The organism is Streptomyces sp. NPDC031049, from assembly GCF_055571015.1.
Window position 1 is genome coordinate 1 of sequence record NZ_JBVIGC010000021.1, and the last position, 57,323, is coordinate 57,323.

Consider the following 57,323-nt stretch of genomic DNA (forward strand, 5'->3'; position numbering starts at 1 on the left):
AACGACCAGCTCGACACCGCCGTCGAACAACACGGCAAAGGCGACCTCGCCGCCCTCCTCACCGGCAACGACACCTGGACCGTCGTCGGCTGACCGGCAACGTCCCCCGAAGAGGCCCGGGCCTTCACGCCCGGGCCTCTTCCTGTGCCCGGCCACGACCCGTGCCCCGGGCGCGGGCCCGGGTGTCGTCGTGCGTCCTGCGCGCCCGCTCCACGTCGGCCATGCGCCGCTGCGTCCACAGCGCCAGCCCGCGCACCTGTTCGGCCGCCTCGCGGCCGAGGCCGGTCAGGGAGTAGTCGACGCGCGGAGGGATCACCGGCTTGGCGTCCCGGTGGACCAGGCCGTCGCGCTGAAGGGTCTGGAGCGTCTGGGTCAGCATCTTCTCGCTGACCTGCCTGCCGCCGCCGCTCCCGATCGCCCGGCGCAGCTCGCTGAAGCGGTACGGGCGCTCCAGCAGTTCCATCAGGACCAGGACGCCCCAGCGGCTGGTGATGTGCTCGAGGACGAGGCGGTGCGGGCACATGGCCTCCGCCTCCACACCCGTATTACTTACTGCCATACCAGTACCTTACTTCAAAGTGGGTACTTTCCTTTGGTTAGCGCTGTCCGTAGGGTCGGTGACCGGACACACCCCCACCAGGAGTTCTGATCATGAGCATCGTCGTCACCGGAGCCACCGGACACCTCGGCCGCCACGTCGTCGACCAGCTGCTGGAGAAGGTCCCGGCCGGCCAGGTCACCGCCGTCGTCCGCAGTCCGGAGAAGGCCGCCGGCCTCGCCGAGCGCGGGGTGCGCCTCGCGGTCGCCGACTACAACGCACCCGAGACCTTCGACGGCCTGTTCTCGGCGGGCGACAAGGTGCTGCTGATCTCCGGCAACGAGTTCGACAAGGGGCGGGTGCGGCAGCACCGGGTCGTCATCGACGCGGCCCGGGCGGCCGGCGTCGCCCTGCTCGCCTACACCAGCGCCCCCGGCACCCTGACCGCCGCGCTCGCCGACGACCACCGCGCCACCGAGGAGGCGCTGCTCGCCTCCGGGCTGCCGTACGCGCTGCTGCGCAACGGCTGGTACCACGAGAACTACACCGAGAACCTCGCCCCGGTCCTGGAGCACGGCGCGGTCGTACAGGCGGCCGGCGAGGGCCGGGTCTCCTCCGCCGCGCGCGCCGACTACGCCGCTGCCGCCGTCGCGGTGCTGACCGGCGAGGGCCACGAGGGACGGACGTACGAGCTGGGCGGCGACGAGGCGTGGAGCTTCGCGGAGTACGCCGCCGAACTGAGCCGGCAGACCGGCAGGGAGATCGCCTACTCCCCCGTCTCCGTCGACGCCTACGCCGGCATCCTCGCCGGCGCAGGCGTTCCCGAGCCGCTCGCCGCCGTCCTCGCGGGGGTGGACGCCTCCATCGAGAAGGGGGAACTGGTCGTGCCCGGCGGCGACCTGTCCCGCCTCACCGGCCGCCCGACCACCCCGCTCGCCGACGCGGTCAAGGCGGCCCTCGCCGGCTGAGCCACGCCGCCGCCCCCCTCCGCCACGCGGACGTCACGACATTCCATCCCGGTGCCACGACCTCCGGCCCCGACTGTCACGGCCTCCACCCCCGGCTGTCATGACCGTATAGCGATACGGGCATGACAGCCGGGGGTTCTCGGCGCTACCGTCGTGCAGGCGCGCAGGACGTGAGAAGGAGGAGCCCGTGGCCGGGTCGTCGAAGGGGCTGATAGGGCCGGAGGGGTCCAAGGCGGAGCAGCGCATGGGCCTGCTGAACGGTTTCGCGGCGTACGGGATGTGGGGGCTCGTCCCGCTGTTCTGGCCCCTGCTGAAGCCGGCCGGGGCGGCCGAGATCCTCGCTCACCGGATGGTGTGGTCCCTCGCCTTCGTCGCCGTCGCGCTGCTCGTCGTGCGGCGCTGGGCCTGGGCGGGCGAACTGTTGCGGCAGCCGCGCAGGCTGGCGCTCGTCACCGTGGCCGCCGCCGTGATCACCGTCAACTGGGGCGTCTACATCTGGGCCGTGAACAGCGGCCATGTCGTCGAGGCCTCGCTCGGGTACTTCATCAACCCGCTGGTCACCATCGCCATGGGCGTGCTGTTGCTCAAGGAACGGCTGCGGCCGGCGCAGTGGGCGGCCGTCGGGACCGGCTTCGCGGCCGTGGTCGTCCTCACCGTCGGGTACGGACGGCCGCCGTGGATCTCCCTCTGCCTCGCCTTCTCCTTCGCCACGTACGGCCTGGTGAAGAAGAAGGTCAACCTCGGCGGCGTCGAGTCGCTCACCGCCGAGACGGCCGTCCAGTTCCTGCCGGCGCTCGGGTATCTGCTGTGGCTGACCGCGCAGGGCGACTCGACGTTCTCGACCGAGGGCCCCGGGCACGCGATCCTGCTGGCGGCGACCGGCCTGGTCACCGCGCTGCCCCTGGTCTGCTTCGGCGCGGCGGCGATCCGGGTGCCGCTGTCCACGCTGGGACTGCTCCAGTACCTGGCGCCGGTGTTCCAGTTCCTGCTCGGCATCCTCTACTTCGGTGAGGCGATGCCGCCGGAGCGCTGGGCCGGATTCGCGCTGGTGTGGCTGGCGCTCACGCTGCTCACCTGGGACGCCCTGCGCACCGCCCACCGCAGCGCCCGGGCCCTGCGGGCGGGCATCGAGGCCGGGATCAAGGCCCCGGTGGCCAAGCCGGCGGCGCCGGATGCGGCGGTGGCGCCCGGCGCGGCGGTGACGTCGCGGACGGAAGCGACCACGGGCAGGCAGTAGTTCGCCGGCTCCCTCCCTTCCGCTCTGCCCCGCCTCGGGGCAGGACGCGGGCCACCAGGGGCGGCTGCGCCGCGGCGCGTTGACGACGTCCAGCAGGCCGGGTTCCAGCGGGCGTCCGTGGGCGCGGTCCGCCGCGAGCACGGACAGGGCGTCCCGCAGCGCCCGTGCCCGGCCGACCTCCCCTATAAGTGGTACATGACGCAGACACCCACACCCGCGCACTGGAAGCTCGTGATCGACGCCGGCGACCCGCACGCCCAGGCCGACTTCTGGGCCGCCGCGCTCGGCTATCTGGTCGAGGACCACAGCGCACTCGTCGAGAAGCTGCTGGGTGCCGGAGCCGTGCCGGCCGAGCTGACCGTCGAGTCCCACGGCCGCCGGGCCTGGCGGGACCTGACCGCCGTACGGCACCCCGGCGATCCGTACGAGGAGGAGAGCGGCACCGGGCTGGGGCGCCGGATGCTGTTCCAGCGCGTGCCCGAGGCCAAGACCGGCAAGAACCGCCTCCACCTCGATCTGCACCCGGGCGAGGGGCGGCGCGAGGACGAGGTCGCACGGCTGGAGGGACTGGGCGCGAGCGTGCTGCGGCGGGTGCGGGAGCAGGGCGGCGAGTGGGTGGTGATGAGCGATCCGGAGGGCAACGAGTTCTGCGTCCACTGAGCGGGCGCGCGGGCCACCGATATGCGTGACACTGTGGCCGGATAACGGTCTTGACGGAGAGTCAGTCCCGGCACACCATCCAGGCACCCCATTCACCGGGACCCCTGGACGCACGACGCTCCGGGGGTCCTCCAGGAATTCGGAGCCCCCCACATGAAGCTCTCCGTTTCCGGGCGCGCGACGGCAGCCGGTGTCGTCGCGGTCGCCACACTGATGACCGGCGGTTCCCTGGCCGGTGCGGCGCCCTCGGCGGGGCCCTCGCAGGCCGCCGCGCCCGACATACCGATAGCCAACGTCAAGGCCCATCTGTCGCAGTTGCAGTCGATCGCCAGGGCGAACGGCGGCAACCGCGCCCACGGACGTCCCGGCTACCAGGCCTCGCTCAACTACCTGAAGGGCAAACTGGACGCGGCCGGGTTCACCACGACCGTGCAGCGGTTCACCGCCTCCGGCCGCACCGGCTACAACCTGATAGCCGACTGGCCCGGCGGCGACCCGAACCAGGTCCTCATGGCCGGCTCCCACCTCGACAGCGTCAGCTCCGGCCCCGGCATCAACGACAACGGCTCCGGCTCGGCGGCCGTCCTGGAGACCGCGCTCGCGGTGGCCCGCTCCGGGCACCAGCCCGCCAAGCACCTGCGCTTCGCCTGGTGGGGCGCGGAGGAGCTGGGCCTCGTCGGCTCCCGGTACTACGTCAACACCCTGCCGTCCGCCGACCGCGCGAAGATCAGCGGCTATCTGAACTTCGACATGATCGGCTCGCCCAACCCGGGCTACTTCGTCTACGACGACGACCCCGCGATCGAGAAGACCTTCAAGGACTACTTCGCCGGCATCGGCGTCCCCACCGAGATAGAGACCGAGGGCGACGGACGGTCCGACCACGCGCCGTTCAAGAGCGTCGGCGTGCCCGTCGGCGGCCTCTTCACCGGCGCCGGCTACCGCAAGACGGCCGCCCAGGCCGCCAAGTGGGGCGGTACGGCGGGCGTGGCGTTCGACCGCTGCTACCACTCCTCCTGCGACACGACCGCCAACATCAACGACACGGCCCTGGACCGCAACAGCGACGCCGTGGCCTACGCCGTGTGGGAGCTGTCCGACTAGCCGCGGACGCGGGCGCGTTCGGCGAGGCGGGCCATGCGGGCGCGGGCGGAGTCCAGTTGCTCGGCGTCGTCCGCGGCCGGGCCCTCCTGGGCCGTCAGCTCCGTCCACAGGCCGATCAGGTCGCGCCCCAGCTCCAGCCCGCACAGCGGGTCGCGTACGGCACGCCAGGCGGTCGCCGCGCTCTGGACGTTGCCGTACGCGGCCTCCGCGTCGCCCGCCCGGTGGTACCACCAGGCCAGCTCCAGCGAGAGGCGGTGGGCGCGGACCGGGTCGCCGGACAGATAGGCGATGTAGGCCGACAATTCCCGCAGCCGCAGCACCTCCGGGTGGTCCGGGCCGAGGGTCCCGGACGCCTGCTCCACGGCCTCGTGGGCGAGCCGCTCCGCCTCCTCCGTCCGCCCTTCCTTGACGGCCTCGTTGATCCGGGCCATCGGCTCGGCGAGCAGGGCGGGAGTGGTGCGGTCGCCGGGCGCGGTGAGCGGTTCGTCCCCGAGCACGGCCTCGGCGATCGCGTCGAAGCCGCGGGCGGGGGTCGGGGTGCGGGTGGAGGCCGGCTCGGGTGTCGCGGTCGCCGACGGGACGGCCCGCAGCGTGAACGTCGGAGCCGGCTCCCGCGCAGGCTCCCCCGCGGCGGGCAGGGGCGAGGCCGGCACGGGTACGGACTCCGCCGCGGCGGGCCGGGGCGTGTCCGGCACGGCTACCGGCTGGGCGGCGGCGGACCCGGGTGCGTCCGACGCCGGTACGGACTCCGCCGCGGCGGGCCGGGGCGTGGCCGGGGTGGGCTCGCCCGCGAGGTGGCTGGAGCCGTCCAGGTCGACGCGGAGCGGGACGACGTACCCGAGGCGTTCGTCGTGGACCGTGGCCAGGACGGGCCGCCCGGCGGCGAGGGCGATGCGGTGGAGGCGGCGCAGGACGGCGTCCTGTATGTCCTCGCCGTCCACGCCCGTGACCGGGACGCCGCCCACCAGGGCACCGTCCGCCGCGGAGCAGTCCGAGGAACCGCCCGCCGAGGCCGCGCCGAGGCTCTGCGCGGGCACCGGCACCCGGACCTCGATCGGTGCCGCCTCCGGGGCCGGACCGTGCACCGGGCCCCCTTCCTGCCGCCTCTCCTCACGGCTGAACCGAGCCATCTCGCCCCTCACTCTCACACACCGAGCCACCGGCCACACGCCTGATTCGAGTGTCTCCGTCCGGTTGGCCCGACGAGTCACCGTGGCGTCACAGGCTCGTCCCAAGTGCCTCGGTGGCCGACTGCCCGCGTGCCCGACTGCCCAGGTGGTCGTTCCGCACGTCGGACGACCGCGGGTGTCACGCCGTGATGTCCTTCGCCGTGAACCTCGCCCAGGCGGCGGAGCCGAACACCACCGCGTACAGCGCTTGCAGGCCGAGGTTCCTCACCAGGTCGTCCCAGTAGACCGGTTCGCGCATCAGGTCGGCGAAGGACAGCCAGTAGTGCGAGAAGAAGTACGGATGTACCGCCTCGAGCTGCGGTATCTGGCCGAGGATCTGAACGGTGATCAGCAGCCCCACCGTCGTGGCCATGGCCGCGACGCCGCTGCCGGTGAGTGTCGAGACGAACAGGCCGAGCGCCGCGAAGCCGACCAGTGACGCGGCGACGGCCAGGGCGATGAGCAGGGCTCGGCCCAGCCCCTCGGCGAACGATATCCGCGTGCCGGAGATCGTCGTCAGATCGCCCAACGGGAACAGCAGCGCGCCGGCCGCCAGGGCCGAGGCCGCGACCACGAGGGTGGCGGCCAGGCAGAAGGCGAGGACCGATGCGTACTTGGTGAGCAGCAACCGGGTGCGGCCGGCCGGGGCGACCAGCAGATAGCGCAGCGTGCCCGCACTCGCCTCGCCCGCCACCGCGTCGCCCGCGACGACCCCGACGGCCATCGGCAGGAAGAACGGAAGCGTGGCCGCCAGTGCCGTGAAGACCAGGAACAGCCCGTTGTTGGTCACCTGGGAGATGAACGCGGGGCCGCCCTGGCCCCCGCCGCCCCCCGCCGAGGAGCCGTCGCCCGTCTCGATCCTCACGGCGATCCCCACCAGCACCGGCACGGCGGCCAGCACACCCAGCAGGGCCAGCGTGCGCCAGCGCCGGAAGGTGGTCAGCAGCTCGCTGCGCAGCAGGCCCAGGCTCCACAGCGGGCCCGGCGCCCGGGTGCCGCCGGCGCCCGCAACGGCCTTCGCGCCCCCGGTGGCCCTGGCGGCCTGCGTGGTCGCGACGGTCCTGGCGGCGTCGGTGGCCCTGGCCGGCTCGGTGGTCCCGGTGGGCTCAGCCTGCGACATCGAACCCCTCCCCCGTCAGCGCCACGAACGCGTCCTCCAGGGAGGCCCGCTCCAGCCCGAAGCCGCGCACGCGCACCCCGGCCGTCACCAGGGCGGCGTTGACCTCCGCGAGGTCGCGGTCCGGCGGCTCCGCCGTCACCCGGTCCTCGGCGGCGACCACGTCCCCGGCGCCCTGCTCCTTCAGCACCCGGGCCGCGTCGGCCGGGTCCGGGGTGGTCACCACCAGCCGGCCGCGGGCGCCCGCCGCCAGTTCGCCGACCGGGCCCTGGGTGATCAGCCGGCCCTGCGCCATCACGGCGGCGTGCGTGCACACCTGCTCGATCTCGTCCAGCAGATGGGAGGAGAGGAAGACGGTCGTACCGTCGGAGGCCAGCTCCCGCACCAGGGTGCGGATCTCCCGCATGCCCTGGGGATCGAGCCCGTTGGTCGGTTCGTCGAGGACGAGGAGGCTGCGCGGCTGGAGCAGGGCCGCCGCCAGGCCGAGCCGCTGCTTCATGCCCAGCGAGTACGCCTTCGCCTTCTTGCCCGCGGCGGCCGTGAGACCGACCCGGTCCAGCGCCGCCGCGACCCGCTCGCGCCGGGTGCGCGGATCGGCCGTCGGGTCGGCGGCGTCGTAGCGCAGCAGGTTGTCGCGGCCGGACAGGAAGCCGTACAGGGCCGGGCCCTCGATGAGGGCGCCGACCCGGGGCAGCACGGCTCGTGCCGCCCCCGGCATCGGCCGGCCCAGCACCCGGGCGGTGCCCGAGGTGGGCGCGATCAGGCCCATCAGCATGCGGATGGTGGTGGTCTTGCCCGAGCCGTTCGGGCCGAGGAAGCCGAAGACGCTGCCCGCCGGGACGGTCAGGTCGAGACCGTCGACGGCGAGCTGCCCGCCGCGGTAGCGCTTGGTGAGCCCGCGGGTGGCGATCACGGCGTCGTCCCCGGCCGGTGCGCCCATCGGCTTCCTCCCCTCGTCGTGCGCGCACGCTCGGGCGTGCCCGGATGTGTGTGCGTCTTCGTGCCCGCGGGTCAGTTCCCCGCGTCGGCGGCCTTGACCAGTGCCTCCTTGGTGACGGCGCCGACGTAGACCTTGCCGTCCTCGGTGACCAGGGCGTTGATCAGACGGGTCTTGAAGACCGTGCCCGAACCGAAGGTGCCGGTGACCTGGTCGCCCAGAGAGTTCAGGAAGCCGCCCAGGTCGCCGCCGGCGCCGCCCGCGGAGCCGGTCGGCAGGCCCTGCCCGCCGGTGTCGAAGGCGGCGACCGAGTTCCAGCCCTCGCCCAGAACCTCGAGCCCCTGGAGGTCCTTGGCGAGGTCCTCCTCGGCCTTCTGTCCGTGCTCCGGCGCCCGGGACCCGGCGTCCAGCTCGCCGTCCTCGGTGACCTTCGCGCCCTTGGGCGGGGTGAAGTCGAAGGTCGAGGCGGCCGGCTCGGCGAAGTCGACCTGGGTGAAGCCGGCGTCCACGACGGCGGCGCCGCCGCTCGCCGGGGTCAGCGTGAACTTCAGCGGCATCCCGGTCTCGGCGTCCACGGCGACGGTGATCGCACCGACCGTCGTGCCGGACTGCTTGGGGTCGATGACGAGCCGGTAGGCGTCGCGTCCGGCCACCCGGGCGGTGCCGTCCACGGTCACGGACGTGGTGTCGTCGGCCGCCTTCAGCGCCTCCTCCGCGAAGTCCTTCGGAGTGGCCGGCATCTCCTCGCGGGACTTGTCGGCCCGGTCGGAGACGGTGGCGTGGTAGACCTCGTTGGACTTGCTGTCGTAGCCCCAGACGTCCTTGCCGTCGTGGATCAGGCTGTACTCGGCGGCGTCCTGGAGCAGGGACACCTTGTGCCGGTCGGGGCCGTCGACGGCGACCCGCAGCGTGTGCGTGCCGGAGGCCAGCTCCGTCAGACGGGCCGACGGGTCGGCGGCCGAGCCGTCCTCCCGGCCCGCGCCGGGGCCACCGGACATCAGGCCGCTCTCCAGACCGCCGAGGTCCGGCAGCCCGAGGTCGGTGCTGATCTTCACCGTGCCGGAGAGCTGCTCGACGTCCGACTCGGCTATCTTCTCGATGAGTTGCTGCGCGGTGATCTCCGGCAGGTCGGGGTCCCCGGAGTCGGCGATCGCGGGAACGAGCCCGATCGCGGCTGCCGCCACGCCCATCACCGTGACCGGGACGACGTACCGCGCGGCCTTGCGCCGCCGCTCCGCCCGGCGCTCCTCGTCCTGTCCGGCGGTCGTGATGCCGTCGGATTCGTACGGTGCCATGTGTGCCCTACCTCCGTCGTCGGCGGCGGCTGACTCGAGACCTCGCACTCGTCCACCCCTTGTGCCGCCATTCTCACCCGAATCGGTGAGGAGTGGTGTTTTCCGTGGTGTCCATCTGACCAAATCGGCCGCCGCGAAGCGTCAGCCCGCGGAGCCAACTCCGCGTACTGCTGGGGTATGACACCGAGGGAGTGAACCTCCCCCGACCAGTAGGGGTCTCGTGGCGCACGTCACACGTGCGGGAGGGGAAGGGGGAGCAAGCGGAAGGGGAAGCGGGAGAAGAAGGGGCGGACGCGAGAGAAGAAGGGGGCGACCGCGGCCGGGATCAACCCGCCCGGTGCACCACCGCGTCGCACAGTTCCACCAGCGCGGTCTTGGCGTCGCACTCCTTGAGCGGGGCCAGGGCGGCGCGGGCCTCCTCGGCGTAGCGCACGGTGTCCCGGCGGGCCTGCTCCAGCGCGGGGTGGGCGCGCAGCCGGCGCAGCGCCTCCGCGTGGCGCGCGTCGTCGGTGAGGTCGGAGTCGAGCAGCTCGCACAGGGCGAGGTCCTCGGCCCGGCCCAGCCGGGCGGCCCGCTCGCGCAGCCGCAGCACCGGGAGGGTCGGGATGCCCTCGCGCAGGTCCGTGCCCGGGGTCTTGCCGGACTCATGGGAGTCGGAGGCGATGTCCAGCACGTCGTCCGCGAGCTGGAAGGCGACGCCGAGCCGCTCGCCGTACTGGGTGAGCACGTCCACGACCGTCTCGTCGGCCCCGGACATCATCGCGCCGAACCGGCAGGAGACGGCCACCAGCGAGCCGGTCTTGCCGCCCAGCACGTCCAGGTAGTGCTCCACCGGGTCACGGCCGTCCTGCGGCCCCGCCGTCTCCAGGATCTGGCCGGTGACCAGGCGCTCGAACGCCAGGGCCTGCACCCGGACCGCCTCCGGGCCGAGGTCGGCGAGGATCTGCGACGCCCGGGCGAACAGGAAGTCGCCGGTCAGGACCGCGACGGAGTTGCCCCAGCGGGTGTTCGCGCTGGGCACGCCGCGCCGCACGGCGGCCTCGTCCATCACGTCGTCGTGGTAGAGGGTGGCGAGGTGGGTCAGCTCGACGACGACGGCCGACGGGACGATCCCGGGGGCGTAGGGGTCGCCGAACTGCGCCGAGAGCATCACCAGCAGCGGACGGAACCGTTTGCCGCCGGCCCGCACCAGGTGCTGGGCGGCCTCGGTGATGAAGGGCACCTCGCTCTTGGTTGCCTCGAGCAACCCTTCCTCGACAGCCGCCATCCCGGCCTGGACATCGGCTTCCAGAGCCTGGTCCCGCACGCTCAGCCCGAACGGCCCGACGACGGTCACGAGGGGTCTCCTGTCTGCTGGTGTCTACTGGCGGTTACCCGGTTTGTCGATAGGTCGCTGCCATCACTCGAGTCAGCGTATCCGGTCACGTTTCGATCACCGCTAGCGCCCACCGCTACAGGCCGGTCGGTATCGGATCATGAACGGTATGTTTTTGATCAGGTGATATGAGCAAATTTTGATCGATATCGACGGGCGCGCGCGACCGCGACGCGCATCCGGTACCCGGGACGCCCACGGCGACACGCCGGCATCCGGGCGCGGCCCGGGAGCCTCGACGCGGCAAGGCATCACCCACCCCCACGCGAAGGATCGCCCGTACGTCGCCCCCGGCCGCCCTGGCCTCCCACCGAAGATCACTCTCCCCCTCCGCGTCCCCTTCTCCAACGCCCGGCCGTCCGTGAACGTCACCCGCGCGAGGCGCACGCCGTCGATCCCAAGCACGGGTGGGCGGTTGAGGGATAGTTGGGCGCATTGCCCGATTTGCCACGCTTGTTGAGGCGGGTGAAATGGCTCACGCGCCACACCCGGCGCGCCACCACCCCGCACCACCCTGCCTCCCGCTGCCCGTACGTCAGTTGAGCCTTGCACTCGCAAAGGATCAAGCATCCCAAAGGCGATGGATCATGGGCAAAGGGCGGGTTGTGTGAATCCTGCACTTGTTCCGGACATGTGCCCTCGCATACGTTCCCGGCCTGTCGGGCGGACGCCGAGTCCTGCCACCGCCCGGACGGACAACCGACGACCGACCAACTCACGCACGGCAGGAGCGGGGGACCCAGGTAAGTCGCCGCGCCGGTCGCCGACCGGAGCGGCTCGGGGTGAAGCCACGCCCGTCAGGGCGCGGCCGGGCACCTCCCGCCCGAACCCGACAGCTCACCTCGCAGGCGTAGGAGAGGAACCTTTCGCATGCCTGCAACCGGCACCATCCGCCACGCCCGGATCTCGCGCATCGCCCGCAAGCTCACCATCGCCGGCACCGGCGCCGCCGTACTGGCGCTGCCGCTCATCGGCGCGACCAGCGCGTCCGCCGCACCGTCGGCCGCCCCGGCCGCCGCGCCCGCCGCGTCGACCGCCTACTCCAACAACCTCGACGGCTGGATCCGCCAGGCGCTCGACGTCATGGCCCAGCACGGCATCCCGGGCTCGTACCAGGGCATCCACCGCAACATCATGCGGGAGTCGTCCGGCAACCCGTACGCCATCAACAACTGGGACATCAACGCGATCAACGGCACCCCGTCCAAGGGTCTGCTCCAGGTCATCGACCCGACCTTCCGGGCCTACCACGTGCCGGGCACCTCCTGGGACCCGTACGACCCGGTCGCGAACATCACGGCGGCGTGCAACTACGCGGCCGACCGGTACGGCTCGATCGACAACGTCTTCGGCCCGTACTGAGCAACGGGGACGGCCCGTCACCCGTCACTCCACGACCGACTCACCCCCGTGGAGACGGACTCATCGCCCATACGAACGGGCTCAGCCCCCATACAGTCGTTCGAGGACGACGGCGATGCCGTCGTCCTCGTTCGACAATGTGACCTCGTCCGCCACCGCCCGCAGCTCGGGGTGGGCGTTGGCCATCGCCACTCCGTGGGCCGCCCAGTCGAACATCGGGATGTCGTTCGGCATGTCGCCGAACGCGATCGTCCGCCACGGGCTCACCCCCAGCCGCTCGGCGGCCAGCGCCAGACCGGTCGCCTTGGTGATCCCGCAGGGCTGGAGCTCCACGGTCCCCGGTCCGGACATCGTGACCGTCGCCAGCGAACCGACCACCGCGCGCGCGGTCGCCGCCAACTGGTCGTCGGACAGGTCCGGGTGGCGCAGCAGCACCTTGCTGATCGGCGCGCTCCACAGGTCGTCGCGCCGGCCGACCCGCACGGCGGGCAGCGTCGGGTGCGGCATCAGGTAGCCCGGCTCGATCAGTGTCAGTCCGTCGACCCCGTCCTGGTCGACGGCCGCGTACACCTGCCCCACCTCGGCCTCGATCTTGCCCAGCGCGGTCTCCGCCAGCTCCCGCTCGAGGGTCACCGACCACAGCAGGCGGTCCGCCCCCGCGTCGTACACCTGCGCACCCTGCCCGCACACCGCGAGCCCCGTGCAGCCAAGGTCGGCGAGGAGCGGCCGGACCCTGGGCGCCGGTCGTCCCGTCACCACCAGATGCCGCGCACCCGCCCTGGCCGCGCTCGCGAGCGCGGCGAGCGACCGGTCGGACACGGTGTCGTCGCCTCGGAGAAGCGTTCCGTCGAGGTCGGTGGCGACGAGGGCATATGCGGTGGGGTCCATGATCAGAGAATACGGACATCGCGTCCCCCCGACTCACCCCCGGAACGCTTGGGCACAGGAAGGCACCGCTCGCGGACAACAACAGGCGCACACGAGGACGTTTGTGTCCGAATACTGACGCATCGGGGGCTACAGCCGATTAAAGGACTGTGCAAGGCCTCTGCACCGATTGGCAACAACATGGTCCGCTACCTACCGTCCGGGCTCCCCCCGGGGGTACCTTCCTTGTGTCCAGGGGGGACTTGATCGGGGGGTCGAGTTGAGCGTCGGACGCGTGCGTGTGCTGAGGCCCGGGGAGCTGGGCGAGGGGGAGAAGGAGCACTGGCGGGAGCTGCGCGCCAAGTCGCGGGCGCCGCGCAACCCGTTCATGGAACCGGAGTTCACCGGTGCCGTGGGGCGGGTGCGGCCCGGGGCGCGGGTGGCGGTGTTGTACGACGGGCGGGAACCGGCCGGGTTCCTGCCGTACGAGCGGGGGCCGTTGGGGCAGGGCCGGGCGATCGGCCTCGGTGTCTCGGACTGCCAGGGCGCGGTGCTGCCCCAGGGGCTGGTGCCGGACACGCGTGCCCTGCTGCGGGCCTGTTCGCTGTCCGGTTTCGCCTTCGACAACCTGGAGGCGGAGCAGGACCTGTTCCTGTCGTACGCCGCCGAACGGCATGCCGCCCATGTCATCGACGTGGAGCGCGGCTACGCGGCGTACGAAGAGGTGCTGCGGGCGCGGTCGCCGAAGTTCCTGAAGACCACGCTGGCCAAGGAGCGGCGGCTCGGCCGCCAGGTCGGGGACGTGCGGTTCGTGTTCGACGAACGGGACCCGGCCGTGCTGCGCACGCTGATGGCGTGGAAGTCGGCGCAGTACCGCAGGACCGGGCGCCGGGACCGGTTCGCCCAGGAGTGGATCACCCGGCTGGTCGGCGGGCTCGCCGAGACCCGGGCGCCGGAGTGCACCGGCACGCTCTCCGTGCTCTACGCGGGCGGCCGGCCGGTCGCCGCCCACTTCGGGCTGCGCTCGGCGACGGTGCTGGCCTGCTGGTTCCCGGCGTACGACCCTCAGTACGCGAAGTACTCGCCGGGGCTGGTGCTGCATCTGCGGATGGCCGAGGCCGCGGCGGCCGAGTGCATCGGCCTGCTCGACATGGGGCGCGGCGCCGCCGAGTACAAGGACTCGCTGAAGACAGGTGAACTGGCCGTCTACGAGGGGGCCGTGATCCGCCCCGGGCCGGGCGCCGTCTGGCAGTGGCTCGGCCGCGAGCCCGCGCGCCGGGCACAGAGCTTCGTCCGCACCCGGCCACGGCTGGCGTCGCTGGCGGTACGGACGTTGAGGGGCGCGGCGCGGCTGCGCAGGCCGTGACGGCGGGCGGGGAGCAGGCCAGCGAGGAACGGGCAGGCGGGGAACGGGCAGGCGGGGAGCAGGCAGGCGACAGGGGGTGGGCACATGGCCGGGGCATGGCGCGCGCGGCGGGAGCGGCCGGGGGGCCGGCGGGGGAAGCCTGGGTTCGGGTGGGTGAGGCCTGAATTCGGGTGGGTGAGGCGTGGGTTCGGGTGGGTGAGGCCTGGGTTCGAGCGGGTGAGGCCTGGGGTTCGGCGGGAGATCGAAGGGTTCTTGAGCATCGGCCCGGTGCAGGTCGCCGAGCTGCATCTGAGTGCCGACGGGGCGCGGCTCGGTCCGGGGCCGGGCAGTGCGCCGGTGACGTCCGGCGACGTGTTCGTCCTGGTCCGGCGGGCGGGGCGGCCCGTCGGCACGCTGGTCGGCACCGTGCCGGAGGGCGCCGACGCCACGGAAGTGCTGGCCGCGCTCGCGCGGGACCTGCCCGAGCCGCGGGGCACGGACGCCCGGCGGGCGGAGGACGTGGACGCTCAGCCGACCGACGACACCGCCGCCCGGCAGGCCGAGGACACGGCCGCGGCGACCGGGCGGGCGCCGTCCGCCAGTGTCGTGGTGGCCACCAGGGAGCGCGCCGGCCAGCTGGCGCGGGCCCTCGACTCGCTGCTCGCGCAGGACCACCCCGACTTCGAGATCGTCGTCGTCGACAACGCGCCCGTGACCCGGGACACCCGGGAGTTGATCGAGCGCAAGTACGGCGAGCGCGTGCGGTACGTGTGCGAACCGGTGCCCGGCCTCGCCGTCGCGCACAACGCCGGGCTCGCGGCGGTACGGGGCGAGGTGACCGCCTTCACGGACGACGACGTGGTCGCCGACCCGCGCTGGCTCACCGAGCTGACCGCGCCCTTCGCCGCCGACCCGGCCCTCGGCTGCGCCACCGGCCTGATCCTGCCCGCGCGGCTGCGCACCCCGGCGCAGGTGCTGCTGGAGAGCCACGGAGGTTTCGCGAAGGGCTTCGCGCCACGGACGTACGACCCGGCCGATCCGCCCGCCGACGAGCCCCTGTTCCCCTTCACCGCCGGACGGTTCGGCTCCGGGGCGAACATGGCGTTCCGTACGGCGGCGCTGCGCTCCGTCGGCGGCTTCGACCCGGCCACCGGCGCGGGCACGCGCGCGCGTGGCGGCGACGACCTCTACGGCTTCGTCCGCGTCCTCGCCCAGGGATACCGGCTGCACTACACCCCGGCGGCCCTGGTCTGGCACCACCACCGGGAGACCTGGCGGGACCTGGAGACCCAGGCGTACGGCTACGGGGCGGGCCTGACCGCCTATCTCACGGCGCTCCTGGTGAACCGGCCCGCCCTGCTGCCGGCGTTCCTCGCCCGCCTTCCGCGCGGCCTCGCCCACGCCCGCGCGCTGACCGCCGTGCGGGATGCGGACGGGGGCGGGGCGCCGGCCTCCGAGGGGGCCGGGACACCGGCGTCCGGCGGGGCGGCCGGGGCGTCGGGGGCACCCGGGCGAGCCGCGGCGCCGGGCGGGCATGACGCCCGGCACCATCCCTGGCCACGGCGCCTGTCCCGACTGCAACGCCGGGGCATGCTGTACGGCCCCGTCGGCTACCTGCGGGCCCGCAGGGCGCTGCGCACGGCCCGTCCGGAGGGGCGATGAGCGAGGGTGTGAGACGGGAGCGGGGGGCCGGAGCCGGGGCCGAAGGCGGGTCCGAGGCCGGAGGCGGGGCCCAGGCCGGAGGCCGGGACGGGGCTGGCACCGGGGCCGGCGTCGTCGGGCGGGCGCGGCGTGAGGCCGGCGGGGCGGCGCGGTCGGCCGAGCTCGGCGACGGGGCGGTGGGGCACATTCCCGTGTTCCTCTACCACGCCGTGATGGACGACCCGCCCGCCTGGATCGCCGAGTTCACGCTGACCCCACGGGCGTTCGCCGCGCATCTGGACGCCATCGTCGACAGCGGCCGCACGCCCGTCACCATCAGCGCCCTCGCCGACCACCTCGCCGGACGGTCGCCGCTGCCGCCCCGGCCGGTGCTGCTCACCTTCGACGACGGGTTCGCCGACCTGCCGGGACCCACCGCCGAGGCGCTGGCCGGCCGGGGGCTGACCGCCACCGCGTATCTCACCACCGGCGCCATCGCCCCGGGCGGGCGCAGCCTGCTGCCGCCCGCGCCGATGATGACCCTGGACCGGGCCGCGCTGCTGGAACGTCACGGCATGGAGATCGGCAGCCACACCGTCACCCACGCCCAGCTCGACACCCTGCCCTCCCGCCACCTGGCGCAGGAGCTGCGCGCCTCCAAGGCGGTTCTGGAGGACACCCTCGGCCACCCCGTCCGCCACCTCGCCTATCCGCACGGCTACAACAGCGCGAAGGTGCGCAGGATGGCGGCACGCGCGGGCTACGAGACGGCGACCGCGGTACGGCACGCGCTCAGCTCGGACCGCGACGAGCGCTACCGCATCGCCCGCCTCATCGTCCGGCGCTCGCACACCGTCGCCGACGTCGAGGCGTGGCTCGCGGGCACGGGGGCGCGGACCGCTCCTTACCGCGACGGGCCGAAGACGGTGGCCTGGCGCTGGTACCGGCGGGCCCGCGCGGCGGCACGCGGACCCGAGTTCGCAGGGTGACGGACGTCGGCCTGATGGGTCACCCGTGGGGCTGGTTGAGGTACGGGTCGGCGGCCACCTCGCGCAGGCTGCGCCACGCCTCCTCGCCCTGCACCGAGAGGTCGCAGTGCGGACCGGGATCGCGGTAGTTCCACTGGAGGGCGGCCTTGACGCCCTCCAGTCCCTTGAGCACCCCGGGCACCTGTGCGTACCAGTCGGCCTGCCGGCCCGGCCGGTCCGTGTCGAAGGCGCTGCCGAACTCCGAGAGCATCAGCGGCTTGTCGTCGGACAGACGGCTGCGGATCCACTCGTGCGTGGCGGTCTGCGTCCGGGCGAAGGAGAGCCAGTCCGTCTTGTGGCAACGGAAGTAGTTGTACTGGTTGTAGCCGATCCAGTCGACGTAGGCGTCCCCCGGGTACATCCGCTCGAACAGCTCCGCGTGGCCCAGGTAGCCGGTGATGATCCACGTCCACACGACGTTGTCGACGCCCAGTTCGCGGAACCGGTCGTGGATGTGCCGGTAGGCCCGGACGTACTCCTCGGGTGTGCCCGCGTCCGGTGTGCGGGTGTCCATCTCCAGGTCGAAGGAGAGGAACACCTTCTTGCCCGTGCGCTCCCCGTACTCCTCGATGCGCCGGGCCTGTACGTCGATCACGGAGTCGTCCAGCTCACCGTCGGCGATCTGCTTCCAGGTCGGCTGCTGCCGCTGCGTACCGCCCCACCACTTGCTCTCCCAGGACAGCAGCAGCATGCGGTCCTCGCCGACGCGCTGTTCCTGCTCGGTCAGCAGCTGACCCTCCAGCCGGGTCCCCGTGACCGCCGACATGTCGTGGTACGTGTACACGATGTCGAGCTTGCGGCCCACGCGCCGCTCGTAGGCGTGGACCCGCTCGGCCAGGTCGGTCTTGTCGTGCGGCACGAAGGCGCCGAACCAGGCGCCGCAGGGCGGTTCGAGCAATTCCGTCGGGCGGCACTCCTCGTCACGGCCGGTCGCGCCGCCGTCCGCCCCCGGACCCGAGGCCTCGCGCAGGGCGAGCAGGGCCAGCAGGAGCGCGCACGTGACCGTGACCGACGTGATCAGCAGCCGGCGCCGGCCGCCGAGGAACCCGGGCACCTTCACAGGGCAGAACCTTTCATGTACTCGGCATCGGGGACGCGCGCAGCCGCGGGCAGAACGCGGCGAGCGTGGTCAGCAGCGTGAGCGTCAGCAGGACGCGCTCGCCGCTGAACGCACGCGTGGCGATCAGCACGGTCGCCACCAGCATCGCGGCGCACACGCTGAGGAGGACGGCCAGCATCAGCCGTTCCAGCAGGTCGGAGTGGTGGTCGAAGCGGGCGTCCCGGCGCTCGACGGGCCCTTCGGCGGGCCGGGAGGCCGACGCGGGCCCGCAGATCCGCACCAGGGCGGCGCCCGGCCCGACGGCCAGGAAGACGGCGACGGCCGCGCCGCGCAGCGCGGACCCGCCGGGCAGGGCGAGCGCGGCGAGGGCCAGCCAGCCCCCGAAGGCGGGCAGCATACGGGTCACGAGATCCTGCGGTGTCATGGCTCGCACCCCTCCTCAGCTCGCCGGCTTCAGGACGTAGAGGACGCCGGCGCTGTTCTCGGCGACCAGCTCGAACCGCGGTGAGGCCGCCACGGACTCCCGTATCCGCTCCAACTGCGGCCCGGGAAGCTGGCCGTTCATCTCCGAGTTCGCCACCTGCCCCTGGGTGAGCAGGAAGTAGGCCCGGCCCGGTGCGTCCACGCCGGCCATGTCGCGGGCGAGCACGGCCGCCGGGTCCCGGACGATCGCGTCGACGTGCCGCCGGTCGTCGTCCAGGAACCAGTAGTGGTCGACGGCCCAGTACTCCTCGTAGGCGAGCGGGTAGTTGCGGTTGGCGGCGACGACCAGGGACCCGTCGGGCGCCCGGTCGAACAACTGCCGCACGAGGGCGACCTCCTGCGGCGGGAAGTAGTTGACGCGGTCCTTGCCCGAGTAGCTCGGCACGAACGCGAGGGTGCCGGCGAGCAGCGCGATCAACGGCACCCACGCCCCGAACCGCGCCCGGGACAGGACGGCGGAGGCGGAACGCTCACCCCTGTCGTCGGCGGCGTCGGCGGTCTCGGCGGCTCCTGCGGTGTCCGCGGTGTGTGCGGTGTGCGCCGGGTCGGCGGCCTCTGCGGCGTCCGCGGGCAGGGCGCGCACCCTGGGCAGCAGCGCGGCGGCGGCGAAGAATGCCGCGCCCGGCAGCATGAACATCAGGACCCGGAAGATCATCTCGCTGCCGTAGCTGCTCGCCGCGAACATCGGCAGCGGGGCCGCCGCGACGCACAGCAGCGGCAGTGCCCGGTGCCGCAGCGCTCTCTGCCGCACCACACCGACCAGCGCCAGCAGCAGAACGGAACCGGACAGCAGTCGCGCCGCCCAGGACGTGGCCACCGCTCCGGTGCCGGTCGGGGTGGCCCCGTACCCCGTCTCGACGTTGGCGCCGATGTCGCCGACGGAACGGATCATCTCCGGCAGTGCGGCGGACAGGAAGGGCAGGGCGGCCGTCAGACACCAGGCCAGGAAGATGACGACCGTCGTGACCAGCGGCACCCAGTCGCGGTAGCGGCGCGCGAGGCACAGGGCGGCGAGCGAGACGACCAGCATGCCGGGCGTCAGCTGGTGCGAGACCACGATGGCCGTGACCAGCACGGTGACGACGACCGTCCAGACGGCCTGCCGCTGCCGGCCGCCGGCTCCGCCCGAGCGGCCGAACCGGCGCAGCACGACGGCCAGGACGCCCAGGTGCAGGACGAAGGCGAGGGACTGCGGGGAGAAGTAGTCCTGGCCGACCCAGTTGGCGACGCAGAACAGCCACACCGCGGTCCAGATCAGCCGGCGGTCGGTGGTGAAGGTGCGGTAGATCAGCAGCAGCGGGAGCAGCAGCAGCGCGCTGGAGACCAGCGGCCACCAGGCCATGTACATGGCCGCGTTCTCCACGCCGAGGAGCCGTACCAGCGCCGCCTGGGCGGCGAAGAAGCCCGGCCACTGGTCGTAGACGGCCATGTCGCCGAGCTGCGCCTCGGTCTGGAGTCCGCCGGACGTCAGCAGATGGTCGACGACCGCGTCGTGCTTCCACGCCCACGCGTACAGCGGGGTCGGATACAGCAGGGCCTGGGTGGCCCGCTCCATCACCAGCAGACCGAGGACGTACGCGAACGACCAGCCCTGTGGGCGGCTCGGCGCGCGGACCGTGAACCAGAACCCGGTGGTCAGGACGGCGAGGCCGGCCCAGAACGCCGGGTGCAGGGCGGTGACGAGACCGAAGTCGTCGAGGGCGGTGACGTCCGTGCGGCGCAGCGCGTACGCCCACAGGGCGAGCGCGACGAGCAGCGGTACCGCCGGCCGGGCGGCGGCAGCGCCGTGCCCGTACCGGGCGGAGGTCAGGGGCGGGAGGTCGGACAGGTCCGTCACGGGGTCGGCCATGGCTTCACGCGCCTCCCGCGGGGTCCGGGAGGACTGCTCGCGTGGGGGGCGCGCGGAGACCTCCTCCTCTTCCCGGGTGCGGTGGGCCGATTCCTGCGAGGTGAGAGGGGCGGTGTCGGGCCGCTGCCCGTCGGGCCCGGAGGGCGCGGAGGGTGTCTCGGACGTGTCCGGGGTGTCCTTCCCGGACACGGGCTCTTCTGCGGTTCTCTCCCGTGGAGTTGCTTGCGGACGCACGGCGGTTCCCCCCTGGCTTCTGGCTCTGCGCTTGATCAGTCCCTGGTTGTGCCGTTCGGTCTGGTGCGGTGCGGGGGCTGCGTCGCCGGCGGGGGGCGGCGCAACGACAGGAGCAGGACGACGAGGACGAGCAGCAGGAGAAGGGGCGGCGCGACGGGCGCGAGCGCCTGCCGCCACACCCAGCCGCCCACCGCGGCGAGATAGAGGACCCCCCAGCGTCCCTGCCACGACAGTCGCTCGCCCGCGTGTGAGAGCAGCAGCCACAGCGGCACGAGACACAGCAGCTGGAGGACGAGCGGGGCCCAGCGCAGCAGGGGGCCGGGCCCGTCGAGCCCCACCGCTTCCGCCAGAAATCCGGCCGTCTGCGCATACAACGCCCCGCCCACCGGCCGTGGTTCCCAGCCGAGGGCGACGGGCGCGGCGTGCAACGCCAGTACGACCGAACCGAAGGCGGCGCGCGGCAGCCACGGGTCGGGGCGGGCGCACAGCGTCACCGACGCCACGAAGACCACGAGCAGCAGGCCCCCGGCGGCGAGCGCCGCCGGCGGCAGCCCGTCCAGCAGTGCGCGCCCCGTCAGCTCGGGTGCGGCACCCGACGTGACGCCCGGCCAGGGCAGTTCGCGCAGCGCCGTCCAGAAGGTGAGGGTGGCGGCGGCGAGCGACACCCACAGCACGACCCCGAGCCACCACTCACGGGTGTCGCCCCCGGCCCGGACACCGGTCGGCACCGGAAGGCCGGCTGCCACCGGAGCACCGGCTGCCCCCGGCACGCCGCCCTCGACGGCCACCCGCTCCTCCGCCCTGGCGCCTGTCTCGGCCTCCTCGCCCTCCTCGCCCTCCCCGTCCGCGTCGCGCCCTCCGGGTCCGGGTCCGGCCTCGGTGCCGTCGGGTGCTGCGGCGCGGCCGGTGTCCGAGGCCCCGGCCCGGCGCTCGCCCGCCCCCGGGTCCGGCCGTCCGGGACGGACGACCACCGCGAGGGTGTCCGCCTCCAACGCCTCCCGTTCGTAACCGGGGTGCCCTATGAACAGCGCGACGGTGTCCTCGGACGCCTCCCCGGCGCCGTCGGCCCCCCGCTGCTCGTACGCCGCCCGTCGCGCCCAGCCCGTGCCGTACCCGGCGGTGGCGTTGAGCCGCGCCCACCGGGTGCCGTAGACCGGCGTCCCGTCTCGGGGCTCCCCGTCGCCGTGCGGCAGCCCGCCCCCGCCCTGGACGGGGCCGGTGGAGCGGCGGGGGCCGGCGGACCGTCCGGAGCCGCCGTCCCGGAGCACCGCCCGCAGCCCGGGCACGCACCCGAGGGCGACCACCGTCATGCCCAGCAGCACCGCCCAGCCGGCCCCCGCGATCCCGGCCGGGGTGAAGAGGGCGGCGGCGCTGCCCAATACGAGCACGCACATGGTGCCCTGGACGGCGGCGAGCACGCCGGTCCGGCCCTGCACGCGCAGCACCCCGATGTACAGCTCCACGAGGATGCGGGGCAGCGCGGCCAGGGCGAGCAGCCTGAGCACGGTGGAGCCGTGCTCGGCGTAGTCGGCGTCGAAGGGGGCCAGGATGTAGGGCGCGAAGAGCACCAGCACCGCAACCACCGGCACCAGCAGCAGCGTCATGCGACGCAGCGCGCCGCGGACGCCGTCGGCGAGCCGGCGCGGGTCGTGCGAGGCGTGGGCGGTGAGCGAGGAGGCCATGTTGATGGCCATGAACTCCATCGTGCCGCCGACGGTGTACGCCACGTAGAAGTAGCCGTTCTGGGCGGCGGTGAAGTTGACCGCGACCATCACCGGCAGCAGGTTGATCATCGCGAGGCTGAACAGCGCGCCGAGCGAGTCACCGGCCAGGAAGCGGCCCATCTCGCGCAGCCGTGGCGGTTCCACGTCGCGGTCGGCGGCGGCCTGGCGCGGGATGAGCCGGCGGAAGATCAGCCAGCCCAGCGGCAGCGTGGAGAAGGCGATGGCCACGGCCCAGGACACGAAGATGCCGAGCACCGGCAGCGTCGTGGCGAAGACGATGAGCAGGACCAGCTTGCCGACCGAGAAGACCGCGTTCCCGGCGGGCACCCACTCGGCTCTGCGCAGCCCGGTCAGCACCCCGTCCTGGAGGGTGAGCAGGGCCCAGGCGACACACGCGGCGACGAACAGCGCCCCGGCCGCCGGGGTGCCCAGCGGCGCGTACGAGGCCCCCCACAGGTCGAGGGTCAGCAGGAAGACGCCGGCCGCCACGGCGACGACCACCGAACTGGCCGCGTAGGCACGCCACACCAGCGCCCCGGTGGCCCGTCCGGCGCGCGGCACGAAGCGGACGACGGCGCCGATCATCGTCGTCGCGGTGATGCTGGCGAGCAGCCGCATGGCCGCGATGGCGGCGGAGCCCTGGCCGACGGCCTCCTCCGAGTAGTAGCGGGCGGCCACGAGCCAGAAGCCCAGGCCGAGCACGGCGGACACACCGGTGCTGAGCATGAGGAAGTAGGCGTTCTTGAACAGCGAGTCGCCGCCGTGCCCGCCCCCTGCCGGCTTCGGTCCGCCGTCGGCGGGCGCCGCGGCGGTCTCGTGCACCCGCGTCTCAGCCACCGACCGGACCCGGCCCTTCCGCGGCGGGGTTCTTCAGTGCCTCCGGTACCCGTGCCGGCCGCACCCCGGCCTCCTCCAACGCCTCTACGGCCGCCCGCGCGCGCAGCGGGTCGACCGGCAGCGCGTGCCGGGCGAACCAGCGCGCCGCCTCGGGAGCGGGCGAAGGGTCGGTGAAGGCCTCGCCCGCGTAGTCGTCCAGCGGCGGGTCGTACAGATAGCCGACGACGATGCCCCGCCGGGCGAGGGCCGCGGCGGCGGTCTCCCGGTCCGCCACCAGCAGCGGTACCCGGAACAGCGGCTGGGCCCGTCCCGGCTCCCCCGCTCGCGCCGACGGCCCGGCCCAGCGCGTCGACAGCAGCAGCTCCGTCCCCGACCGGCTGGCGGCCAGCACCTCGTCCAGCCGGTCGAGCCTCCGGCCGACACGGGCCAGCCGGAACCGGCCGGGCCGCAGCCGGTAGTCGTGCATGTCGACGCGTACCCACGGGTCGTACGCCGTCAGGTCCGGTGCCGCGGTCGCCGCACGGGCCAGGTCGGCGGGGCGCAGCGGCATCCGGATCTCCTCGCGCTCCATCCGACCCAGCAGCCGCAGCGTGGCCCAGGCCGCCCTTCTCAGGCGCAGGGCGCGCACCGCCGCCTCCGCGTACGGCCGTACGGCGTAGGCGAGTTCGGCCGTGGTCCGGCGCGGGGCCAGGAGGGCCTCGCAGGCCGTGGCCAGGGTGTCGCGCAGCCCCGGATCGGCGACGGCGAGGATGCCCCCGGCCTGCGCGCCGGCGTGCTTGGACAGGCTGAAAACGGAGGCGTCGCCCCACGCTCCGACCGGCCGCCCCCCGACCTCGCTGCCGATGGCGTGCGCGGCGTCCTCGAACAGCGGGATGCCCAGCGCGTCGCAGCGCGCCCGCAGTGCCGGCGCCGGGTCGGGGTTCCCGTACAGGTTCGTCGTCAGGACCGCGGACAGCGAACCCCACACCTCGTCGGGCACGGCATCGGTGTCGATGGAGGCGTCCAGCGGGTTCAGCGGCGCCTGCACGGGCCGCAGGCCGGCCGCGAGGACGACGAAGAAGATGACGTCGTCGTTGACCGGCGACATCAGCACCCGGCCACCCGGCGGGCACCAGTGACGCAGCGCCACGAACAGGCCGAACCGGCACGACGGTACGTATACGCATTCCCGGCCCAGCCGTCCGCGCATGGTCTCTTCCAGCAGCTCGCGCCGCGAAAGCGCCCACGCCGAACCCGGACCGGCCTCCCCAATGGCCATCCGCCCCCCCCTGGTGTGCCGTCGGAACGCCCCCTCCCCGAGGCCTTCCGGCACTCGCCCAGAGTCGCCCCGTTCGCACCGCTCCGTCAAGATTGCGGCCCGCCCTGTGGACAACTTCCCGCACACAAGCGGAAGCGGAGCGCAACCCGCCGACCCGGCCCCGCGCTGCCCCACGGGCCGCCCCACCGGCACCTTCCTCCTCCCTCGCGCTCTCCCGTGCCGACACCTCCGGCTCTGCCCAAGACCGGCGTGTCCGCCGTAACGTGTGGCCCGGCCACGGAACACGTGGCGCACCCGGCGCGCACGGCGCACATGGCGAGCACGAAAGCGAGGCAGCACCCGATGCCCCCCTTCGATGTCCCCGAGGGCGACCCCTTCGGTCCGCACAACCTCCCGTACGGCGTGTTCTCGATCCCCGGCACGCAGGAGCGGACGGTGGGCGTCCGGCTCGGCGACCACGTCCTCGACGTCGGCGCGGCGGCCCGCGCGCTCGGCTCGCCGTACGCCTCCCTGCTCGCGCGGCCCACCCTCAACCCGCTGCTGGCGGCCGGCCGCACCGCCTGGTCGGACGTCCGGCGCGCGCTCACGGCCTGGGTGACGGTCCCCTCCCACCGCCAGACCCTGGAACCGCTGTTCCACCCCCTGTCGTCGGTGACCCTGCACCTGCCCTTCGAGGTCGCCGACTACGTCGACTTCTACGCCTCCGAGAACCACGCCCGGAACGTCGGCCAGATCTTCCGCCCCGACGCGGCCGACTCCCTGACCCCGAACTGGAAGCACCTTCCGATCGGCTACCACGGCCGCTCCGGCACGGTCGTGGTGTCCGGCACGGACGTCGTACGGCCGTCGGGTCAGCGCAAGGCGCCCGCCGACGCCGCGCCGGTCTTCGGTCCGTCCGTCCGGCTGGACATCGAGGCCGAGGTCGGCTTCGTGGTCGGTGTGCCGTCCGAGCTGGGCCGGCCGGTGCCGCTCGGGGACTTCCGCGAGCACGTCTTCGGGCTGTGCCTCCTCAACGACTGGTCCGCGCGGGACATCCAGGCCTGGGAGTACGTCCCCCTCGGCCCGTTCCTCGGGAAGTCCTTCGCCACGTCGGTGTCGGCGTGGATCACGCCGCTGGACGCCCTGGACGAGGCGCGGGTCTCTCCTCCGGAGCGCACCCACGAGCTGCTGCCCTATCTCGACGACTCCGCTGACGAGCCCGGCGGCTTCGACCTGCGGATCTCCGTGGCGATCAACGGCCATGTCGTCTCCGAGCCGCCGTTCTCCACCATGTACTGGACCGCCGCGCAGCAGTTGGCCCACATGACCGTGAACGGGGCCTCCCTGCGCACCGGCGACCTCTACGGCTCGGGCACGGTGAGCGGTCCCACCGAGCGGGAGCGCGGGTCCCTGCTGGAACTGACGTGGAACGGCCGCGACCCGCTGGAACTCCCCGACGGCAAGCGCACGTTCCTCGAGGACGGCGACGTGGTCACCCTGTCGGCGTGGGCCCCGGGTCCGGACGGCACGCGCGTCGGGCTCGGGGAGGTGACGGGGCGGATCACCGCGGGCTGACGCGAGCCGCGGGGGACGCCTCACGGCCTCCTGGCCCCCGGGACGGCCGGTGCTGAGGCGGATGCCGGCGCGGGGCGCCCTCCTGCGGGCGTCCCGCCCCGGAACTTCGCCGCATCCGACGGTCGTCAGCACCTGACTCACACCGCCCGTCCCCGTCATACTGGCGGCGGGCGGTGTGCGCGTCGCTCCCTTCCCGCCCGCACGAACCAGAGCCGAAGCCGCCTTCCGACCAGGAACCGGAGCCCGTGGCATGACCGTCTGCCTGCTCCTGCTGAGCGTCGTCGCCCTGACCGCCGCCGTGCCCGCGCCGCGTGCGCTGACCCGCGCCACCTGGCCCGAGCGGGATCCCGTCGTCGCGCTGTGGGTGTGGCAGTGCCTGGTCGCCACCGTGCTGCTGAGCTGCCTGACGGCTCTGGCGCTGAGCGCCGCCGCCATCTTCGGCACCGTCCGCGCCCAGCTCTTCGCCCCCGCGCCGCCCGCGGTGACCGAGGCGTACAACCTCTCCGCCGGCCCGGCCTGGGCCGCCGCCCTCACCCTGCTGCTGGCCTGCGGCGCCGCCTGGACGACCGCCATGCTCGGCCGTGAGCTGGTCGAGGCCCGCCGGCGCCGCGCCCGCTCCCGCGCCCACCTGCGCGAGCGCGCTCCCGACCTGCCGGCCGGGCTGCCCGCCGAACGCGGCCCGCTCCTGGTCCTGGAGGACGAGTACCCGGACGCCTGGTGGATGCCGGGCAACCCGCCCCAGCTGATCGTCACCACCGGCGCCCTGCACCGCCTCACCGACCACCAGCTCGACGCCGTCCTCACCCACGAGCGCGGCCACGCCCGCGCCCGCCACGACTGGCTGCTCCACCTCTCCACCGCACTGGCCACCGGCTTCCCCCGTATCCCGCTCTTCGCCCACTTCTGCGACCAGACCCACCGCCTGGTCGAACTCGCCGCCGACGACACCGCCTCCCGCCGCTGCGGCCACCTCACCACCGCGCTCGCCCTGATCGAGCTGAACCAGCACCGGGGCGTGCTGTCCTGCGCCTCCAGCCACCGTCTGCTCGGGGAGCGCGTCGACCGCCTCCTGGAACCCCAGCCCCGCCCACGGCGCCGCCACCGCGCACTGACGTCGACCGTGGCGGCACTGGTGCCGCTGATCCCCCTGCTGATCACCTTCGCACCGGGCCTGACGGCGCTGTCCTGACGCTCCTGCGGGGCGGTCGCCGCCCGGCTGGGCAGTCGCCGCCCGGCTCCGGGGAGCGGCTATCTCAGGTCCGTGTGCCCCGGGTCCGGCTCGTCCTCGGGCCGGTCGTCCGGGCCGCCGTCGGACGCCGTCGCCGGGTCGCCCGCGCCGCCCAGTCCGGCCAGTACCGCCAGCACGCCTTCCCCGTACGTCGTCAGCTTCTTCTCGCCGACGCCGCTGATGCCGCCGAGCTGCTCGATCGACGTCGGCCACACCGTGGCGATCTCGCGCAGCGTGGCGTCATGGAAGATCACGTACGCCGGGACGCCCTGCTCGCGGGCCTGCTCCGCACGCCAGGCGCGCAGCGCCTCGAAGGCGGGCAGCAGTTCCTCGGGGAGCTCGGCCGCGGCGGCCTTGGGCTTGCGCTCGCCCCGCGACCCGCCCGACGCGCGCGCCGCCGCCGGCTTCTTCGGCTCCTTGCGCAGCGGCACCTCCCGCTCGCGGCGCAGCACCGCCGCGCTGGCGTCGGTCAGCACGAGCGTCCCGTACTCCCCTTCGACGGCGAGCAGCCCCTGGGCCAGCAACTGCCGGACGACGCCCCGCCACTCGCCCTCGGTCAGCTCCTCTCCGATACCGAACACGGAGAGCTGGTCGTGGTCGAACTGGATCACCTTGGCGGTCCGCTTGCCCAGCAGGATGTCGATGATCTGTCCCGCGCCGAACTTCTGCCCGCGCTCGCGCTTGAGCCGCACCACCGTCGACAGCACCTTCTGCGCGGCGACCGTGCCGTCCCAGGTCTCGGGCGGGGTCAGGCAGGTGTCGCAGTTGCCGCAGCCCGCCTCGTCCGGGTCCTGCCCGAAGTAGGCGAGGAGCTGGCCGCGGCGGCACCGGACGGTCTCGCACAGCGCCAGCATGGCGTCCAGGTGGGCCTGGGCGCGGCGGCGGAACGCCTCGTCGCCCTCGCCGGACTGGATCAGCTTGCGCTGCTGGACGACGTCGTTGAGGCCGTAGGCCATCCACGCCGTCGACGGGAGTCCGTCGCGGCCGGCGCGGCCGGTCTCCTGGTAGTAGCCCTCGACCGACTTGGGCAGGTCGAGGTGGGCGACGAAGCGCACGTCCGGCTTGTCGATGCCCATGCCGAAGGCGATGGTCGCCACGACCACCAGGCCCTCCTCGCGGAGGAAGCGCGCCTGGTGGGCGGCGCGGGTGCCGGCGTCCAGGCCCGCGTGGTACGGCACCGCCTCGATGCCGTTGCGGGTCAGGAACTCGGCCGTCTTCTCGACCGAATTGCGCGAGAGGCAGTAGACGATGCCCGCGTCGCCGGGGTGCTCCTCGCGCAGGAAGCTCAGCAGCTGCTTCTTGGCGTCGGTCTTCGGCACGATCCGGTACTGGATGTTGGGCCGGTCGAAGCTCGCCACGAAGTGGCGGGCCGCCGGCATGTTCAGCCGCTCGGTGATCTCCCGGTGGGTCGCGCGGGTGGCCGTCGCCGTGAGCGCGATCCGGGGCACGTCGGGCCAGCGCTCGCCGAGCAGCGAAAGGGACAGGTAGTCGGGCCGGAAGTCGTGACCCCACTGCGAGACGCAGTGCGCCTCGTCGATCGCGAAGACGGCGATCTTTCCGCGGGAGAGCAGCTCGAGGGTGCTGTCCAGGCGCAGCCGCTCGGGGGCCAGGTAGAGCAGGTCCAGCTCCCCGGCCAGGAACTCGGCCTCGACCATCCGTCGCTCGTCGAAGTCCTGCGTCGAGTTCATGAACCCCGCACGCACGCCCAGCGCACGCAGTGCGTCCACCTGGTCCTGCATGAGCGCGATGAGCGGCGAGACCACGATGCCCGTACCGGGCCGGACCAGGGAGGGGACCTGGTAGCAGAGCGACTTGCCGCCGCCGGTCGGCATGAGCACGACGGCGTCGCCGCCGGCCACCACATGGTCGATGACCGCTTCCTGCTCACCGCGGAACGCCTCGTAGCCGAAGACCCGGCGCAGCGCGGCGAGCGCCCCACCGTCCGTCGCCGTCCCTGTCGTCCTGGTCTCGCCGATCACTGCCGTCCCGCCCATCGTCCTGTCCCCCGTACGTCCTGCCCCGTCCCGGCCACCTCGTCAAGCACTCCCCCGAGCACTGCCTCCACGATAGGGCCCCGCACCGACACCCCCGGGAGTTATCCACAGGCCGCCCTTCTCACCGTCCGCCCCGGCCCCGTCAAGGACACGATCGTCGTTCACACGTTCGCGGGAGACCCGCCCGTTTCCGGCGGATAGTCTGATTGCACCGGCGAGACTCCGTCCCATGGGAGCTTTGATGAGCGTCGCACCGAAGGCGTCCACGCCCACCTGGCCGATCCCTCCCGAGGGCGGCTGGACCGCCGACGACCTGGACCGCCTCCCGAATCTGCCTCCGCACACGGAACTGATCGACGGGAGCCTCGTCTTCGTGAGTCCGCAGACACTCTTCCACTCGCGTGCTGTCGACTTCTTCAATTGGCAGCTGCAGTCCCTCGCCCCGGCGGAATTCGAGGTCGTCCGCGAGTTCACCATCGACATCGACCGGCAGAACCGGCCCGAGCCCGATGTGATCGTGGTCCGCGCGGACGTGGTCGAGGACCCGGAGCAGACCCGCTACCCGGCCGCTGCCGTCACGCTGGCCGTCGAGGTCGTCTCGGCCGACTCCGTCTCCCGCGACCGCGAGACCAAGCCTCTGAAGTACGCCCGCGCGGGCATCCCGCACTACTGGCGGGTCGAGAACGACAAGGGCCTCGCCGCCGTCCACGCCTTCGAGCTGGAGCCCACCACCGGCGCCTACACCGGCGTGGGCATCTTCCGGGAGCGCATGAAGGTGAGCGCTCCCTTCCCGGCGGACCTCGACCTCACCGGCATCAGGCCGCGCCGCGGCGGCGGCGAGTGAGCACCCCAGCGCGGCAGAGGGCGGCCCGGCACCCCCCGAAGGGTGCCGGGCCGCCCCGTACCGCGTGCGCCGTGCCGCGTCAGCGCACGAACACCCCCGCCTGTCCGGCGAGGTCCAGGAAGTACTGCGGTGCCACACCGAGCACCACCGTGACCGCGACGCCGATGCCGATCGCCGTCATCGTCAGCGGCGACGGCACCGCGACCGTCGGGCCCTCCGGACGGGGCTCGCTGAAGAACATCAGCACGATGACCCGGATGTAGAAGAACGCCGCGATCGCCGACGAGATCACGCCGATCACGACCAGCGGGACCGCGCCGCCCTCCGCCGCCGCCTTGAACACGGCGAACTTGCCCGCGAAGCCGGAGGTCAGCGGAATGCCCGCGAAGGCCAGCAGGAACACCGCGAACACCGCCGCCACCAGCGGCGACCGGCGGCCCAGCCCCGCCCACTTCGACAGGTGCGTCGCCTCGCCGCCCGCGTCCCGCACCAGCGTGACCACGGCGAACGCGCCGATCGTCACGAACGAGTACGCCGCCAGGTAGAACAGGACGGAGGAGATGCCGTCGGGCGTGACCGCGATGACACCCGCCAGGATGAAGCCCGCGTGCGCGATCGACGAGTACGCCAGCAGCCGCTTGATGTCGGTCTGCGTGATCGCGACGATCGCGCCGGCCAGCATGGTGACGATCGCCACCGCCCACATCACCGGCCGCCAGTCCCAGCGCAGGCCGGGCAGGACCACGTAGAGGATGCGGAGCAGGGCGCCGAAGGCCGCCACCTTCGTGGCCGCCGCCATGAACCCGGTCACCGGCGTCGGCGCGCCCTGGTACACGTCCGGCGTCCACATGTGGAACGGCACCGCGCCCACCTTGAACAGCAGGCCCATGACGACCAGGGCGGAGCCGACGAGGAGCAGCGCGTCGTTGCCCATGGTCTGCGCGAGCGCCGGGGTGACGGTCTGCACCGTGCCGTCGACGACCTGCGCGATCGTGCCGTACGACATCGAGCCCGCGTAGCCGTAGAGCAGGGCGATGCCGAACAGGGTGAACGCGGAGGCGAACGCGCCGAGCAGGAAGTACTTGACCGCCGCCTCCTGTGACATCAGCCGCTTGCGGCGGGCCAGCGCGCACAGCAGGTACAGCGGCAGGGAGAAGACCTCCAGGGCCACGAACAGCGTCAGCAGGTCGTTGGCCGCCGGGAAGATCAGCATGCCGGCCACCGCGAACATCAGCAGCGGGAACACCTCGGTGGTGGTGAAGCCGGCCTTGACCGCCTTCTTCTCGCTGTCGCTGCCCGGCACGGACGCCGCCTGGGCGGCGAAGGAGTCGACGCGGTTGCCGTGCGCGGCCGGGTCGAGACGGCGCTCGGCGAAGGTGAACAGACCGACCAGTCCGGCCAGCAGGATGGTGCCCTGCAAGAAGAGGGCGGGTCCGTCGACGGCGATCGCGCCCATCGCCGCGATGCCCGCCTTGGTCGTGCCGTATCCGGTCGACGCGAGCGCGACGACCGCGGCGAAGGCGGCGGTGAGCGCGACGGCGGACACGAACATCTGCACGTAGTAGCGGGACCGGCGCGGGACGAACGCCTCGACGACGATCCCGAGGATCGCCGCGCCGACGACGATCAGGGTGGGCGCGAGCTGCCCGTACTCGATCTTGGGAGCATCGATCTTCGCGATCGGTTCGGCCGCGGTGGCCGCCGTTGTCCACAGGCTGTGGACGGCTGTTGCGCTCACTTGGCCGCCTCCACCTCGGGCTGGGGGTCCTTCTTCTGTACGTCCGACATGGTCTGCTCGACCGCCGGATTGACCACGTCCGTGAGCGGCTTCGGGTACACGCCCAGGAGGATCAGCAGGGCGACCAGCGGCCCCACCACCACCAGCTCACGCAGCCGCAGGTCCGGCATCTTGGCGACCTCGGGCTTCACCGGGCCCGTCATCGTCCGCTGGTACAGGACGAGGGTGTAGAGCGCGGCGAGGACGATGCCGAAGGTGGCGATGATGCCGACCACCGGATAACGCGTGAACGTGCCGACCAGGACCAGGAACTCGCTCACGAAGGGCGCGAGGCCCGGCAGCGACAGCGTCGCCAGGCCGCCGATCAGGAAGGTGCCGGCGAGCACCGGTGCGACCTTCTGCACACCGCCGTAGTCGGCGATGAGCCGCGAGCCGCGCCGCGAGATGAGGAAGCCGGCCACCAGCATCAGCGCGGCGGTGGAGATGCCGTGGTTGACCATGTAGAGCGTCGCTCCGGACTGGCCCTGGCTGGTCATCGCGAAGATGCCCATGATGATGAAGCCGAAGTGGGAGATCGACGCGTAGGCCACCAGCCGCTTGATGTCCCGCTGGCCGACCGCCAGCAGCGCGCCGTAGATGATGCTGACCAGCGCCAGGACCAGGATGACGGGCGTCGCCCACTTGCTGGCCTCCGGGAACAGCTGGAGGCAGAAGCGGAGCATCGCGAAGGTGCCCACCTTGTCCACCACCGCCGTGATCAGCACGGCGACCGGTGCGGTGGATTCCTGCATGGCGTTGGGCAGCCAGGTGTGCAGCGGCCACAGCGGCGCCTTCACCGCGAAGGCGAAGAAGAAGCCGAGGAACAGCCAGCGCTCGGTGCTGGTCGCCATCTGAAGCTCGCCGCTCGCGCGGGCCTGCGCGATCTCCGTGAGGGAGAAGTTCCCGGCGACCACGTACAGGCCGATCACCGCGGCCAGCATGATCAGACCGCCGGCCAGGTTGTAGAGCAGGAACTTCACCGCCGCGTACGACCGCTGCGTCGCCGCCGCCTTCTCACCGTGCTCGTGGGCACGGTCCCCGAAGCCGCCGATGAGGAAGTACATCGGGATGAGCATGGCTTCGAAGAAGATGTAGAAGAGGAAGACGTCGGTGGCCTCGAAGGAGAGGATCACCATCGCCTCGACCAGCAGGATCAGCGCGAAGAAGCCCTGGGTGGGCCGCCAGCGCCGGCTGCCGGTCTCCAGCGGGTCGGCGTCGTGCCAGCCCGCGAGGATGATGAACGGGATCAGCACGGCGGTCAGCGCGATGAGCGCCACCGCGATGCCGTCCACGCCCAGCTCGTACCTGACGCCGAAGTCCGCGATCCAGGCGTGGGACTCGGTGAGCTGGTAGCGGTCGCCGCCGGGGTCGAAGCGGACCAGCACCGTGATCGCGAGAGCGAGTGTGGCCAGCGAGAACAGCAGCGCGAGCCACTTGGCCGCGGTGCGCTTCGCGGCCGGCACGGCGGCCGTGGCGATCGCCCCGACGGCCGGGAGCACCGCCGTCGCTGTCAGCAGGGGAAAGGACATCGGTATCAGACCGCCCTCATCAGCAGGGTCGCGGCGACGAGGACCGCCGCACCGCCGAACATCGAGACCGCATACGAGCGCGCGAAGCCGTTCTGAAGCTTGCGCATCCGCCCGGACAGGCCGCCGACCGAGGCCGCCGTGCCGTTGACCACGCCGTCGACCAGGCTGTGGTCGACGTACACCAGGGAGCGCGTGAGGTGTTCGCCGCCGCGGACCAGGACCACGTGGTTGAAGTCGTCCTGGAGCAGGTCGCGGCGGGCGGCCCGGGTGAGCAGCGAGCCTCGCGGGGCGACGGCCGGGACCGGGCGGCGCCCGTACTGCGCCCAGGCGATCGCGACGCCGACGACCATCACGGCGACCGTGGACAGCGTCACCGTGAGCGCGCTGACCGGCGGGTGGCCGTGCGCGTGGTCGGTGATCGGCTCCAGCCAGTGCACGAAGCGGTCCCCGATGCTGAAGAACGCACCGCCGGCGACCGACCCGACGGCCAGCACGATCATGGGGATCGTCATGACCTTGGGCGATTCGTGCGGGTGCGGCGGTGTGTACTCGCCGCGCGTCTCGGCGGCGGGCTCCACGTCCGGCTGGGCCGGGGACGGCGTCGGGGCGTTGCGCCAGCGCTCCTCGCCGAAGAACGTCATCAGCATCACGCGCGTCATGTAGTACGCCGTGATGGCCGCGCCCAGCAGGGCCACGCCGCCGAGGATCCAGCCCTCGGTGCCGCCCTTGGCGAACGCCGCCTCGATGATCTTGTCCTTGGAGAAGAAGCCGGACAGGCCCGGGAAGCCGATGATGGCGAGGTAGCCGAGGCCGAAGGTGACGAAGGTGACCGGCATGTACTTGCGCAGTCCGCCGTAGCGGCGCATGTCGACCTCGTCGTTCATGCCGTGCATGACCGAACCGGCGCCGAGGAACAGGCCGGCCTTGAAGAAGCCGTGCGTCACCAGGTGCATGATCGCGAAGACGTAGCCGATGGGGCCGAGGCCCGCGGCCAGCACCATGTAGCCGATCTGCGACATGGTCGAGCCGGCCAGCGCCTTCTTGATGTCGTCCTTGGCGCAACCGACGATCGCACCGAACAGCAGCGTGACCGCGCCGACGATGGCGACCACCAGCTGCGCGTCGGGCGCGCCGTTGAAGACGGCCCCGGACCGGACGATCAGGTAGACGCCCGCCGTCACCATCGTCGCGGCGTGGATGAGGGCGGAGACCGGGGTCGGGCCCTCCATCGCGTCCCCGAGCCAGGATTGCAGCGGCACCTGGGCGGACTTGCCGCAGGCGGCGAGCAGCAGCATCAGGGCGATGGCGGTGAGCTTGCCCTCGCCGGCCTCACCGGCGAGTCCCGCTTCCCCGTGGCCGCCGAGCACCGGCCCGAAGGCGAAGGTGCCGAACCACAGGAACATCAGCATGATCGCGATGGACAGGCCCATGTCGCCGACGCGGTTGACGAGGAAGGCCTTCTTCGCGGCCGTGGCGGCACTGGGCTTGTGCTGCCAGAAGCCGATCAGCAGGTAGGAGGCGAGGCCCACGCCCTCCCAGCCGACGTACAGCAGCAGGTAGTTGTCGGCGAGGACCAGGATCAGCATCGCCGCGAGGAACAGGTTCAGGTAGCCGAAGAAGCGGCGGCGGCGCTCGTCGTGCTCCATGTACCCCACGGAGTACAGGTGGATCAGCGAGCCGACACCGGTGATCAGCAGGACGAACGTCATCGACAGCTGGTCGAGCCGGAAGGCGACGTCGGCCTGGAAGCCTTCGACCGGGATCCAGCTGAACAGGTGCTGGGTGAGGGTGCGGTCCTCGGCGCCCTTGCCGAGCATGTCGGCGAAGAGGACCAGGCCGAGGGCGAAGGACACGGCGGCGAGCAGGGTGCCGATCCAGTGTCCGACGGCGTCCAGCCGGCGTCCACCGCACAGCAGGACCGCCGCTCCGAGCAGGGGCGCCGCCACCAGCAGCGCAATCAAGTTCTCCACGATTGAGCGACCCCTCTACAGCTTCATCAGGCTGGCGTCGTCGACCGAGGCCGAATGGCGGGAACGGAACAGGGACACGATGATCGCGAGCCCCACCACGACCTCCGCGGCGGCGACGACCATCGTGAAGAACGCGATGACCTGGCCGTCGAGATTGCCGTGCATCCGGGAGAAGGCGACGAAGGCGAGGTTGCAGGCGTTGAGCATCAGCTCGACGCACATGAACACGACGATCGCGTTGCGCCGGATCAGCACGCCGGTGGCGCCGATCGTGAACAACAGGGCCGCTAGGTACAGATAATTGACGGGGTTCACTTCGACGCCTCCTCGGCCCGCTTGAAGGTGGCCGGACCGACCGCCTTGCGCTCCAGCCGCTCCTCGGCGCGCTGCTCCAGCGCCCGCAGGTCGTTGAGCGCCTCCTGCGACACGTCACGGATCTGGCCGCGCTCGCGCAGCGTCTTGCTGACCGTGAGGTCGGACGGCGTGCCGTCGGGCAGCAGCCCGGCGATGTCGACGGCGTTGTGCCGGGCGTACACACCGGGCGCCGGCAGCGGCGGCAGGTAGGTGCCCTCGCGCACCCGCTGCTCGGCCAGCTCCCGCTGGGTCCTGGCCCGCTCGGTGCGCTCGCGGTGGGTGAGGACCATGGCGCCGACGGCGGCCGTGATGAGCAGGGCGCCGGTGACCTCGAAGGCGAAGACGTACCTGGTGAAGATGAGGGACGCGAGGCCCTCCACGTTGCCGTTCGCGTTCGCCTGGCCGAGGCCGGTGAACTCCGTCAGGGCGGCGTTGCCGATGCCGCCGACCAGGAGGATGCCGAAGCCGAGCCCGCACAGCAGGGCCAGCCAGCGCTGTCCCCTGATGGTCTCCTTCAGGGAGTCCGCCGCGGTGACGCCGACGAGCATCACGACGAACAGGAACAGCATCATGATCGCGCCGGTGTAGACGATGATCTGCACGACACCGAGGAAGTAGGCGCCGTTGGCCAGGTAGAACACCGCCAGCACGATCATGGTCCCGGCGAGGCAGAGCGCACTGTGCACGGCCTTCTTCATGAAGACGGTGCACAGGGCGCCGATCACGGCGACCGTGCCGAGGATCCAGAACTGGACTGCCTCTCCGGTGGAGGTGGAGTAGGCGGCGAGCTGCTCGGTCATCGGCCGATCACCTTCTCGGAGGCCGGCTCGGTCCCGCCGAAGGTCGAGTCGCCCTCCTGGACCACCTCGCCCTCGGAGTGCGCGACCTGCTGCTGCGTGCCGGGCGCGGCCTCCGTCACCAGGCCCCGGTAGTAGTCCTGCTCGTCGGTCCCGGGGTAGATGGCATGGGGGGTGTCGACCATGCCCTCCTCCAGACCGGCGAGCAGCTGCTCCTTGGTGTAGATGAGGTCGGCCCGGCTGGAGTCGGCCAGTTCGAACTCGTTGGTCATCGTCAGCGCGCGCGTGGGGCACGCCTCGATGCACAGGCCGCACAGGATGCAGCGGGCGTAGTTGATCTGGTAGACGCGGCCGTACCGCTCGCCCGGCGAGTAGCGCTCCTCGTCGGTGTTGTCCGCGCCCTCCACGTAGATCGCGTCGGCGGGGCACGCCCAGGCGCACAGCTCGCAGCCGACGCACTTCTCCAGGCCGTCGGGATGGCGGTTGAGCTGGTGCCGTCCGTGGAAGCGCGGAGCGGTGGTCTTCTGCTGCTCCGGGTACTGCTCGGTGAGCCGCTTCTTGAACATGGCCTTGAAGGTCACGCCGAAGCCGGCCACGGGGTTCTGGAAACCGGGCTTGGTGTCCTTGGGTTCCTCAGCCATCGGACGCCTCCTTTCCATCCGTTGATCCGCCCAGGGGTCCGTCACTGTGAGTATCGGGCCCGCCACTGACAATCAGCTCTCGCTCCCGGCGCGGGCGGCGGCGCGGCACCGGCGGCAGCTCCTGTCCCGGCAGCGGCGGTACGGGGAACCCGCCGGCCATCGGGTCGAACGCGGGCGGCTCCTGGACGGGCTGTTCGGCCCGCTTGGACCTGTCGCGGAACATGTCGACGACGAAGGACAGCACCAGCAGGACGATGACGGCGCCGGCGATGTACAGGGCGATGTCCCCGAAGCCGTAGTTCTCGTTGCGCAGCGCCCGCACGGTGGCGACCATCATCAGCCACACCAGGGAGGCCGGGATGAGGACCTTCCAGCCGAGCTTCATCAGCTGGTCGTAGCGGACCCGCGGGAGGGTGCCGCGCAGCCACACGAACATGAAGAGCAGCGTCAGGAGCTTGCCGGTGAACCAGAGCATCGGCCACCAGCCGTGGTTCGCGCCCTCCCAGAAGGTGCTGATGGGCCACGGGGCCCGCCAGCCGCCGAGGAAGAGGGTGACGGCGACGGCCGAGACGGTCACCATGTTGATGTACTCGGCCAGCATGAACATCGCGAACTTGATGGACGAGTACTCGGTGTTGAAGCCGCCGACCAGGTCGCCCTCGGACTCCGGCATGTCGAAGGGGGCGCGGTTGACCTCGCCGACCATCGTCACCATGTAGATGAGGAAGGACACCGGCAGCAGCACCAGGTACCAGCGGTCCGCCTGCTGCTCGACGATCGCCGACGTCGACATCGACCCCGAGTAGAGGAAGACGGAGGCGAACGCGGCGCCCATCGCGATCTCGTACGAGATCATCTGCGCGCACGAGCGCAGGCCGCCGAGCAGCGGATAGGTCGACCCGGAACTCCAGCCCGCCAGCACGAGGCCGTAGATGCCGACCGAGGCGACCGCGAGGATGTACAGCAGCGCGATCGGCAGGTCGGTGAGCTGCATCGTGGTGCGCTGACCGAAGATCGAGATCTCGTTGCCGGCCGGTCCGAAGGGGATCACCGCGATCGCCATGAACGCGGGGACGGCCGCGACGACCGGCGCGAGGACGTACACCACCTTGTCGGCGCGCTTGACGACGACGTCCTCCTTGAGCATCAGCTTCACGCCGTCGGCGAGCGACTGGAGCATGCCCCAGGGGCCGTGCCGGTTCGGGCCGACGCGCCGCTGCATCCAGGCGACGACCTTGCGCTCCATCACGATGGAGATCAGCACGGTCACCATCAGGAAGGCGAAGCAGAAGACCGCCTTGATGAGGATCAGCCACCAGGGGTCGCGGCCGAACATCGACAGGTCTTCCGCGGCGAGGACCGTCAGGTCCTCGGTGGCGAGGTACGGGCTCATGCCTCCACCTCCTTGGGGGCCTCGCCGACGGACGTCGCCGGGCCGATGCGGACGAGGGCTCCGGGCAGCGCCCCGGCGTCGGAGGCGACGCCGGTACCGGTGGAGTTCAGCGGCAGCCAGACCACCCGGTCGGGCATCTCGGTGATCTGCAAGGGCAGTTCGACGGTGCCGGCGGTGCCGGTGACCGCGAGGACGTCGCCGTCCTCGACGCCGGCCTCGGCGGCCGTGGCGGCGGACAGCCGGGCACGGGCGGCGTGCCGGGTGCCGGCGAGCGCCTCGTCGCCCCGCTGGAGCACGCCCTGGTCGAGCAGGAGCCGGTGCCCGGCGAGCACGGCCTCCCCGGCGGCGGGCCGGGGCAGCGCGCCCGCGGTCTCGACCGGCTCGCCGGCCGTCGGCCCGTCCCACGCACCGAGCCGGTCGATCTCCGCGCGCACGGTCCGCAGGTCCGGCAGTCCCAGGTGGACGTCCATGGCGTCGGCCAGCATTTGCAGCACGCGCGCGTCGGTCGGCGCGGGGCGGCGGGTCATCTGGTCGGGCTTGAGCGCCGCCTCGAAGGAGCGGACCCTGCCTTCCCAGTTGAGGAAGGTGCCGGCCTTCTCGGCGACCGCCGCGACGGGCAGGACGACGTCGGCGAGTGCGGTGACCTCGCTGGGCCGCAGCTCCAGCGAGACCACGAAGCCGACCTCCGCGAGTGCCGCACGCGCGCGTGCCGGGTCGGGCAGGTCGGCGATCTCCACGCCCGCCACCAGCAGCGCCTGGAGTTCGCCGCTCTCGGCTGCCTCCAGGATCTGGCCGGTGTCGCGGCCGTAGCGGTGCGGCAGGTCGGCGACGCCCCAGGCGGCGGCGACCTGCTCACGCGCGCGCGGGTCGGTGGCCGGACGCCCGCCCGGCAGCAACGACGGCAGCGCGCCCGCCTCGATCGCGCCGCGCTCGCCGGCCCGGCGCGGGATCCACACCAGCCGGGCGCCGGTCGCCGCCGCGGTCCGTACGGCCGCGGTGAGACCACCGGCGACGGCGGCCAGCCGCTCACCGACGACGATCACCGCGCCCTCGGTGCGCAGCGCCTCGGCCGCGGCGGTTCCCGGGTCCTCCAGGCCGACGCCGCTCGCGAGCGCGTCCAGCCACTCGGTCTCGGTGCCGGGGGCCGCCGGCAGCAGCGTGCCGCCGGCCTTCTCCAGGCCGCGCGTGGCGTGCGTGGCCAGCGAGAACACCCGCTGCCCGTGCTTGCGCCAGGCCTTGCGCAGCCGCAGGAAGACGCCGGGCGCCTCCTCCTCGGCCTCGAACCCGACGAGCAGCACGGCCGGTGCCTTCTCCAGGGCGGTGTAGGTGACACCCGTGCCGTCGAGGTCACGGCCGCGGCCGGCGATCCGGGCGGCCAGGAAGTCGGCCTCCTCACCGCTGTGCACGCGCGCGCGGAAGTCGATGTCGTTGGTGTCGAGCGCCACGCGCGCGAACTTGCTGTACGCGTAGGCGTCCTCCACGGTGAGCCGCCCACCGGTCAGGACACCGGTACGGCCCCGGGAGGCGAGCAGCCCCTGTGCGGCGATCTGGAGCGCCTCCGGCCAGGAGGCCGGTTCCAGGTCGCCCTCGGCGTTGCGGATCAGCGGTGTGTCGAGGCGGTCCCGCAGCTGCGCGTACCGGAACGCGAAGCGTCCCTTGTCGCAGATCCACTCCTCGTTGACCTCGGGGTCGTTGGCCGCGAGGCGGCGCATGACCTTGCCGCGCCGGTGATCGGTGCGGGTGGCGCAGCCGCCCGAGCAGTGCTCGCACACGCTCGGGGAGGACACCAGGTCGAAGGGGCGGGAGCGGAACCGGTACGCGGCCGAGGTGAGCGCGCCGACCGGGCAGATCTGGATGGTGTTGCCGGAGAAGTACGACTCGAAGGGGTCGCCCTCGCCGGTGCCGACCTGCTGGAGCGCGCCGCGTTCGAGTAGTTCGATCATCGGGTCGCCGGCGACCTGGTTGGAGAACCGGGTGCAGCGGGCGCACAGCACGCACCGCTCGCGGTCGAGCAGCACCTGCGTGGAGATGGGCACGGGCTTCTCGAAGGTCCGCTTCTTCCCCTCGAAGCGGGACTCCTCGTTGCCGTGCGACATCGCCTGGTTCTGCAACGGGCACTCGCCGCCCTTGTCGCAGACCGGGCAGTCCAGGGGGTGGTTGATGAGCAGCAGCTCCATCACCCCGTGCTGGGCCTTCTCGGCGACCGGCGAGGTGAGCTGGGTCTTGACCACCATCCCGTCGGTGCAGGTGATGGTGCAGGACGCCATGGGCTTGCGCTGGCCCTCGACCTCGACGATGCACTGCCGGCAGGCGCCGGCCGGGTCGAGGAGCGGGTGGTCGCAGAACCGGGGGATCTCGATGCCGAGCTGCTCGGCGGCCCGGATGACCAAGGTGCCCTTGGGCACGCTGATCTCGATGCCGTCGATCGTCAGCGTCACGAGGTCCTCGGGCGGGACCGCGGCCTCTCCCCCGCCGGAGGGAGCGCTCGTGGTCACAGTCATGCGTTCACCTCCGTACGGTGGTCGGCCCAGGCCGTCGACCTGGCCGGGTCGAAGGGGCAGCCACGGCCCGTGATGTGCTGCTCGTACTCCTCACGGAAGTACTTGAGCGAGGAGAAGATCGGCGAGGCGGCGCCGTCGCCGAGGGCGCAGAACGACTTGCCGTTGATGTTGTCGGCGATGTCGTTCAGCTTGTCGAGGTCCTCCATCGAGCCCTTGCCGGCCTCGATGTCGCGCAGCAACTGCACGAGCCAGTACGTCCCCTCGCGGCAGGGGGTGCACTTGCCGCAGGACTCGTGGGCGTAGAACTCGGTCCAGCGGGTGACGGCGCGGACCACGCAGGTCGTCTCGTCGAAGCACTGGAGGGCCTTGGTGCCGAGCATGGAACCCGCCGCGCCCACTCCCTCGTAGTCGAGGGGCACGTCGAGGTGCTCGTCGGTGAACATCGGCGTGGAGGAGCCGCCCGGTGTCCAGAACTTCAGCCGGTGGCCGGGGCGCATCCCGCCGCTCATGTCGAGGAGCTGGCGCAGCGTGATGCCGAGCGGCGCCTCGTACTGGCCGGGCCTGGCGACGTGGCCGCTGAGCGAGTAGAGCGTGAAGCCCGGGGACTTCTCGCTGCCCATCGACCTGAACCATTCCTTGCCCTTGTTCAGGATCGCGGGAACCGACGCGATGGATTCGACGTTGTTCACCACAGTCGGGCAGGCATAGAGGCCTGCCACCGCAGGGAAGGGGGGACGAAGCCGCGGTTGGCCCCGGCGGCCTTCGAGCGAGTCGAGCAGCGCGGTCTCCTCACCGCAGATGTACGCGCCCGCGCCCGCGTGCACGGTGACGTCGAGGTCGAGTCCGCTGCCCAGGATGTTCTCGCCGAGGAAGCCCGCCGCGTAGGCCTCGGCGACGGCCGAGTGCAACCGCCGCAGCACGGGGACGACTTCACCCCGCAGATAGATGAAGGCATGCGACGACCGGATGGCGTAGCACGCGATCACGATGCCCTCGATGAGGCTGTGCGGGTTCGCGAAGAGGAGCGGGATGTCCTTGCAGGTTCCCGGCTCCGATTCGTCGGCGTTGACAACTAGATAGTGAGGCTTGCCGTCCCCCTGGGGAATGAACTGCCACTTCATTCCGGTGGGGAACCCCGCGCCGCCGCGTCCGCGCAGACCGGAGTCCTTGACGTACGCGATCAGGTCGTCCGGCGACATCGCCAGCGCCTTGCGGAGCCCCTCGTACCCCTCGTGCCTCCGGTAGACGTCCAGGGTCCAGGACTCGTCCTCGTCCCAGAAGGCCGACAGCACGGGTGCGAGCAGCTTCTCCGGGCTGGTGTCCTTGATCTCGGCTGCCAAGGTCATCACTCCCCCTCCTCGGCGACAGGGCCCGACGGGTGGGACGGGTCGGAGGCCGATGTGTCCTGCGGCGCGTCGTGCGAGCTGAGGTGCTCCGTCGGCGACGGGTCGTGCACGGCCCGTCCCTCGGCGTCGTGCGGCCCGCCGTCCCGCGGGTGCACCACGCGCGCGGCGGAGGTCTCGCCCTTCGCCAGCTTCAGGCCGATCAGGGAGGCGGGTCCGCCGCTCCCCCCGGCCTCGAGGGCGCCCTCGCGCTCGTCGGGGAAGCCCGCCAGGATCCGGGCGGTCTCCTTGAAGGTGCACAGCGGCGCACCGCGCGTGGGCGTGACCGGCCGTCCCGCGCGCAGGTCGTCGACGAGCCGCCGGGCGCTGTCCGGGGTCTGGTTGTCGAAGAACTCCCAGTTGACCATCACGACGGGGGCGTAGTCGCAGGCCGCGTTGCACTCGATGTGCTCCAGGGTGACCTTGCCGTCGTCGGTGGTCTCGCCGTTGCCGACGCCCAGGTGTTCCTGGAGCTCTTCGAAGATGGCGTCGCCGCCCATGACCGCGCACAGGGTGTTGGTGCAGACCCCGACCTGGTAGTCGCCGGAGGGGCGGCGCCGGTACATGGTGTAGAAGGTCGCGACGGCGGTCACCTCGGCGGTGGTCAGACCGAGCACGTCCGCGCAGAACCGCATCCCGGTGCGCGTGACGTGGCCCTCCTCCGACTGCACCAGGTGCAGCAGCGGCAGCAGGGCGGACCGGGAGTCCGGGTAGCGGGCGACGATCTCGCGCGCGTCGGACTCCAGTCGCGCTCGGACGTCGTCCGGGTAGTCGGGCGCGGGCAGCTCGGGCATGCCGAGGCTGACACCCTGCTCCGAGGAACTGGTGGTCACCGGTCGACGCCTCCCATCACGGGGTCGATGGACGCGACGGCGACGATGACGTCGGCGACCTGGCCGCCCTCGCACATCGCCGCCATCGCCTGAAGGTTGGTGAAGGACGGGTCCCGGAAGTGGACCCGGTAGGGACGGGTGCCGCCGTCGGAGACGACGTGCGCCCCGAGTTCGCCCTTGGGCGACTCGACCGCCACGTAGGCCTGTCCCGGTGGGACGCGGAAGCCCTCGGTGACCAGCTTGAAGTGGTGGATCAGGGCCTCCATGGAGGTGCCCATGATCTTCTTGATGTGGTCGAGGGAGTTGCCGAGCCCGTCCGGTCCCAGGGCGAGCTGGGCCGGCCAGGCGATCTTCTTGTCGCCGACCATGACCGGGCCGGGCTCCAGCCGGTCCAGGCACTGCTCGATGATCCTGAGCGACTGGCGCATCTCCTCCAGGCGGATCAGGAAGCGGCCGTAGGCGTCGCAGGTGTCGGCGGTCGGGACGTCGAAGTCGTACGTCTCGTAACCGCAGTACGGCTGCGCCTTCCGCAGGTCGTGCGGCAGGCCGGTGGAGCGCAGGATGGGGCCGGTCGCGCCGAGCGCCATGCAGCCGGCCAGGTCGAGGTAGCCGATGTCCTGCATCCGGCCCTTGAAGAGGGGGTTCCCGGTGGCGAGCTTGTCGTACTCCGGGAGGTTCTTCCTCATCTGCTTCACGAACTCGCGGATGTGGTCCACCGAGCCCGGGGGCAGGTCCTGGGCGAGTCCGCCGGGGCGGATGTAGGCGTGGTTCATCCGCAGGCCGGTGATCAGCTCGTAGATGTCGAGAATCAGTTCACGATCACGGAAGCCGTAGATCATGATCGTGGTGGCGCCGAGTTCCATGCCGCCGGTGGCGATGCACACCAGGTGGGAGGAGAGCCGGTTCAGCTCCATCAGGAGCACCCGGATGATCGTGGCGCGGTCGGGGATCTCGTCCTCGATGCCGAGCAGGCGCTCGACCGCGAGGCAGTACGCCGCCTCGTTGAAGAACGAGGTCAGGTAGTCCATGCGCGTCACGAACGTGGTGCCCTGGGTCCACGTCCGGTACTCGAGGTTCTTCTCGATGCCGGTGTGCAGGTAGCCGATGCCGCAGCGGGCCTCGGTGACGGTCTCGCCGTCGATCTCCAGGATCAGGCGGAGCACACCGTGGGTGGAGGGGTGCTGGGGACCCATGTTGACGACGATGCGCTCGTCGTCGGCGCGGGCCGCGGACTGGACGACCTCGTCCCAGTCGCCGCCGGTGACCGTGTAGACGGTGCCTTCGGTGGTCTCCCGAGGGGAGGCGTGGGAAGTGCTCATGAGTACGACCTCCGCTGGTCCGGAGCCGGGATCTGGGCGCCCTTGTACTCGACGGGGATGCCGCCGAGGGGGTAGTCCTTGCGCTGCGGATGGCCCTGCCAGTCGTCCGGCATCATGATCCGCGTCAGGGCCGGGTGACCGTCGAAGACGATGCCGAAGAAGTCGTACGTCTCGCGCTCGTGCCAGTCGTTCGTCGGATAGACGGAGAACAACGACGGGATGTGCGGGTCGCTGTCGGGGGCGCTGACCTCCAGGCGGATCAGCCGGTTGTGGGTGATCGAGCGCAGGTGGTAGACGGCGTGGAGCTCGCGGCCCTTGTCGTTCGGGTAGTGGACGCCGCTGACGCCGGTGCACAGCTCGAAGCGCAGGGCCGGGTCGTCGCGCAGGGTGCGGGCGACGCGGACCAGGTGCTCGCGTTCGATGTGGAAGGTCAGCTCGCCGCGGTCGACGACCGTCTTCTCGATGGCGTTCTCGGGCAGCAGGCCCTGTTCCTCCAGCGCGCCCTCGAGTTCGTCGGCGACCTCGTCGAACCAGCCGCCGTACGGCCTGCTCGCCGGCCCCGGGAGTCGGACCGAGCGGACCAGTCCGCCGTAACCGGAGGTGTCGCCGCCGTTGTTGGCGCCGAACATGCCGCGCTGGACGCGGATCTCCTCGCCGCCCTGGCCCCGCTGACCGGGGAGGTTCTCGGCGGAGAGGTCCTTCTCGGGGTTCACGCCGCCCGCGCCGCCCGCGGTGCCGTTCGCGTCGCTCATCGCAGCAGCCCCTTCATCTCGATGGTGGGCAGGGCCTTGAGCGCCGCCTGCTCCGCCTCCTGGGCCGCCTCCTCGGCGTTCACACCGAGCTTGGAGTTCTGGATCTTCTGGTGCAGCTTGAGGATGGCGTCCACCAGCATCTCCGGCCGTGGCGGGCAGCCGGGCAGATAGATGTCGACCGGGACGATGTGGTCGACGCCCTGGACGATCGCGTAGTTGTTGAACATGCCGCCGGAGGAGGCGCAGACCCCCATGGAGATCACCCACTTGGGGTTCGGCATCTGGTCGTAGACCTGCCGCAGCACCGGCGCCATCTTCTGACTGACCCGGCCCGCGACGATCATGAGGTCCGCCTGCCGCGGTGAGCCGCGGAAGACCTCCATGCCGAAGCGCGCCAGGTCGTAGCGACCGGCGCCGGTGGTCATCATCTCGATGGCGCAGCACGCCAGGCCGAAGGTGGCGGGGAAGACCGACGCCTTGCGCACCCAGCCCGCGGCCTGCTCGACGGTGGTCAGCAGGAAGCCGCTCGGCAGCTTTTCTTCGAGTCCCATGACTAAAGGCCCCTCAGTCCCATTCCAGGCCGCCGCGCCGCCATACGTACGCGTACGCGACGAAGACGGTGAGCACGAAGAGCAACATCTCCACGAGCCCGAAAATCCCCAGGGCGTCGAAGGTGACGGCCCAGGGGTAGAGGAAGACGATCTCGATATCGAAGATGATGAAGAGCATCGCCGTCAGGTAGTACTTGATCGGGAAGCGCCCGCCGCCGGCCGGCGTGGGGGTCGGCTCGATCCCGCACTCGTAGGCCTCGAGCTTGGCCCGGTTGTACCGCTTCGGACCGATCAGCGTGGCCATGACCACGGAGAAGATCGCAAAGCCTGCCCCGAGGGCTCCCAGTACGAGGATGGGCGCATACGCGTTCACCGCTCCTCGCTCCTCTCAGTCGGCACTGACTGCTGGCGGTTGCACTGGGCTCACTTCCGCCCCGGCAGTCCCACGAACCCCGCTGGTCCCGGCGAAGATCGAGAACATGTGAAGCAGGTCACAAGCCCAACTGCTCCGCATCTTATGCCCGCGGCTCTGTGATCTGCGACACGGGGTATTGCACAAGCTTTGTGATCTCCACCACCTGACGAAGGATCATGAAGTCGTATCAGCGGTGATCTTCGTACAGGAAGCGTCCGAGTGGTCACCAGAGGTGACATTTTCGCTCGTCGCCGCTGGCCAGAGGGTGCGTCTCCATATCAAGAGGGTTCCCGCGCATGCAAATTGGTGCCGGACGCGATCTCTTGGTAGAGGAACCCGTTCACACATCAGAGGGAGGAGCGGAGCCCGGTGTGGACGCGTGCACGCGTTCACGAGCGGACCGTGGCGCCGCGACCCCGGCACGGGCGCGCGGGACGCGACCGCAGCGGTAACCGTTCCGTGACCTCCGCCACATCGATGAGAGGCCCGTGAGAAGCGGGCTTGGCCAACCGCCTCAACCAGTGGTAGGCGGGGAGCAATTCGGGCGTAACGATCAAAGCCCGTGATCACAGGCGTATCACAGGCGTCCGCAATGTCCGTTACGGCGTCAATAAAGGCCGACACGCCCGGGATTCAGGGGCTCGGTTGAACAACTGTGGCGCAGCACACGTTTCTTGAAGGTATGGAGGAGCTCCTGATACCGGTTGTTTCCATGTCCCACACCGCTCACATACGCAGCCACCGGAAGCCCCGCCGCAGCGCGTCCAAAATCGCGATGCGGGCCGGAGTCACCGGTGGCGTCCTCAGCACCCTGGCCGTGGCCGGGGCCGCCGGGTCGGCGAATGCCGCCGAGCCGGTCACGCAGACGCTGGAACTGCCCACCCTGACGGGTGACCTGGCCGCTCAGGTCGCCCAGTCCGCGGAGGCCACCCAGCTGGCGGCTGCGAACTACGAGCTGCGTGCCGAGCGTGACGCGGCCGCCGCGAAGGCCGCCAAGGAAGCCAAGGCGGACCTGAAGGAAGCCAAGAAGAAGGCGGAGGAGGAGCGGAAGAAGGCCGAGGAGGCCGCCCGCAAGGCCGCCGCCGAGCGCGCCGCCCGCAGCAGCGAGCGCGCCACCCTGAGCGCCTCCGTGGACACCGGCTCCACGGGGTCCTCCGCCTCCGCCGGCGCCTCCACGAGCACCAGCACCTCCGCCACCGGCTCCGCCGCGGCGGTCGTCTCCTTCGTGCAGGCCCAGGTCGGCGACGCCTACGTCTCCGGCGGCACCGGCCCCAACTCCTGGGACTGCTCCGGCCTGGTGCAGGCCGCCTTCCGCCAGGTCGGCGTGGACCTGCCGCGGGTCTCGCAGTCGCAGTCCACCGCCGGCACCCAGGTCTCGCTGAGCAACCTCCAGCCGGGCGACATCCTCTACTGGGGCGGCGCCGGCAGCGCGTACCACGTGGCCGTCTACATCGGCAACGGCCAGTTCGTCGGCGCGCAGAACCCGTCCTCCGGCGTCGTACAGGCGTCGCTGGACTACGACCCGCCGAGCGGCGCGGTGCGCGTGCTGTAGTTCCGGCACCCGCGCACACGGACGCGAAGAAGGGCCGCAGCCGCTCGGGGGCTGCGGCCCTTCGGCCGTGCCGGGCGCTTCGGCCGTGCCGGGCGCTCCAGCCGTGTCGGGTGCTTCGGCGGTACCCGGCGCTACGGCGGTGCCGGGGGCTGCGGCCGTCGGCGGCGGGAACGTGCGGTCCCGCCGCCCGCGCGCGTCACGCCTTCGGCGCCACCTTGGTCAGGCCGTTGATGATGCGGTCCATCGCGTCGCCGCCCGTGGGGTCGGTCAGGTTGGCCAGGAGCTTGAGGGTGAACCGCATCAGCATCGGGTGCGTCAGGCCCCGCTGCGCCGCGATCTGCATGACCTTCGGGTTGCCGATGAGCTTCACGAAGGCGCGGCCGAGCGTGTAGTAGCCGCCGTAGGTGTCCTTCAGGACCCGCGGGTAGCGCTGGAGGGCGGTCTCGCGCTGGGCCGGCGTCGCCCGCGCGTGCGCCTGCACGATGACGTCGGCGGCGATCTGGCCGGACTCCATGGCGTAGGCGATGCCCTCGCCGTTGAAGGGGTTCACCAGGCCCCCCGCGTCGCCGACGAGCAGCAGGCCGCGCGTGTAGTGCGGCTGGCGGTTGAAGGCCATCGGCAGCGCGGCCCCGCGGATGGGCCCGGTCATGTTCTCCGGCGTGTAGCCCCAGTCCTCGGGCATGGAGGCGCACCAGGCCTTGAGCACCTCGCGCCAGTCCAGCTCCTTGAAGGAGTCGGAGGTGTTGAGGACGCCGAGGCCGACGTTGCTCGTCCCGTCGCCCATGCCGAAGATCCAGCCGTAGCCGGGCAGCAGGCGGTCCTGGGGGCCGCGCCGGTCCCACAGTTCCAGCCAGGACTCCAGGTAGTCGTCGTCGTGGCGGGGGCTGGTGAAGTAGGTGCGGACGGCGACGCCCATCGGACGGTCCTCGCGGCGGTGCAGGCCCATCGCCAGCGACAGCCGGGTGGAGTTGCCGTCGGCGGCGACGACCAGCGGCGCGTGGAAGGTGACCTCCCGCTTGTCCTCGCCCAGCTTGGCCTTGACGCCCGTGATGCGGCCGGTGCGGTCGTCGACGATCGGGGCGCCGACGTTGCAGCGCTCGTAGAGCCGGGCGCCGGCCTTCTGGGCCTGCCGGGCGAGCTGTTCGTCGAAGTCGTCGCGCTTGCGGACGAGTCCGTAGTCGGGGAAGGACGCCAGCTCGGGCCAGTCCAGCTGGAGGCGGACGCCGCCGCCGATGATGCGCAGACCCTTGTTGCGCAGCCAGCCGGCCTCCTCGGAGATGTCGATGCCCATCGCCACGAGCTGCTTGGTCGCGCGCGGCGTGAGTCCGTCGCCGCAGACCTTCTCGCGGGGGAACGCGGTCTTCTCCAGCAGCAGGACGTCGAGTCCGGCCCGGGCCAGGTGGTACGCGGTCGTGGAGCCGGCCGGCCCCGCGCCCACGACGATCACGTCGGCGGTGTTCTCGGAGAGGGGCTCAGTCTCGACGGTCACGGCGGGATCTCCCCAAGTTCAGAATCTGCGTGCCGACCGGCACCGGACATGGGCAGTCTATTCAGCGTCACCGATCTCCCGGCTGAAGGGCTGCCTCCGTGAACCGAGCCCCTGTGGACCCCACTCCAGCGGACCGGACTCCTGTGGACCCGACTCCTGTGGACCCGGCTCCTGCGGACCGCACGCCCGCCGTGCGGTTGCGCGTCCCCACCCACGAGGACGCCCTCGCCTGGCACCGGGTCTTCGCCGACCCCGAGGTCATGGAGTTCCACGGCGGACGGACGGCCGAGCTGTCGGTGTACGAGGAACTCACCGCCCGTCAGCGGCGGCACGACGCCGAGCTGGGCTTCTGCCTGTGGACGGTGCTCGACGAGCGCGGCGAGGTCGTCGGCTTCACCGGCGCGCAGCCGTGGCCCCGGGACTGGGGCCCCACGGGGGAGATCGAGATCGGCTGGCGGCTCGGCCGGGCGTACTGGGGCAGGGGGTACGTCACGGCGGCGGCACGGCAGACCCTGGAGCGGGTGCGGGCGGCGGGGGTGACGGACGTGGTGGCGATGGTCGACGCCCGCAACGCCCGGTCCATCGCGGTCACGCGGCGCCTGGGCATGCGGTTGGCGGAGGTCTTCACGACACCGGCCTCGGAGCGGGAGGGGCACTGCTACCGGCTCACTCTGTGACCGAGGGTGACCGTTCGTCACAGATAGCCACATGACGCTTCCGGCGGATGCGCGGCGGGGCTACTCTGCCCGTACCGCTGGGGGTGACATCTGTGCGCACCATACGCGAGACGCCCGAAGTACGCGTTCCCCACCTGGTCGGACTCATGGCCGTGGACGCCCGGGAAGCGGCCCGGGCGCGGGGCCTGGCCCTGACCGCGCCGGACCGGCCCGACTTCCACCACGCCGTCCTCGAGTACGTCGTACGCCAGTACCCGCGTCCCGGGGCCGAGGTGCCGCGGGAGTCGACGGTGTTCGTCTGGCTCGGCTGCGCGGAGGGCGAGGGCGGCGGCGGCATCCGGCAACCGCGGGAGCCGAGACCGCCGCGGGGCGGCCTGCGGCGGGAACTGGCCGAGCCGCGCGACCGTCCCGCCTGCTCGGCGCTGGGCGCCTCCGGCTGACCGGTACCCGGCCCCGGGCGCCTCCGGCTGACCGGTCAGGCCTCCTTGAACCCCCGGTGCAGCGCGACCACGCCGCCGGTCAGGTTCCGCCAGGCCACCTTCGACCAGCCTGCGTCGCGCAGCCGTGCGGCCAGGCCGGCCTGGTCGGGCCAGGCGCGGATGGACTCCGCGAGGTAGACGTACGCCTCCGGGTTGGAGGAGACGGCACGGGCGACGGGCGGCAGGGCGCGCATCAGGTACTCGGTGTAGACGGTGCGGAACGGCGCCCACGTCGGGTGCGAGAACTCGCAGATGACGACCCGTCCGCCGGGCCGCGTCACCCGGTACATCTCGCGCAGCGCGGCGTCCGTGTCCTGGACGTTGCGCAGCCCGAAGGAGATGGTGACGGCGTCGAAGACGTCGTCGGCGAAGGGCAGCCGGGTGGCGTCCCCGGCGGTGAACGGCAGCCACGCGTGGCGCCGCTTGCCGACCTGGAGCATGCCGAGGGAGAAGTCGCACGGGACGACGTACGCGCCGGTGCGGGCGAAGGGGAGGGAGGAGGTGGCCGTCCCCGCCGCGAGGTCGAGGACCTTCTGCGCGGGGCGGGCGTCGACGGCCCGGGCGACCTCCTTGCGCCACACCCGGTCCTGGCCGAGCGACAGCACGTCGTTGGTGAGGTCGTACCGTTCCGCCACGTCATCGAACATCGAGGCGACTTCGTGCGGCTGCTTGTTCAGGGAAGCGCGGGTCACGCCCCCATTGTGGCAGGCTGCCCCCTTGTGCCTACGCCCGCCTGTACACCAGACGGCCGCCGACGACCGTGGCCACGCACGTCGAGGCGCCCCGGCGCACGAGCGCGGCCCGGTCGGGCACGTCGAACACCGCGAACCGCGCGGCCCCTCCGGCGGCGAGGCCCGGCAGCAGCACGAGCGGCACCGGGGAGAACGACGGCGGCCCCGGCAGGCCGGCCGGACGGCCGCCCACGGCGAGACCCGCCCGGCGCACGGCGTCCAGCGCGGCCCGGCCGCGCAGTTCACCGGCGATCGCGACCGTGCCGTGCGCCAGCATCCGCTGCACCCCGCGGCGTGCGCTGGCCCCCGCGGCGGACGGGGCGGCGTTCAGCAGCGCCCGCCCGCGGCTGCCGAGGACCGGCTCGGTGCCGAGCCGGTCGGCCTCGCGCGGGTCGGGATGGTAGGCCTGCTCCAGCAGTTCGGGGCCGTAGGGGTTGAGCAGGCCGGGCGTGAGGATGCCGGGCCAGCGCCGCACCCGCGCCCGCGGGTGGGCGGCGGCCAGCTCCTCGTAGGGGCCGACGGCGGCGATCTGCGCGCCGTCGACCAGGACGGCCGCCTCGGGCGAGGCCTCGGCGACGTGGATCGTGAGCACGGCGGCGTCAGTTGGAGGCGAGGAGCTTCAGCTCCGGGTGGGCGGTGCCGCCCTCGATCGCGGTGGACGAGATGTGGGACATCACCTGCTCGTCGACCGGGTCGTTCGCCGGGTCGTCGTGGACGACCAGGTGCTCGTACGTCGTCGAGCGCTGCGCCGGGACACGGCCCGCCCGGCGGATCAGGTCGATGATCTCCAGCCGGTTGGAGCGGTGCTTGGCGCCGGCGGAGGAGACGACGTTCTCCTCCAGCATGATCGAGCCGAGGTCGTCGGCGCCGTAGTGCAGGGAGAGCTGGCCGACCTCCTTGCCGGTGGTCAGCCAGGAGCCCTGGATGTGCGCCACGTTGTCCAGGAAGAGCCGGGCGATGGCGATCATCCGCAGGTACTCGAAGAGCGTGGCCTGGGTGCGGCCCTTCAGGTGGTTGTTCTCGGGCTGGTAGGTGTAGGGGATGAAGGCGCGGAAGCCGCCGGTGCGGTCCTGCACGTCCCGGATCATCCGCAGGTGCTCGATCCGCTCGGCGTTGGTCTCGCCGGTGCCCATGAGCATGGTGGACGTGGACTCGACGCCCAGGTTGTGGGCGATCTCCATGATCTCCAGCCAGCGCTCGCCGGACTCCTTCAGCGGCGCGATGGCCTTGCGCGGCCGCTCGGGCAGCAGTTCGGCGCCGGCGCCGGCGAAGGAGTCGAGCCCGGCCGCGTGGATGCGCTGGATCGCCTCCTCGACCGACACCTTCGAGATCCGCGCCATGTGCTCGACCTCGCTCGCCCCCAGGCTGTGGATGACGAGCTGCGGGAACGCCTTCTTGATGGCGGCGAAGTGCTTCTCGTAGTACTCGACGCCGTAGTCCGGGTGGTGTCCGCCCTGGAACATGATCTGCGTGCCGCCCAGTTCGACGGTCTCCGCGCAGCGGCGCAGGATGTCGTCGAGGTCGCGGGTCCAGCCCTTCGCCGTGTCCTTCGGGGCCGCGTAGAAGGCGCAGAACTTGCACGCCGTGACGCATACGTTGGTGTAGTTGATGTTGCGCTCGATGATGTACGTGGCGATGTGCTCCGTACCGGCGTACTTCCGCCTGCGGGCGGCGTCCGCGGCGGCGCCCAGCGCGTGCAGGGGGGCGTCGCGGTAGAGGACGAGGGCCTCTTCGGGGGTGATCCGCCCACCGGCGGCGGCACGGTCGAGGACGGTCTGAAGGTCGGCCTTCTCGGTCACCGGCGTCCCTTTCGCAAGGTTCGTAAGGGTTGTGGACGGACTCGACCAGCGTACGCCAGGGGTTTTCCCCGGCCTTCCTCAGGCTGCGCCGGCTCCCACGACCACGCCGAGGAAGGTTCCCGCGAGGAGGAACGGCCCGAAGGCGACGGCCGTCCGGCGCCCGGCCCGGCGCGCGACGACGAGTGCCCCGCCGTACAGCGCCCCGAGCACGAACCCGGCGAGGGTGCCGAGCATCACCGCCGACCAGCCGTACCAGCCGAGTACGGCACCGGCTCCGAGGGCCAGTTTCACGTCGCCGAAGCCCATGCCGGCCGGGTTGATCAGCCACAGCACGAAGTAGCCGGCGCCCAGGGCCGGGACGCCGAGCAGGGCGGTGGTCCAGGACCCGGCGTGCTCGGGCATGAGCGCGGCCGCACCGAGCAGCGCGAGCGCGGCGCCGGCGAACGGCAGGGTGAGCGGGTCGGGCAGCCGGGCCACCCGCAGGTCGACGACCGCCAGCAGCACGCCGACGGGCGCGAGCAGCAGCCAGACGGCCAGTTCGGGCCGGGTACCGGTGGCGGCGGCGAGCGCGGCGCAGACGACGGCGGTGACGGCGGCGGGGGCGGCCGGGCCGGGGGCGTACGACGCGGCGTCCGCCGCGCATCGGCGGCACCGGGCCCGGCCGAGCCAGCCGGGGACCGGGTGCCCGCGCGGGCACCGCGCCCGCCACGGCTCCCCGGCCGGGGCCGCGAAGCGGTAGGCGGCGCGCGGCAGCAGCGCGCCGGACGCCGCGCCCCACAGGACGGCGACGGCGACGAGCACCGCGCCGACGGCCGTGCCGGTCACGGCTCCCCCTGCCCCGCGCGTGTTCCGTGACCCGCCTGCGTCTCCTGCTCCGCCTGCCTCTCGTGCCCCGCCTGCGTCCCCTGCCCAGCCTGCGTCTGCTCCGCCTGCTTCCCCTGCCCTGCCTGCGTCTGCTCCGCCTGCGTCCCCTGCTCCAAATGCTCGGCCGCGCCCGGTTTCTGCGTCACCTGTCGGCTCCCCCTCCACTCCGCTCGCCGCCGCAGTCACCTTAGTGAGCGCCGAGGGCGGGGGACCCGGACGTGGCGAGCGCGGGCAGGCGGGACACCGCGCGCTACTCGATCTTCGACAGGCGGGCCTCGGGGCGCCCCGAGCCCTTGCTGTCGGACTCGTAGCGCAGGTCGTCGCCGACGGGGGTGAGGCGGACGGTGTGCCGGGCCTGGTCGCAGACGCCGCGGTTGCCCTCGGCGCCGACCGCGCTCGCGACGATGTGCTCGTCCGTCACCTGCTTCAACGTCAGGACGTCGTCGCAGGTGCCGCCGAGCAGGTCGGTGTGGCGCAGGGTGCCCAGCCGCTCGCCCGCCCCGGCCTTCTCGACGGTCAGCCGGAACGTGCCCATCGGAATGTTGCCGTCCCGTGCGACGGCCTGGCCCTCCCACGTGCCGAGGTAGGCGTCCGGGACCGGCTCGCCGGCACCTCCGCGGGGCGGGTCGGAGGGGGCGGCGGAGACCGACGCGGAGGGCCGCGGGGCGGCGTCGTTCCCCTTGCCGCCGGAGCTGCCCGGCAGCAGGTCGAGGACGAACACCGAGCCGACGGTCACGGCGGCCAGCGCGCCGGCCACCGCGAGGGCGACCGTGCAGCTCACTCTGCGGACCCGGCCGGTGCCCTCCGGGGCCGACGTGGCCGCCACGGAGAGGGAGGCCCTGCCGGGCCGGCCGGCCGCGGTCCGGGTCCGCTCGTACGGGCGCTCGTCCCGCGGCGAGGGCACCGCGGACGCCGGTCCGGGCGGTGCCGCCGGTGGCGGCCCCGGCGGCATGACCGGCGGCGGCCCGAACGCCCCCGCCGTCACCGGACCAGCCGGCGCGCCCCCGGACGCCAGGGCTCCGGACGACACACCGTCACCGGTCGACGCGCCCTCGGCGTACACGCCTCCAGCCGGCACGCCCCCGGCCGTCACGCCACCAGCCGACGCATCCCCGGCCGACGCACCCCCGCCCGGCGCCCCACCCGCCGGCACACCCCCGGCCGACGGACTTCCCTGCCACTGCGCGCCCCGCACCCCGGACGCCGTTCCCCCCGGCTCGCCCACCGAGGGCCTGCTGAAGCCCACCGGGCCGGACGCCGCCGCCGGCGCCTCCCCCGTCGCCTCCAGGTTGAGCAGCTGTACGACGCTGCGGCTGACCTGTTCCACCAGGGGGCCGGGGAGCCAGCCGTCCGCCACCAGGCGGGCCGCGCCCCGCGGGGACAGCCGGCGGGCGATCTCCTGCGGGACCGGACGGGCGGCCGGGTCCTTGGCCAGGCACGCCTCGGCCACCTCCCGCACCTCCCCGTCCAGCGCGCCCAGCTCGGGCTCCTCATGGACGACCTTGTAGAGCAGGGCGGCCGAGGAGTCGCCCGGGAACGGCGGCTCGCCGGTCGCCGCGAAGGCGAGGACCGCGCCCAGCGAGAAGACGTCCGCCGCGCCCGTGACGCCCTTGCCGAGGATCTGCTCGGGCGCCATGTAGCCGGGCGAGCCGATCGACACGCCGGTCGAGGTCAGGGACGCCGTGCCCGCCCCGGGCTCCGTGCGGGAGGTGCCCTCGGTGGCACGGGCGATACCGAAGTCGATCAGGAGGGGGCCGTCGAGGGTGAGCAGGACGTTGGACGGCTTCACGTCGCGGTGGACGAGACCCAGGTCGTGCACGGCGGCCAGCGCCTCGCCGAGGCCCGCGCCCAGCGCCCGTACGGTGCCCTCCGGCAGCGCGCCGCAGTGGGCGACCGCCGCCGTCAGCGAGGGGCCGGCCACGTACGCCGTGGCCACCCAGGGCACGGGGGCCTGCGGGTCGGCGTCCAGGACGGGCGCGGTCCAGGCGCCGCCCACCCTTCGCGCGGCCTCCACCTCGCGGCGGAAACGGGCCCGGAACTCCTCGTCCAGCGCGAAGTGCGGGTGCACGATCTTCACGGCGACCGTGCGGCCCCCGGCGCTGCGGCCCAGGTAGACCCGGCCCATTCCGCCGGAGCCCAGCCGGCCGAGCAGCCGGTAGGGCCCCACGACGGTGGGTTCCCCGGTCTCCAGCGGCTGCATGGCGTCCCCTCCCCCCGTGCGCCGGTGGCCCGTACGGCCGTACGCCCGGCTCCCCAGCAGGGTAGTGCCGGGCGTGCGACGGGGTTCAGGGCCGGAGCAGGTCGACCTTCACGTCGGCCGGGAAGCCGGTCGTCGGGCCGACCCGGCGGGCGAACTCCGCGACCGCCTCCAGCTGCGGGGCGCCGAAGCGGAAGTCCAGGGTGGTGAAGTACTGCGCGAGGGTGCTCTCGTCGAAGTCCTCCCAGCGGGCCGCCTGCTCGGCGACCTTGCCGACCTCCTCCAGGGAGAGGTTGCGGGACTCCAGGAAGGCCTCGTGCACCTTGCGGGTGATCTCCGGCTCGCGTTCGGCGTATGCGCGCCGCGCCGCCCAGACCGCGAAGACGAACGGCAGGCCCGTCCACTCCTTCCACAGAGCGCCCAGGTCGTGCACGTCCAGGCCGAAGCGGGGGCCGTCGAGCATGTTGGCCCGCAGCGCCGCGTCCCCGATCAGCACGGCCGCGTCGGCCTCCCGCATCATCAGGCTCAGGTCCGGCGGGCAGCTGTAGTAGTCCGGCGCCACGCCGAAGCGCTCGGCCAGCAGCAGCTGGGCGAGCCGGACGGAGGTGCGCGAGGTCGACCCGAGGGCGACCCGGGCACCGTCCAGATTCTCCAGCGGGACCTGCGAGACGATCACGCACGACATCACCGGGCCGTCGCAGCCGACGGCGATGTCGGGGAAGGCGACGAGCTGGTCGGCGTGCTTGAGGAACTCGACCAGGGTGACCGGTCCGATGTCCAGGTCGCCTCGCACGAGCTGCTCGCTGAGCTTCTCCGGGGTGTCCTTCGTCAGCTCGAAGTCGAGGAGCGTGCCCGTTCTCGCGAGCCCCCAGTACAGGGGCAGGCAGTTCAGGAACTGGATGTGGCCGACACGCGGCCGGGTGCGAGAATTGTCCACATCGTGAGGCTAGCCCTCGCCCGGCGCCCGCCCGGCGCCGACCCCGGCGTCAGCCGGACGGCGGATGTGTTCAAACATACGGGTGAAGTGATCTTGGCCTCTATTGCTTTCGGTCTCCCGCGTGCTAGGCTCGCCGCAAGTTGCAGTTTGGTTTCCCTTGCAGTGCAGAGCCTGCGGAGCATGTGACCGCAGGCTCTAGTCATTATCAGACGTATGCAGTTGTGCAGAATTCATCTTCACACTTGCTGGTTCTGGAGCAGGGCAACCCTTTTGAGCCCAAGGAGGGCTTATGGCTACCGGAACCGTTAAGTGGTTCAACGCCGAAAAGGGCTTTGGTTTCATCGCCCAGGAGGGCGGCGGCCCCGACGTCTTCGTCCACTACTCCGCGATCAACGCGACCGGCTTCCGGTCCCTCGAGGAGAACCAGCAGGTGTCCTTCGACGTCACGCAGGGCCCGAAGGGCCCGCAGGCGGAGAACGTCACTCCTGTCTGATCGACCAGCAGTACCCAAGGAGCCCCACGCCACACCGGCGACGGGGCTCCTGCCCTTTTCCGCCCCTTTCCGGAGGACTCACCCCGCTGAATTCCGGGTGAATTCCTCGTAGCTCGCCACCGCTCGCGCCGCCGTCACCGGCACCGTCTCCGTCATCTCGCCGGCCTGCGGCGCCCCTCGTCC

Annotated in this window: 50 protein-coding genes and 1 riboswitch (1 of these 51 running past the window's edge); of the genes, 15 read left to right on the plus strand and 35 right to left on the minus strand. The window is 72.2% G+C overall.

The window, feature by feature from the left end; all coding sequences use genetic code 11:
• Positions 1-124: 124 nt before the first annotated feature.
• A complete protein-coding gene (locus tag ACZ45Q_RS28650; RefSeq protein WP_468266539.1) occupies positions 125-559 on the minus strand; it encodes a winged helix-turn-helix transcriptional regulator in 435 nt (144 codons plus the stop codon).
• A gap of 92 nt (positions 560-651) precedes the next feature.
• Here ACZ45Q_RS28650 and ACZ45Q_RS28655 point away from each other — a divergent pair, with 92 nt between their 5' ends.
• The 4 genes from ACZ45Q_RS28655 (at position 652) to ACZ45Q_RS28670 (ending at position 4,507) form a co-directional block, all read left to right on the plus strand.
• Positions 652-1,506, plus strand: coding sequence for an SDR family oxidoreductase (locus tag ACZ45Q_RS28655; protein ID WP_468266541.1), 855 nt, complete (start codon positions 652-654; stop codon positions 1,504-1,506).
• A gap of 244 nt (positions 1,507-1,750) precedes the next feature.
• Positions 1,751-2,743 carry an EamA family transporter RarD gene (gene rarD / locus ACZ45Q_RS28660; protein WP_468266777.1) on the plus strand — a complete coding sequence of 331 codons (993 nt, stop codon included), beginning with the start codon at positions 1,751-1,753 and terminating at the stop codon, positions 2,741-2,743.
• A 195-nt stretch (positions 2,744-2,938) separates the two neighbouring features.
• A complete protein-coding gene (locus tag ACZ45Q_RS28665; protein ID WP_468266543.1) occupies positions 2,939-3,403 on the plus strand; it encodes a VOC family protein in 465 nt (154 codons plus the stop codon).
• A gap of 153 nt (positions 3,404-3,556) precedes the next feature.
• Positions 3,557-4,507 carry a M28 family metallopeptidase gene (locus ACZ45Q_RS28670; protein WP_468266545.1) on the plus strand — a complete coding sequence of 317 codons (951 nt, stop codon included), beginning with the start codon at positions 3,557-3,559 and terminating at the stop codon, positions 4,505-4,507.
• Here ACZ45Q_RS28670 and ACZ45Q_RS28675 read toward each other — a convergent pair.
• The 5 genes from ACZ45Q_RS28675 to ACZ45Q_RS28695 form a co-directional block, all read right to left on the minus strand.
• The gene (locus ACZ45Q_RS28675) at positions 4,504-5,592 is read right to left on the minus strand and encodes a tetratricopeptide repeat protein (RefSeq protein ID WP_468266547.1); all 1,089 of its coding nucleotides are present in this window, start codon (positions 5,590-5,592) and stop codon (positions 4,504-4,506) included. The two genes, ACZ45Q_RS28670 and ACZ45Q_RS28675, sit on opposite strands and share 4 nt — an antisense overlap.
• A gap of 223 nt (positions 5,593-5,815) precedes the next feature.
• A complete protein-coding gene (locus ACZ45Q_RS28680) occupies positions 5,816-6,796 on the minus strand; it encodes an ABC transporter permease (protein WP_468266549.1) in 981 nt (326 codons plus the stop codon).
• Complete coding sequence (locus tag ACZ45Q_RS28685) at positions 6,783-7,733, minus strand: ABC transporter ATP-binding protein (RefSeq protein ID WP_468266551.1); 951 nt, start codon at positions 7,731-7,733, stop codon at positions 6,783-6,785. The genes ACZ45Q_RS28680 and ACZ45Q_RS28685 overlap by 14 nt, the downstream gene beginning before the upstream one ends.
• Positions 7,734-7,804: 71 nt before the next feature.
• The gene (locus ACZ45Q_RS28690; protein WP_468266553.1) at positions 7,805-9,025 is read right to left on the minus strand and encodes a LolA family protein; all 1,221 of its coding nucleotides are present in this window, start codon (positions 9,023-9,025) and stop codon (positions 7,805-7,807) included.
• A gap of 325 nt (positions 9,026-9,350) precedes the next feature.
• Positions 9,351-10,361, minus strand: a complete 1,011-nt coding sequence (locus tag ACZ45Q_RS28695) for a polyprenyl synthetase family protein (protein ID WP_468266555.1) — start codon at positions 10,359-10,361, stop codon at positions 9,351-9,353.
• A 736-nt stretch (positions 10,362-11,097) separates the two neighbouring features.
• A riboswitch (cyclic di-AMP (ydaO/yuaA leader) is annotated at positions 11,098-11,266 on the plus strand.
• Between the two features lie 4 nt (positions 11,267-11,270).
• Here ACZ45Q_RS28695 and ACZ45Q_RS28700 point away from each other — a divergent pair.
• Entirely contained in the window at positions 11,271-11,762 is a 492-nt protein-coding gene (locus ACZ45Q_RS28700; RefSeq protein ID WP_468266557.1) for a transglycosylase SLT domain-containing protein, read from the plus strand.
• An 81-nt stretch (positions 11,763-11,843) separates the two neighbouring features.
• Here ACZ45Q_RS28700 and ACZ45Q_RS28705 read toward each other — a convergent pair whose 3' ends face one another.
• Complete coding sequence (locus ACZ45Q_RS28705) at positions 11,844-12,650, minus strand: HAD family hydrolase (protein ID WP_468266559.1); 807 nt, start codon at positions 12,648-12,650, stop codon at positions 11,844-11,846.
• 274 nt (positions 12,651-12,924) lie between these two features.
• Here ACZ45Q_RS28705 and ACZ45Q_RS28710 point away from each other — a divergent pair, with 274 nt between their 5' ends.
• From ACZ45Q_RS28710 to ACZ45Q_RS28720, 3 genes are all read left to right on the plus strand, one after another.
• Positions 12,925-13,995 carry a GNAT family N-acetyltransferase gene (locus ACZ45Q_RS28710; protein ID WP_468266561.1) on the plus strand — a complete coding sequence of 357 codons (1,071 nt, stop codon included), beginning with the start codon at positions 12,925-12,927 and terminating at the stop codon, positions 13,993-13,995.
• 258 nt (positions 13,996-14,253) lie between these two features.
• The gene (locus tag ACZ45Q_RS28715) at positions 14,254-15,636 is read left to right on the plus strand and encodes a glycosyltransferase family 2 protein (RefSeq protein WP_468266779.1); all 1,383 of its coding nucleotides are present in this window, start codon (positions 14,254-14,256) and stop codon (positions 15,634-15,636) included.
• Between the two features lie 212 nt (positions 15,637-15,848).
• A complete protein-coding gene (locus ACZ45Q_RS28720; RefSeq protein ID WP_468266781.1) occupies positions 15,849-16,604 on the plus strand; it encodes a polysaccharide deacetylase family protein in 756 nt (251 codons plus the stop codon).
• Positions 16,605-16,623: 19 nt separating this feature from the next.
• Here the strand turns inward: ACZ45Q_RS28720 and ACZ45Q_RS28725 are convergent, their stop codons facing one another.
• The 5 genes from ACZ45Q_RS28725 to ACZ45Q_RS28745 all read right to left on the minus strand — a co-directional run bounded on the left by ACZ45Q_RS28725 (position 16,624) and on the right by ACZ45Q_RS28745 (position 24,019).
• Positions 16,624-17,703, minus strand: a complete 1,080-nt coding sequence (locus ACZ45Q_RS28725; protein WP_468266563.1) for a glycosyl hydrolase — start codon at positions 17,701-17,703, stop codon at positions 16,624-16,626.
• Positions 17,704-17,716: 13 nt separating this feature from the next.
• Positions 17,717-18,127 (minus strand): hypothetical protein, encoded by a 411-nt coding sequence (locus ACZ45Q_RS28730; protein ID WP_468266565.1) that lies wholly within the window; start codon positions 18,125-18,127, stop codon positions 17,717-17,719.
• A gap of 15 nt (positions 18,128-18,142) precedes the next feature.
• Positions 18,143-20,224, minus strand: a complete 2,082-nt coding sequence (locus tag ACZ45Q_RS28735; RefSeq protein WP_468266567.1) for a glycosyltransferase — start codon at positions 20,222-20,224, stop codon at positions 18,143-18,145.
• Positions 20,225-20,304: 80 nt separating this feature from the next.
• The gene (locus tag ACZ45Q_RS28740) at positions 20,305-22,830 is read right to left on the minus strand and encodes a lipopolysaccharide biosynthesis protein (RefSeq protein WP_468266569.1); all 2,526 of its coding nucleotides are present in this window, start codon (positions 22,828-22,830) and stop codon (positions 20,305-20,307) included.
• Positions 22,823-24,019, minus strand: coding sequence for a DegT/DnrJ/EryC1/StrS family aminotransferase (locus tag ACZ45Q_RS28745; RefSeq protein ID WP_468266783.1), 1,197 nt, complete (start codon positions 24,017-24,019; stop codon positions 22,823-22,825). The genes ACZ45Q_RS28740 and ACZ45Q_RS28745 overlap by 8 nt, the downstream gene beginning before the upstream one ends.
• A gap of 411 nt (positions 24,020-24,430) precedes the next feature.
• Here ACZ45Q_RS28745 and fahA point away from each other — a divergent pair, with 411 nt between their 5' ends.
• Positions 24,431-25,642 carry a fumarylacetoacetase gene (gene fahA, locus ACZ45Q_RS28750; protein ID WP_468266571.1) on the plus strand — a complete coding sequence of 404 codons (1,212 nt, stop codon included), beginning with the start codon at positions 24,431-24,433 and terminating at the stop codon, positions 25,640-25,642.
• Positions 25,643-25,892: 250 nt separating this feature from the next.
• On the plus strand, positions 25,893-26,831 hold the full coding sequence (locus tag ACZ45Q_RS28755; RefSeq protein ID WP_468266573.1) for a M56 family metallopeptidase: 939 nt from the start codon (positions 25,893-25,895) through the stop codon (positions 26,829-26,831).
• Positions 26,832-26,890: 59 nt separating this feature from the next.
• On the opposite strand, the gene recQ is transcribed toward ACZ45Q_RS28755, so the two are convergent.
• Positions 26,891-28,864: a DNA helicase RecQ gene (recQ, locus tag ACZ45Q_RS28760; protein ID WP_468266575.1), complete on the minus strand. Its 1,974-nt coding sequence runs from the start codon at positions 28,862-28,864 to the stop codon at positions 26,891-26,893.
• Positions 28,865-29,105: 241 nt separating this feature from the next.
• Here recQ and ACZ45Q_RS28765 point away from each other — a divergent pair, with 241 nt between their 5' ends.
• The gene (locus ACZ45Q_RS28765) at positions 29,106-29,708 is read left to right on the plus strand and encodes a Uma2 family endonuclease (RefSeq protein ID WP_468266577.1); all 603 of its coding nucleotides are present in this window, start codon (positions 29,106-29,108) and stop codon (positions 29,706-29,708) included.
• Between the two features lie 79 nt (positions 29,709-29,787).
• Here the strand turns inward: ACZ45Q_RS28765 and nuoN are convergent, their stop codons facing one another.
• From nuoN to ACZ45Q_RS28835, 14 genes are read right to left on the minus strand one after another with little or no spacing between them, the layout of a single operon-like run.
• Positions 29,788-31,446, minus strand: coding sequence for an NADH-quinone oxidoreductase subunit NuoN (gene nuoN / locus ACZ45Q_RS28770; protein ID WP_468266579.1), 1,659 nt, complete (start codon positions 31,444-31,446; stop codon positions 29,788-29,790).
• A complete protein-coding gene (locus tag ACZ45Q_RS28775) occupies positions 31,443-33,014 on the minus strand; it encodes an NADH-quinone oxidoreductase subunit M (protein WP_468266581.1) in 1,572 nt (523 codons plus the stop codon). The genes nuoN and ACZ45Q_RS28775 overlap by 4 nt, the downstream gene beginning before the upstream one ends.
• A 5-nt stretch (positions 33,015-33,019) precedes the next feature.
• Positions 33,020-34,984 carry an NADH-quinone oxidoreductase subunit L gene (nuoL, locus tag ACZ45Q_RS28780; protein WP_468266583.1) on the minus strand — a complete coding sequence of 655 codons (1,965 nt, stop codon included), beginning with the start codon at positions 34,982-34,984 and terminating at the stop codon, positions 33,020-33,022.
• 15 nt (positions 34,985-34,999) lie between these two features.
• On the minus strand, positions 35,000-35,299 hold the full coding sequence (nuoK, locus tag ACZ45Q_RS28785; protein WP_037929353.1) for an NADH-quinone oxidoreductase subunit NuoK: 300 nt from the start codon (positions 35,297-35,299) through the stop codon (positions 35,000-35,002).
• Positions 35,296-36,138 carry an NADH-quinone oxidoreductase subunit J gene (locus ACZ45Q_RS28790; protein ID WP_468266585.1) on the minus strand — a complete coding sequence of 281 codons (843 nt, stop codon included), beginning with the start codon at positions 36,136-36,138 and terminating at the stop codon, positions 35,296-35,298. Before ACZ45Q_RS28790 ends, nuoK begins: the two co-directional genes overlap by 4 nt.
• Complete coding sequence (nuoI, locus tag ACZ45Q_RS28795; protein ID WP_468266587.1) at positions 36,135-36,776, minus strand: NADH-quinone oxidoreductase subunit NuoI; 642 nt, start codon at positions 36,774-36,776, stop codon at positions 36,135-36,137. Before nuoI ends, ACZ45Q_RS28790 begins: the two co-directional genes overlap by 4 nt.
• Entirely contained in the window at positions 36,769-38,169 is a 1,401-nt protein-coding gene (gene nuoH / locus ACZ45Q_RS28800; protein WP_468266589.1) for an NADH-quinone oxidoreductase subunit NuoH, read from the minus strand. Before nuoH ends, nuoI begins: the two co-directional genes overlap by 8 nt.
• Complete coding sequence (locus ACZ45Q_RS28805; RefSeq protein WP_468266591.1) at positions 38,166-40,670, minus strand: NADH-quinone oxidoreductase subunit G; 2,505 nt, start codon at positions 40,668-40,670, stop codon at positions 38,166-38,168. Before ACZ45Q_RS28805 ends, nuoH begins: the two co-directional genes overlap by 4 nt.
• On the minus strand, positions 40,667-42,019 hold the full coding sequence (gene nuoF, locus ACZ45Q_RS28810; RefSeq protein ID WP_468266593.1) for an NADH-quinone oxidoreductase subunit NuoF: 1,353 nt from the start codon (positions 42,017-42,019) through the stop codon (positions 40,667-40,669). Before nuoF ends, ACZ45Q_RS28805 begins: the two co-directional genes overlap by 4 nt.
• A complete protein-coding gene (nuoE, locus tag ACZ45Q_RS28815; RefSeq protein WP_468266595.1) occupies positions 42,016-42,885 on the minus strand; it encodes an NADH-quinone oxidoreductase subunit NuoE in 870 nt (289 codons plus the stop codon). The genes nuoF and nuoE overlap by 4 nt, the downstream gene beginning before the upstream one ends.
• Positions 42,882-44,204, minus strand: a complete 1,323-nt coding sequence (locus ACZ45Q_RS28820) for an NADH-quinone oxidoreductase subunit D (protein WP_468266597.1) — start codon at positions 44,202-44,204, stop codon at positions 42,882-42,884. Before ACZ45Q_RS28820 ends, nuoE begins: the two co-directional genes overlap by 4 nt.
• Positions 44,201-44,956, minus strand: a complete 756-nt coding sequence (locus tag ACZ45Q_RS28825; protein WP_468266599.1) for an NADH-quinone oxidoreductase subunit C — start codon at positions 44,954-44,956, stop codon at positions 44,201-44,203. The genes ACZ45Q_RS28820 and ACZ45Q_RS28825 overlap by 4 nt, the downstream gene beginning before the upstream one ends.
• Positions 44,953-45,507, minus strand: a complete 555-nt coding sequence (locus ACZ45Q_RS28830) for a NuoB/complex I 20 kDa subunit family protein (RefSeq protein WP_468266601.1) — start codon at positions 45,505-45,507, stop codon at positions 44,953-44,955. The genes ACZ45Q_RS28825 and ACZ45Q_RS28830 overlap by 4 nt, the downstream gene beginning before the upstream one ends.
• Positions 45,508-45,520: 13 nt before the next feature.
• Positions 45,521-45,880, minus strand: coding sequence for an NADH-quinone oxidoreductase subunit A (locus ACZ45Q_RS28835; RefSeq protein WP_003974383.1), 360 nt, complete (start codon positions 45,878-45,880; stop codon positions 45,521-45,523).
• 754 nt (positions 45,881-46,634) lie between these two features.
• On the opposite strand from ACZ45Q_RS28835, the gene ACZ45Q_RS28840 reads away from it, so the two are divergent.
• A complete protein-coding gene (locus ACZ45Q_RS28840; RefSeq protein ID WP_468266603.1) occupies positions 46,635-47,474 on the plus strand; it encodes a C40 family peptidase in 840 nt (279 codons plus the stop codon).
• A gap of 196 nt (positions 47,475-47,670) precedes the next feature.
• Here the strand turns inward: ACZ45Q_RS28840 and ACZ45Q_RS28845 are convergent, their stop codons facing one another.
• On the minus strand, positions 47,671-48,963 hold the full coding sequence (locus ACZ45Q_RS28845; protein ID WP_468266605.1) for a geranylgeranyl reductase family protein: 1,293 nt from the start codon (positions 48,961-48,963) through the stop codon (positions 47,671-47,673).
• A 158-nt stretch (positions 48,964-49,121) separates the two neighbouring features.
• Between ACZ45Q_RS28845 and ACZ45Q_RS28850 the strand changes: the two genes are divergently transcribed.
• Positions 49,122-49,640 (plus strand): GNAT family N-acetyltransferase, encoded by a 519-nt coding sequence (locus ACZ45Q_RS28850; RefSeq protein WP_468266607.1) that lies wholly within the window; start codon positions 49,122-49,124, stop codon positions 49,638-49,640.
• A 92-nt stretch (positions 49,641-49,732) separates the two neighbouring features.
• Positions 49,733-50,080 (plus strand): PASTA domain-containing protein, encoded by a 348-nt coding sequence (locus ACZ45Q_RS28855; RefSeq protein WP_468266609.1) that lies wholly within the window; start codon positions 49,733-49,735, stop codon positions 50,078-50,080.
• 35 nt (positions 50,081-50,115) lie between these two features.
• On the opposite strand, the gene ACZ45Q_RS28860 is transcribed toward ACZ45Q_RS28855, so the two are convergent.
• The 6 genes from ACZ45Q_RS28860 to ACZ45Q_RS28885 all read right to left on the minus strand — a co-directional run bounded on the left by ACZ45Q_RS28860 (position 50,116) and on the right by ACZ45Q_RS28885 (position 56,647).
• Positions 50,116-50,811, minus strand: coding sequence for a demethylmenaquinone methyltransferase (locus ACZ45Q_RS28860; RefSeq protein WP_468266611.1), 696 nt, complete (start codon positions 50,809-50,811; stop codon positions 50,116-50,118).
• Between the two features lie 31 nt (positions 50,812-50,842).
• Positions 50,843-51,442, minus strand: a complete 600-nt coding sequence (locus ACZ45Q_RS28865; RefSeq protein WP_468266613.1) for an imidazolonepropionase-like domain-containing protein — start codon at positions 51,440-51,442, stop codon at positions 50,843-50,845.
• A 7-nt stretch (positions 51,443-51,449) separates the two neighbouring features.
• Positions 51,450-52,649, minus strand: coding sequence for a cyclic dehypoxanthinyl futalosine synthase (gene mqnC / locus ACZ45Q_RS28870; protein WP_468266615.1), 1,200 nt, complete (start codon positions 52,647-52,649; stop codon positions 51,450-51,452).
• 78 nt (positions 52,650-52,727) lie between these two features.
• A complete protein-coding gene (locus ACZ45Q_RS28875; RefSeq protein WP_468266617.1) occupies positions 52,728-53,474 on the minus strand; it encodes a prepilin peptidase in 747 nt (248 codons plus the stop codon).
• A gap of 289 nt (positions 53,475-53,763) precedes the next feature.
• The gene (locus tag ACZ45Q_RS28880) at positions 53,764-55,713 is read right to left on the minus strand and encodes a serine/threonine-protein kinase (RefSeq protein WP_468266619.1); all 1,950 of its coding nucleotides are present in this window, start codon (positions 55,711-55,713) and stop codon (positions 53,764-53,766) included.
• A gap of 85 nt (positions 55,714-55,798) precedes the next feature.
• Positions 55,799-56,647: a menaquinone biosynthetic enzyme MqnA/MqnD family protein gene (locus ACZ45Q_RS28885; RefSeq protein WP_468266621.1), complete on the minus strand. Its 849-nt coding sequence runs from the start codon at positions 56,645-56,647 to the stop codon at positions 55,799-55,801.
• A 289-nt stretch (positions 56,648-56,936) separates the two neighbouring features.
• Between ACZ45Q_RS28885 and ACZ45Q_RS28890 the strand changes: the two genes are divergently transcribed.
• Positions 56,937-57,140, plus strand: a complete 204-nt coding sequence (locus tag ACZ45Q_RS28890; RefSeq protein WP_004984723.1) for a cold-shock protein — start codon at positions 56,937-56,939, stop codon at positions 57,138-57,140.
• A 152-nt stretch (positions 57,141-57,292) separates the two neighbouring features.
• Here the strand turns inward: ACZ45Q_RS28890 and ACZ45Q_RS28895 are convergent, their stop codons facing one another.
• Positions 57,293-57,323: the 3' portion of an AMP-dependent synthetase/ligase gene (locus tag ACZ45Q_RS28895; RefSeq protein WP_468266623.1), read on the minus strand. It continues 1,922 nt past the right edge of the window; 31 of the gene's 1,953 nt are visible here — the last part of the coding sequence; its start codon lies off the right edge, out of view; it ends in the stop codon at positions 57,293-57,295.

Bases quoted from the DNA above. Each gene is read 5' to 3' on its own strand.
- ACZ45Q_RS28665 (WP_468266543.1), top strand. From the start codon at position 2,939: ATGACGCAGACACCCACACCCGCGCACTGGAAGCTCGTGATCGACGCC.
- ACZ45Q_RS28775 (WP_468266581.1), bottom strand. From the start codon at position 33,014: ATGTCCTTTCCCCTGCTGACAGCGACGGCGGTGCTCCCGGCCGTCGGG.
- ACZ45Q_RS28685 (WP_468266551.1), bottom strand. From the start codon at position 7,733: ATGGGCGCACCGGCCGGGGACGACGCCGTGATCGCCACCCGCGGGCTC.
- ACZ45Q_RS28655 (WP_468266541.1), top strand. From the start codon at position 652: ATGAGCATCGTCGTCACCGGAGCCACCGGACACCTCGGCCGCCACGTC.
- ACZ45Q_RS28745 (WP_468266783.1), bottom strand. From the start codon at position 24,019: ATGCGCGGACGGCTGGGCCGGGAATGCGTATACGTACCGTCGTGCCGG.
- ACZ45Q_RS28680 (WP_468266549.1), bottom strand. From the start codon at position 6,796: ATGTCGCAGGCTGAGCCCACCGGGACCACCGAGCCGGCCAGGGCCACC.
- ACZ45Q_RS28755 (WP_468266573.1), top strand. From the start codon at position 25,893: ATGACCGTCTGCCTGCTCCTGCTGAGCGTCGTCGCCCTGACCGCCGCC.
- ACZ45Q_RS28690 (WP_468266553.1), bottom strand. From the start codon at position 9,025: ATGGCACCGTACGAATCCGACGGCATCACGACCGCCGGACAGGACGAG.
- ACZ45Q_RS28805 (WP_468266591.1), bottom strand. From the start codon at position 40,670: ATGACTGTGACCACGAGCGCTCCCTCCGGCGGGGGAGAGGCCGCGGTC.
- ACZ45Q_RS28830 (WP_468266601.1), bottom strand. From the start codon at position 45,507: ATGGGACTCGAAGAAAAGCTGCCGAGCGGCTTCCTGCTGACCACCGTC.
- ACZ45Q_RS28840 (WP_468266603.1), top strand. From the start codon at position 46,635: ATGTCCCACACCGCTCACATACGCAGCCACCGGAAGCCCCGCCGCAGC.
- ACZ45Q_RS28670 (WP_468266545.1), top strand. From the start codon at position 3,557: ATGAAGCTCTCCGTTTCCGGGCGCGCGACGGCAGCCGGTGTCGTCGCG.
- nuoH (WP_468266589.1), bottom strand. From the start codon at position 38,169: ATGAGCCCGTACCTCGCCACCGAGGACCTGACGGTCCTCGCCGCGGAA.
- ACZ45Q_RS28650 (WP_468266539.1), bottom strand. From the start codon at position 559: ATGGCAGTAAGTAATACGGGTGTGGAGGCGGAGGCCATGTGCCCGCAC.
- recQ (WP_468266575.1), bottom strand. From the start codon at position 28,864: ATGGGCGGGACGGCAGTGATCGGCGAGACCAGGACGACAGGGACGGCG.
- ACZ45Q_RS28790 (WP_468266585.1), bottom strand. From the start codon at position 36,138: ATGACCGAGCAGCTCGCCGCCTACTCCACCTCCACCGGAGAGGCAGTC.
- ACZ45Q_RS28705 (WP_468266559.1), bottom strand. From the start codon at position 12,650: ATGGACCCCACCGCATATGCCCTCGTCGCCACCGACCTCGACGGAACG.
- ACZ45Q_RS28730 (WP_468266565.1), bottom strand. From the start codon at position 18,127: ATGACACCGCAGGATCTCGTGACCCGTATGCTGCCCGCCTTCGGGGGC.
- fahA (WP_468266571.1), top strand. From the start codon at position 24,431: ATGCCCCCCTTCGATGTCCCCGAGGGCGACCCCTTCGGTCCGCACAAC.
- ACZ45Q_RS28880 (WP_468266619.1), bottom strand. From the start codon at position 55,713: ATGCAGCCGCTGGAGACCGGGGAACCCACCGTCGTGGGGCCCTACCGG.
- ACZ45Q_RS28720 (WP_468266781.1), top strand. From the start codon at position 15,849: ATGGACGACCCGCCCGCCTGGATCGCCGAGTTCACGCTGACCCCACGG.
- nuoI (WP_468266587.1), bottom strand. From the start codon at position 36,776: ATGGCTGAGGAACCCAAGGACACCAAGCCCGGTTTCCAGAACCCCGTG.
- rarD (WP_468266777.1), top strand. From the start codon at position 1,751: ATGGGCCTGCTGAACGGTTTCGCGGCGTACGGGATGTGGGGGCTCGTC.
- ACZ45Q_RS28820 (WP_468266597.1), bottom strand. From the start codon at position 44,204: ATGAGCACTTCCCACGCCTCCCCTCGGGAGACCACCGAAGGCACCGTC.
- ACZ45Q_RS28825 (WP_468266599.1), bottom strand. From the start codon at position 44,956: ATGAGCGACGCGAACGGCACCGCGGGCGGCGCGGGCGGCGTGAACCCC.
- ACZ45Q_RS28890 (WP_004984723.1), top strand. From the start codon at position 56,937: ATGGCTACCGGAACCGTTAAGTGGTTCAACGCCGAAAAGGGCTTTGGT.
- ACZ45Q_RS28700 (WP_468266557.1), top strand. From the start codon at position 11,271: ATGCCTGCAACCGGCACCATCCGCCACGCCCGGATCTCGCGCATCGCC.
- ACZ45Q_RS28765 (WP_468266577.1), top strand. From the start codon at position 29,106: ATGAGCGTCGCACCGAAGGCGTCCACGCCCACCTGGCCGATCCCTCCC.